This is a genomic window from Microbispora catharanthi (assembly GCF_006334915.2).
In the GTDB taxonomy this organism is placed as follows: Bacteria; Actinomycetota; Actinomycetes; order Streptosporangiales; family Streptosporangiaceae; genus Microbispora; species Microbispora catharanthi.
In genome coordinates, this window is the sequence record NZ_VDMA02000021.1 from 56,840 (window position 1) to 111,966 (window position 55,127).

Annotated in this window: 58 protein-coding genes and 1 pseudogene (1 of these 59 cut by a window edge); 31 read left to right on the forward strand and 28 right to left on the reverse strand. The window is 71.3% G+C overall.

What is annotated here, in order from left to right; genetic code table 11:
* The 4 genes in view from FH610_RS32125 to FH610_RS32140 are tightly spaced (at most 5 nt apart) and all read right to left on the reverse strand, a layout consistent with a single transcriptional unit that may run on beyond the window.
* Positions 1-647: the 5' portion of an NAD-dependent epimerase/dehydratase family protein gene (locus FH610_RS32125; protein WP_139578984.1), read on the reverse strand. It extends 382 nt beyond the left edge of the window; only the first 647 of its 1,029 coding nucleotides appear in the window; it begins with the start codon at positions 645-647; its stop codon lies beyond the left edge, outside the window.
* A gap of 5 nt (positions 648-652) precedes the next feature.
* Entirely contained in the window at positions 653-1,315 is a 663-nt protein-coding gene (locus FH610_RS32130) for a PIG-L deacetylase family protein (RefSeq protein ID WP_240809330.1), read from the reverse strand.
* Positions 1,312-2,091, reverse strand: coding sequence for a sugar phosphate nucleotidyltransferase (locus FH610_RS32135; protein ID WP_139578985.1), 780 nt, complete (start codon positions 2,089-2,091; stop codon positions 1,312-1,314). Before FH610_RS32135 ends, FH610_RS32130 begins: the two co-directional genes overlap by 4 nt.
* A complete protein-coding gene (locus FH610_RS32140) occupies positions 2,088-3,314 on the reverse strand; it encodes a class I SAM-dependent methyltransferase (protein ID WP_139578986.1) in 1,227 nt (408 codons plus the stop codon). Before FH610_RS32140 ends, FH610_RS32135 begins: the two co-directional genes overlap by 4 nt.
* A 122-nt stretch (positions 3,315-3,436) precedes the next feature.
* Between FH610_RS32140 and FH610_RS32145 the strand changes: the two genes are divergently transcribed.
* On the forward strand, positions 3,437-4,027 hold the full coding sequence (locus FH610_RS32145) for a dTDP-4-dehydrorhamnose 3,5-epimerase family protein (protein WP_139578987.1): 591 nt from the start codon (positions 3,437-3,439) through the stop codon (positions 4,025-4,027).
* Here the strand turns inward: FH610_RS32145 and rfbD are convergent.
* A complete protein-coding gene (rfbD, locus tag FH610_RS32150; protein ID WP_139578988.1) occupies positions 4,009-4,851 on the reverse strand; it encodes a dTDP-4-dehydrorhamnose reductase in 843 nt (280 codons plus the stop codon). The two genes, FH610_RS32145 and rfbD, sit on opposite strands and share 19 nt — an antisense overlap.
* Positions 4,848-5,816 (reverse strand): dTDP-glucose 4,6-dehydratase, encoded by a 969-nt coding sequence (rfbB, locus tag FH610_RS32155; protein WP_139578989.1) that lies wholly within the window; start codon positions 5,814-5,816, stop codon positions 4,848-4,850. Before rfbB ends, rfbD begins: the two co-directional genes overlap by 4 nt.
* A gap of 231 nt (positions 5,817-6,047) precedes the next feature.
* On the opposite strand from rfbB, the gene FH610_RS32160 reads away from it, so the two are divergent.
* Complete coding sequence (locus FH610_RS32160; RefSeq protein WP_139578990.1) at positions 6,048-7,913, forward strand: DUF4082 domain-containing protein; 1,866 nt, start codon at positions 6,048-6,050, stop codon at positions 7,911-7,913.
* Between the two features lie 56 nt (positions 7,914-7,969).
* Here the strand turns inward: FH610_RS32160 and FH610_RS32165 are convergent, their stop codons facing one another.
* From FH610_RS32165 to FH610_RS32185, 5 genes are all read right to left on the reverse strand, one after another.
* A complete protein-coding gene (locus tag FH610_RS32165; RefSeq protein ID WP_139578991.1) occupies positions 7,970-9,034 on the reverse strand; it encodes a glucose-1-phosphate thymidylyltransferase in 1,065 nt (354 codons plus the stop codon).
* Position 9,035: 1 nt separating this feature from the next.
* Positions 9,036-10,433, reverse strand: a complete 1,398-nt coding sequence (locus tag FH610_RS32170; RefSeq protein ID WP_139578992.1) for a sugar transferase — start codon at positions 10,431-10,433, stop codon at positions 9,036-9,038.
* Positions 10,434-11,090: 657 nt separating this feature from the next.
* Entirely contained in the window at positions 11,091-11,462 is a 372-nt protein-coding gene (locus tag FH610_RS32175) for a hypothetical protein (protein ID WP_139578993.1), read from the reverse strand.
* Positions 11,463-11,586: 124 nt separating this feature from the next.
* On the reverse strand, positions 11,587-12,201 hold the full coding sequence (locus FH610_RS32180) for a GntR family transcriptional regulator (protein ID WP_139578994.1): 615 nt from the start codon (positions 12,199-12,201) through the stop codon (positions 11,587-11,589).
* Positions 12,202-12,211: 10 nt separating this feature from the next.
* Complete coding sequence (locus FH610_RS32185; RefSeq protein ID WP_139578995.1) at positions 12,212-13,138, reverse strand: EamA family transporter; 927 nt, start codon at positions 13,136-13,138, stop codon at positions 12,212-12,214.
* A gap of 227 nt (positions 13,139-13,365) precedes the next feature.
* Here FH610_RS32185 and FH610_RS32190 point away from each other — a divergent pair, with 227 nt between their 5' ends.
* Complete coding sequence (locus FH610_RS32190) at positions 13,366-15,414, forward strand: sensor histidine kinase (RefSeq protein ID WP_161628130.1); 2,049 nt, start codon at positions 13,366-13,368, stop codon at positions 15,412-15,414.
* Entirely contained in the window at positions 15,411-15,764 is a 354-nt protein-coding gene (locus FH610_RS32195) for a DUF742 domain-containing protein (RefSeq protein ID WP_139578997.1), read from the forward strand. Before FH610_RS32190 ends, FH610_RS32195 begins: the two co-directional genes overlap by 4 nt.
* Positions 15,765-15,800: 36 nt before the next feature.
* On the opposite strand, the gene FH610_RS32200 is transcribed toward FH610_RS32195, so the two are convergent.
* Complete coding sequence (locus FH610_RS32200; protein WP_139578998.1) at positions 15,801-16,205, reverse strand: hypothetical protein; 405 nt, start codon at positions 16,203-16,205, stop codon at positions 15,801-15,803.
* A gap of 80 nt (positions 16,206-16,285) precedes the next feature.
* The gene (locus FH610_RS44785; protein WP_240809331.1) at positions 16,286-16,720 is read right to left on the reverse strand and encodes a hypothetical protein; all 435 of its coding nucleotides are present in this window, start codon (positions 16,718-16,720) and stop codon (positions 16,286-16,288) included.
* Between the two features lie 262 nt (positions 16,721-16,982).
* On the opposite strand from FH610_RS44785, the gene FH610_RS32210 reads away from it, so the two are divergent.
* Entirely contained in the window at positions 16,983-17,339 is a 357-nt protein-coding gene (locus FH610_RS32210) for a hypothetical protein (protein ID WP_139578999.1), read from the forward strand.
* A 42-nt stretch (positions 17,340-17,381) separates the two neighbouring features.
* Here FH610_RS32210 and FH610_RS32215 read toward each other — a convergent pair whose 3' ends face one another.
* From FH610_RS32215 to FH610_RS32225, 3 genes are all read right to left on the reverse strand, one after another.
* A complete protein-coding gene (locus FH610_RS32215; protein ID WP_139579000.1) occupies positions 17,382-18,926 on the reverse strand; it encodes a beta propeller repeat protein in 1,545 nt (514 codons plus the stop codon).
* A gap of 66 nt (positions 18,927-18,992) precedes the next feature.
* Positions 18,993-19,853, reverse strand: a complete 861-nt coding sequence (locus FH610_RS32220) for a Sua5/YciO/YrdC/YwlC family protein (protein WP_139579001.1) — start codon at positions 19,851-19,853, stop codon at positions 18,993-18,995.
* A 93-nt stretch (positions 19,854-19,946) separates the two neighbouring features.
* Complete coding sequence (locus FH610_RS32225; protein WP_139579002.1) at positions 19,947-20,501, reverse strand: TetR/AcrR family transcriptional regulator; 555 nt, start codon at positions 20,499-20,501, stop codon at positions 19,947-19,949.
* A 101-nt stretch (positions 20,502-20,602) separates the two neighbouring features.
* Here FH610_RS32225 and FH610_RS32230 point away from each other — a divergent pair, with 101 nt between their 5' ends.
* From FH610_RS32230 to FH610_RS32240, 3 genes and pseudogenes are all read left to right on the forward strand, one after another.
* On the forward strand, positions 20,603-21,070 hold the full coding sequence (locus tag FH610_RS32230; protein WP_139579003.1) for a nuclear transport factor 2 family protein: 468 nt from the start codon (positions 20,603-20,605) through the stop codon (positions 21,068-21,070).
* A gap of 44 nt (positions 21,071-21,114) precedes the next feature.
* Positions 21,115-21,630, forward strand: a complete 516-nt coding sequence (locus FH610_RS32235) for a GNAT family N-acetyltransferase (RefSeq protein ID WP_205826220.1) — start codon at positions 21,115-21,117, stop codon at positions 21,628-21,630.
* A gap of 83 nt (positions 21,631-21,713) precedes the next feature.
* Positions 21,714-22,273, forward strand: a pseudogene (locus FH610_RS32240) (transposase family protein); the annotation flags it as partial.
* A gap of 60 nt (positions 22,274-22,333) precedes the next feature.
* On the opposite strand, the gene FH610_RS32245 reads toward FH610_RS32240, so the two are convergent.
* Positions 22,334-23,260 carry an RNA polymerase sigma-70 factor gene (locus FH610_RS32245; RefSeq protein WP_139579090.1) on the reverse strand — a complete coding sequence of 309 codons (927 nt, stop codon included), beginning with the start codon at positions 23,258-23,260 and terminating at the stop codon, positions 22,334-22,336.
* A 134-nt stretch (positions 23,261-23,394) separates the two neighbouring features.
* Here FH610_RS32245 and FH610_RS32250 point away from each other — a divergent pair, with 134 nt between their 5' ends.
* Positions 23,395-24,240 (forward strand): SDR family NAD(P)-dependent oxidoreductase, encoded by an 846-nt coding sequence (locus tag FH610_RS32250; protein WP_139579004.1) that lies wholly within the window; start codon positions 23,395-23,397, stop codon positions 24,238-24,240.
* A gap of 284 nt (positions 24,241-24,524) precedes the next feature.
* On the opposite strand, the gene FH610_RS32255 is transcribed toward FH610_RS32250, so the two are convergent.
* The 3 genes from FH610_RS32255 to FH610_RS32265 form a co-directional block, all read right to left on the reverse strand.
* Positions 24,525-25,784 carry an acetyl-CoA hydrolase/transferase family protein gene (locus FH610_RS32255; protein ID WP_139579005.1) on the reverse strand — a complete coding sequence of 420 codons (1,260 nt, stop codon included), beginning with the start codon at positions 25,782-25,784 and terminating at the stop codon, positions 24,525-24,527.
* A gap of 257 nt (positions 25,785-26,041) precedes the next feature.
* On the reverse strand, positions 26,042-26,923 hold the full coding sequence (locus FH610_RS32260) for a GNAT family N-acetyltransferase (RefSeq protein ID WP_139579006.1): 882 nt from the start codon (positions 26,921-26,923) through the stop codon (positions 26,042-26,044).
* Between the two features lie 44 nt (positions 26,924-26,967).
* Complete coding sequence (locus FH610_RS32265; RefSeq protein WP_240809332.1) at positions 26,968-27,417, reverse strand: MarR family winged helix-turn-helix transcriptional regulator; 450 nt, start codon at positions 27,415-27,417, stop codon at positions 26,968-26,970.
* A gap of 58 nt (positions 27,418-27,475) precedes the next feature.
* On the opposite strand from FH610_RS32265, the gene FH610_RS32270 reads away from it, so the two are divergent.
* Positions 27,476-28,075 carry a TIGR03086 family metal-binding protein gene (locus tag FH610_RS32270; RefSeq protein ID WP_139579007.1) on the forward strand — a complete coding sequence of 200 codons (600 nt, stop codon included), beginning with the start codon at positions 27,476-27,478 and terminating at the stop codon, positions 28,073-28,075.
* Here the strand turns inward: FH610_RS32270 and FH610_RS32275 are convergent.
* Positions 28,051-29,484: an alpha/beta hydrolase family protein gene (locus tag FH610_RS32275; RefSeq protein ID WP_205826221.1), complete on the reverse strand. Its 1,434-nt coding sequence runs from the start codon at positions 29,482-29,484 to the stop codon at positions 28,051-28,053. The two genes, FH610_RS32270 and FH610_RS32275, sit on opposite strands and share 25 nt — an antisense overlap.
* A 79-nt stretch (positions 29,485-29,563) precedes the next feature.
* Here FH610_RS32275 and FH610_RS32280 point away from each other — a divergent pair, with 79 nt between their 5' ends.
* The 5 genes from FH610_RS32280 (at position 29,564) to FH610_RS32300 (ending at position 34,786) form a co-directional block, all read left to right on the forward strand.
* Positions 29,564-30,127: an ArsR/SmtB family transcription factor gene (locus tag FH610_RS32280; protein WP_139579008.1), complete on the forward strand. Its 564-nt coding sequence runs from the start codon at positions 29,564-29,566 to the stop codon at positions 30,125-30,127.
* 135 nt (positions 30,128-30,262) lie between these two features.
* On the forward strand, positions 30,263-30,697 hold the full coding sequence (locus FH610_RS32285; protein WP_161628132.1) for a nuclear transport factor 2 family protein: 435 nt from the start codon (positions 30,263-30,265) through the stop codon (positions 30,695-30,697).
* Between the two features lie 90 nt (positions 30,698-30,787).
* Positions 30,788-31,387 carry an RNA polymerase sigma factor gene (locus FH610_RS32290; RefSeq protein WP_139579010.1) on the forward strand — a complete coding sequence of 200 codons (600 nt, stop codon included), beginning with the start codon at positions 30,788-30,790 and terminating at the stop codon, positions 31,385-31,387.
* Entirely contained in the window at positions 31,380-32,354 is a 975-nt protein-coding gene (locus FH610_RS32295; RefSeq protein WP_139579011.1) for a CU044_5270 family protein, read from the forward strand. The genes FH610_RS32290 and FH610_RS32295 overlap by 8 nt, the downstream gene beginning before the upstream one ends.
* Positions 32,355-32,614: 260 nt before the next feature.
* Positions 32,615-34,786: a glycoside hydrolase family 6 protein gene (locus tag FH610_RS32300; protein ID WP_139579012.1), complete on the forward strand. Its 2,172-nt coding sequence runs from the start codon at positions 32,615-32,617 to the stop codon at positions 34,784-34,786.
* Positions 34,787-34,802: 16 nt separating this feature from the next.
* Here FH610_RS32300 and FH610_RS32305 read toward each other — a convergent pair whose 3' ends face one another.
* Together FH610_RS32305 and FH610_RS32310 are read right to left on the reverse strand one after the other, a co-directional pair.
* Complete coding sequence (locus FH610_RS32305) at positions 34,803-37,244, reverse strand: DUF6185 family protein (RefSeq protein WP_139579013.1); 2,442 nt, start codon at positions 37,242-37,244, stop codon at positions 34,803-34,805.
* Positions 37,245-37,358: 114 nt separating this feature from the next.
* Positions 37,359-38,333: a lytic transglycosylase domain-containing protein gene (locus FH610_RS32310; RefSeq protein ID WP_139579014.1), complete on the reverse strand. Its 975-nt coding sequence runs from the start codon at positions 38,331-38,333 to the stop codon at positions 37,359-37,361.
* Positions 38,334-38,500: 167 nt separating this feature from the next.
* On the opposite strand from FH610_RS32310, the gene FH610_RS32315 reads away from it, so the two are divergent.
* The 4 genes from FH610_RS32315 to FH610_RS32325 all read left to right on the forward strand — a co-directional run bounded on the left by FH610_RS32315 (position 38,501) and on the right by FH610_RS32325 (position 41,887).
* Entirely contained in the window at positions 38,501-39,628 is a 1,128-nt protein-coding gene (locus tag FH610_RS32315; protein WP_205826222.1) for a HesA/MoeB/ThiF family protein, read from the forward strand.
* Between the two features lie 98 nt (positions 39,629-39,726).
* Entirely contained in the window at positions 39,727-39,870 is a 144-nt protein-coding gene (locus FH610_RS43025) for a hypothetical protein (protein ID WP_161628133.1), read from the forward strand.
* A 106-nt stretch (positions 39,871-39,976) separates the two neighbouring features.
* Positions 39,977-40,648, forward strand: coding sequence for a DUF6879 family protein (locus FH610_RS32320; protein ID WP_139579015.1), 672 nt, complete (start codon positions 39,977-39,979; stop codon positions 40,646-40,648).
* A gap of 21 nt (positions 40,649-40,669) precedes the next feature.
* Positions 40,670-41,887: a hypothetical protein gene (locus FH610_RS32325; protein WP_139579016.1), complete on the forward strand. Its 1,218-nt coding sequence runs from the start codon at positions 40,670-40,672 to the stop codon at positions 41,885-41,887.
* Here FH610_RS32325 and FH610_RS32330 read toward each other — a convergent pair.
* On the reverse strand, positions 41,872-42,756 hold the full coding sequence (locus tag FH610_RS32330) for an NAD-dependent epimerase/dehydratase family protein (protein WP_139579017.1): 885 nt from the start codon (positions 42,754-42,756) through the stop codon (positions 41,872-41,874). The two genes, FH610_RS32325 and FH610_RS32330, sit on opposite strands and share 16 nt — an antisense overlap.
* 161 nt (positions 42,757-42,917) lie before the next feature.
* Here FH610_RS32330 and FH610_RS32335 point away from each other — a divergent pair, with 161 nt between their 5' ends.
* The 4 genes from FH610_RS32335 (at position 42,918) to FH610_RS32350 (ending at position 45,493) form a co-directional block, all read left to right on the forward strand.
* Complete coding sequence (locus FH610_RS32335; RefSeq protein ID WP_139579018.1) at positions 42,918-43,769, forward strand: helix-turn-helix transcriptional regulator; 852 nt, start codon at positions 42,918-42,920, stop codon at positions 43,767-43,769.
* Between the two features lie 91 nt (positions 43,770-43,860).
* Positions 43,861-44,289 carry a hypothetical protein gene (locus FH610_RS32340; RefSeq protein WP_139579019.1) on the forward strand — a complete coding sequence of 143 codons (429 nt, stop codon included), beginning with the start codon at positions 43,861-43,863 and terminating at the stop codon, positions 44,287-44,289.
* The gene (locus FH610_RS32345; RefSeq protein ID WP_139579020.1) at positions 44,283-44,519 is read left to right on the forward strand and encodes a helix-turn-helix transcriptional regulator; all 237 of its coding nucleotides are present in this window, start codon (positions 44,283-44,285) and stop codon (positions 44,517-44,519) included. The genes FH610_RS32340 and FH610_RS32345 overlap by 7 nt, the downstream gene beginning before the upstream one ends.
* Positions 44,516-45,493: an NAD(P)-dependent alcohol dehydrogenase gene (locus tag FH610_RS32350; RefSeq protein WP_139579021.1), complete on the forward strand. Its 978-nt coding sequence runs from the start codon at positions 44,516-44,518 to the stop codon at positions 45,491-45,493. The genes FH610_RS32345 and FH610_RS32350 overlap by 4 nt, the downstream gene beginning before the upstream one ends.
* A 6-nt stretch (positions 45,494-45,499) precedes the next feature.
* Here the strand turns inward: FH610_RS32350 and FH610_RS32355 are convergent, their stop codons facing one another.
* Positions 45,500-45,901 carry a nuclear transport factor 2 family protein gene (locus FH610_RS32355; RefSeq protein WP_139579022.1) on the reverse strand — a complete coding sequence of 134 codons (402 nt, stop codon included), beginning with the start codon at positions 45,899-45,901 and terminating at the stop codon, positions 45,500-45,502.
* A gap of 111 nt (positions 45,902-46,012) precedes the next feature.
* On the opposite strand from FH610_RS32355, the gene FH610_RS32360 reads away from it, so the two are divergent.
* The 4 genes from FH610_RS32360 (at position 46,013) to FH610_RS32375 (ending at position 48,519) form a co-directional block, all read left to right on the forward strand.
* Positions 46,013-46,597, forward strand: coding sequence for a TetR/AcrR family transcriptional regulator (locus FH610_RS32360; protein WP_139579023.1), 585 nt, complete (start codon positions 46,013-46,015; stop codon positions 46,595-46,597).
* An 88-nt stretch (positions 46,598-46,685) separates the two neighbouring features.
* Entirely contained in the window at positions 46,686-47,612 is a 927-nt protein-coding gene (locus FH610_RS32365; RefSeq protein ID WP_139579024.1) for an SPFH domain-containing protein, read from the forward strand.
* 22 nt (positions 47,613-47,634) lie between these two features.
* Positions 47,635-47,877, forward strand: a complete 243-nt coding sequence (locus FH610_RS32370; RefSeq protein ID WP_139579025.1) for a type II toxin-antitoxin system antitoxin — start codon at positions 47,635-47,637, stop codon at positions 47,875-47,877.
* A 15-nt stretch (positions 47,878-47,892) separates the two neighbouring features.
* Positions 47,893-48,519, forward strand: coding sequence for a GOLPH3/VPS74 family protein (locus FH610_RS32375; RefSeq protein ID WP_139579026.1), 627 nt, complete (start codon positions 47,893-47,895; stop codon positions 48,517-48,519).
* A gap of 50 nt (positions 48,520-48,569) precedes the next feature.
* Here the strand turns inward: FH610_RS32375 and FH610_RS32380 are convergent, their stop codons facing one another.
* Positions 48,570-49,214 carry an HNH endonuclease family protein gene (locus FH610_RS32380; RefSeq protein ID WP_240809333.1) on the reverse strand — a complete coding sequence of 215 codons (645 nt, stop codon included), beginning with the start codon at positions 49,212-49,214 and terminating at the stop codon, positions 48,570-48,572.
* Positions 49,215-49,360: 146 nt separating this feature from the next.
* Between FH610_RS32380 and FH610_RS32385 the strand changes: the two genes are divergently transcribed.
* Positions 49,361-50,350, forward strand: coding sequence for a pirin family protein (locus FH610_RS32385; RefSeq protein ID WP_139579028.1), 990 nt, complete (start codon positions 49,361-49,363; stop codon positions 50,348-50,350).
* A gap of 83 nt (positions 50,351-50,433) precedes the next feature.
* Here FH610_RS32385 and FH610_RS32390 read toward each other — a convergent pair whose 3' ends face one another.
* Positions 50,434-51,015 (reverse strand): TetR family transcriptional regulator, encoded by a 582-nt coding sequence (locus FH610_RS32390; RefSeq protein WP_139579029.1) that lies wholly within the window; start codon positions 51,013-51,015, stop codon positions 50,434-50,436.
* Between the two features lie 83 nt (positions 51,016-51,098).
* Between FH610_RS32390 and FH610_RS32395 the strand changes: the two genes are divergently transcribed.
* The 3 genes from FH610_RS32395 to FH610_RS32405 all read left to right on the forward strand — a co-directional run bounded on the left by FH610_RS32395 (position 51,099) and on the right by FH610_RS32405 (position 54,534).
* The gene (locus FH610_RS32395) at positions 51,099-52,307 is read left to right on the forward strand and encodes an FAD-dependent monooxygenase (protein ID WP_139579030.1); all 1,209 of its coding nucleotides are present in this window, start codon (positions 51,099-51,101) and stop codon (positions 52,305-52,307) included.
* Positions 52,308-52,447: 140 nt separating this feature from the next.
* Positions 52,448-53,362, forward strand: a complete 915-nt coding sequence (locus FH610_RS32400) for a WD40 repeat domain-containing protein (RefSeq protein WP_139579031.1) — start codon at positions 52,448-52,450, stop codon at positions 53,360-53,362.
* Between the two features lie 80 nt (positions 53,363-53,442).
* Entirely contained in the window at positions 53,443-54,534 is a 1,092-nt protein-coding gene (locus tag FH610_RS32405) for a hypothetical protein (protein WP_139579032.1), read from the forward strand.
* Between the two features lie 41 nt (positions 54,535-54,575).
* Here the strand turns inward: FH610_RS32405 and FH610_RS32410 are convergent, their stop codons facing one another.
* Complete coding sequence (locus tag FH610_RS32410; RefSeq protein WP_205826223.1) at positions 54,576-55,118, reverse strand: isochorismatase family protein; 543 nt, start codon at positions 55,116-55,118, stop codon at positions 54,576-54,578.
* Positions 55,119-55,127 lie beyond the last annotated feature (9 nt).

Here is a 55,127-nt window from a genome sequence, read left to right on the forward strand (position 1 = left end):
GCCTCGGCGATGTCGCGCGCGTGGACCAGCGGCCGCCACGGCGTGCCGTCGGAGAGCACCCGCACCTGATTCGTCAGGAGCGCGTGGCCGACCAGGTTGTTCAGCACGATGTCGGCCCGCAGCCGGGGGGAGAACCCGAACGCCGTGGCGTTGCGCAGGTAGACCGGGGAGAAGTCGTCGTCCGCGAGCTTCGACAGGTCGTCCTCCACCCGCACCTTCGACTCCGCGTACGGGGTGACGGGCCGCAGCGGGGCGTCCTCACCGACGAGGTCGTCTCCGCCGGAGGCGCCGTAGACCGAGCAGGTGGAGGCGTAGAGGAACCGGCGCACGCCCGCGTCCCTGGCGAGCCGGGCCAGCCGCACGGACGCGTGGTGGTTGATGTCGTAGGTCAGATCGGGGGCGAGCGAGCCCAGGGGGTCGTTGGACAGGGCCGCGAGGTGCACGACCGCGTCGATTCCGGCGAAGACCTCGGGCCCGGCGTCCCTGAGGTCGACCGCGTGCCCGGGCGGGTCGTCGGGAGCCGGGCCGAGGACGCAGTCGGCGAACAGCCCGGAATCGAGGCCGACGACCTCGTGGCCCGCCCCGGCGAGCACCGGGGCCATCACCGTGCCCAGGTAGCCCTGGTGTCCGGTCAACAGCACGCGCATCTGGGTCATTCTCCTGAAAGGTCGAGGGTGAGTTTGGTGACGTGGAACGCCTCGGCGTAGCGCGTGTGGCACTCGATCCCGCGCAGGCGGGCCAGGCCGAGGAAGGCCTCCCGGTCGTACCAGGGCTTGTTCCGCTGGGAGGGGTAGTGCTCCAGCAGCAGGTCCGCCTTGGCCTCGGCCACCTCGGGAGACAGGGGGTGGTAGGCCGAGGGCCGCCCGAGGTCGCCGTCCCACTTGGCGATCTCGTAGCCCAGGGTGAGGTGGTCGCGGAACGCCGTGGTGACGAGCTGCGCCAGCCCCTGGTGATCCTGGTGGGCGTCGCCCCGCCACGGGCCGACGACCAGGTCGGGGTCGCCCGCCGCGCGCAGGTCCTCGACCGCCTCCTTGGCCTCGTCCCAGTGCGCGGGGAGCCGGCCGTCGGGCAGCTTGAGCACGGTGACCCGCAGGTCGGCGCCGGGGCAGAAGGCGGCGAGGGCGGCCCGCTCCTCGTCCTCCCGCGCGCTGCCCCCGCCGGACAGCACGAGGGCGTCGATCCGGATGCCGGGGCGGGCGCGGCAGACGGTCAGCAGGGTGCCGCCGGCGCCGATGGGCAGGTCGTCGCAGTGGGCGGCGAGCGCGGCGATCCGCGCCGTGCGGCCCTGTGGGAGGGCCGGAACCAGTCCGATCACGACGCCCGCTCCCACAGCGCCCACGGCCGCTCGCCGCGCGAGTACGCGTCGTCGAGAGCCACCCGTTCCTTGACCGTGTCCGTGGGCCGCCAGTAGCCGCGGTACGGGTATGCCTGCAGGCGGCCCCGCTTGGCCAGCTCCGCGCAGCCGTCGCCCACCAGGTCGCCGCCCTCCGGGATGTGGTCGAAGATCTCCTGCCGCAGCACGAAGTAGCCGCCGTTGACCCACAGCGGCATCTGACTGACCGGCGTGATGCCGCCGACCGTCCCCGACTCGCCCAGTTCGATGCAGTGGAAGGTCTCCGACGGAGGGACGACCATCATCAGCGCCCCGGCGTCGGAGGCGGCGAACCGGTCGATCATCTCGGGCAGCGGGGCGTCGGTCAGCACGTCGGCGTAGTTGGCGAGGAACATCTCGTCACCGCCGAGGTGGTCCCTGACCCGCCGCAGCCGCTCGCCGATCGGCGAGTCGATGCCGGTCTGGACGAACGAGATCGACCAGTCGGAGATGTCGGTCGACAACAGCTCGACCCGGCCCGCCCGCAGGACGAAATCGTTGGACGTCGTCTCCTGGTAGTTGAGGAAGAAGTCCTTGATGTGGTGGGACCCGTAGCCGAGGCAGAGGATGAACTCGGTGTGCCCGAAGTGGGCGTAGTAGCGCATCACGTGCCAGATCAGCGGCCGCGGCCCGACGAGCTGCATGGGCTTGGGGACGTCACCGGCGGTGCCGTTGCGCATGCGGGTGCCGTATCCGCCGCAGAAAAGGACGACCTTCACGAGACCACCTCCAATCGGGGGATGGGGAAGACCAGGCGGCCTCCCCAGTCACGGACGTGGGCGAGCTGCTCGGTGATCTCCGCACGGAGGTTCCACGGGAGCACGAGCACGTAGTCGGGCCGGTCCTGCTCGATGCGCTCCGGCGGCAGGACGGGAATGCGGGTGCCGGGAGTGAACCTGCCGTGCTTGTACGGATTGCGGTCCACCGTGTAGGACAGCAGGTCCGGCCGGATGCCGCAGTGGTTGAGCAGCGTGTTCCCCTTGCCGGGCGCGCCGTAGCCGACGACGGTCCGGCCCTCCTCGGCGGCCCGGACGAGGAAGGCCAGCAGGTCGCGCCGCACTCGGGCGACCCGGGCGGCGAACTCGGCGTACCCGGACAGCTCGTGCAGGCCCGCGGCCTTCTCCCTGGCCAGCAGGTCGGTCACTCGTCGGCCCGGCTCCCCCGCCGCCTCGACCGGCCGGGCCCACAGCCGGATCGACCCACCGTGGGTCGGCAGCGACTCGACGTCCACGAGGGCCAGTCCGCCGCTCGCCAGGGCCCGCATCGCGGAGGCGACGGTGTAGTACTGGAAGTGCTCGTGATAGATGGTGTCGTACTGCGTGCCCTCGATGAGGGTGAGCAGGTGCTGCACCTCGATCGACACCCAGCCGTCGTCGGCCACCAGGGCCCGCAGCCCCTGGGTGAAGCCGATGACGTCGGGAATGTGGGCGTACACGTTGTTGGCGACGACGAGATCGGCCGGGCCGTGCTCGTCCCGGACGGCGGCAGCGGTCTCCGGTGTGAGGAAGGCCGTGAGGGTCGGCACTCCGGCGTCCTTCGCCGCCTGGCCGACGTTGGCGGACGGTTCGATCCCGAGGCACCGGATCCCGCGCTCGACCACGTGGCGCAGCAGGTAACCGTCGTTGCTCGCCACCTCGACCACGAACGAGGCATCGGACAGCCCCAGCCGCTCGGCGGCGCCGGCCACGAACCGGCGGGCGTGCTCCACCCAGGACGTCGAATAGGACGAGAAGTACGCGTATTCGGTGAATGTTTCCTCGGGCGTGATGAGCGGAGGAATCTGGGCCAGCCAGCAGTCCGTGCACAGACGCAGATGCAGGGGATAGGTGTTTTCCGGCTCGTCCAGCTGTTCCCGCGTGAGGAACCGCTCACAAGGGGGTGTCGCCCCGAGATCGACGATGCTCGCGAGCGCCGTGGACCCGCACAACCGGCACTTTGTCATCAATATGCTCCCTCATCACATGGTTGCCGTCCGAAGACGTGCGGGACCCACGGCTGGTTGCCATGAACGTAATCGTCGTCATGAGCCGATCGAGTTACGGCCGTGTATGCGATGCTTCGACCATGGATCGGCTCAGCATCGCCGGGGCCTGGTGCCACACCCCCCGCATCCACACCGACGAGCGCGGCGCGCTCCTCGAGGTCTTCAAGGCCGCCGACCTGCGGGAGGTCGCCGGACACGGGCTGGACCTCGCACAGGTCAACTGCACCGTCTCCCGGAAGGGGGCGCTGCGGGGGATCCATTTCGCCGACGTGCCGCCCGGGCAGGCCAAGTACCTCACCTGCGTCGCCGGGAGCGTCCTCGACGTCGTCGTGGACCTCAGAGTGGGCTCTCCCACGTACGGGTCCTGGGAGAGCGTGCTGCTCGACGACACCGACCGGCGCGGTCTCTACATCGCCGAGGGGCTGGGCCACGGCTTCCTCACGTTGAGCGAGCAGGCCACCGTCGTCTACCTCTGCTCCCAGCCGTGGGCGCCGGGACGCGAACACGGCGTGCACCCGCTCGATCCCGATCTGGGTATCGAGTGGCCCTCGCACGTGGAGCCGATCCTGTCGGACAAGGACGCCGCCGCTCCCTCTCTCAAGGAGGCGCGCGAGGCGGGACTGCTGCCGGATCATGACGCTTGCCTCGCCTTCTACGACACGCTCAGGTAGGGCCACGCCGCATGCAGGGCCTCGCGCCAGTGCCGCATCGGCGGCAGGTCCGCCCGCGCCCACCGGCCGTGCCCCAGCACGCTCCATGCCGGTCGCGGGGCGGGCCGGGCGAAGGCGGCGGACGTGGTCGGGACGACCCGGCCGGGGTCCGCGCCGAGCAGGGTGAAGATCTCACGGGCGAACTCGTACCAGGTCGTCCGCCCCGCGTTGGTGCCGTGGTAGACGCCGCCCGGCGCACCGGAACGGCCCAGCTCGACCAGGCGGGCGGCCAGGTCCGCGGACCAGGTCGGCTGGCCCACCTGGTCGGTCACCACCGACACGGTCTCCCGCTCGGCAGCCAGGCGGATGATCGTGGCCGGGAAGTTGCGGCCGCGGGCGCCGTAGAGCCAGGCCGTACGGACGACCGTGTGGCCGTGCTCCAGCGCGGCCCGCTCCCCGGTCAGCTTCGACCGCCCGTACGCGTTGACCGGGCGCACCGGATCGTCGTCCTCGCCGTACGGCTCGCGGCCCATGCCGTCGAAGACGTAGTCGGTGGAGATGTGGATGAGGCGCATCCCGCGCTTGGCGCAGGCCAGTGCGAGCCCCTCGACGGCGCGGCCGTTGACCTCCATGGCCTCGTCCGGCCGGGTCTCGGCGCCGTCGACGTCGGTCCAGGCGGCACAGTTCACCACGACGCCGGGAGCGAGGTCGTCCAGGGCGTCCCCCACGGCCCCGTCGTCCGTGATGTCGAGGTCGCGGCCGAAACCGGTGGCGTCCTCACCGGTCAGCGCCTCCATGAGATCCACGCCGAGCATGCCCTTGGCGCCCGTCACCATCCACCTCATGCGCGCGCCCGCAACGGCTTCCACCACTGGGGGTTGTCGACGTACCAGCGCACGGTACCGGCCAGACCCTCCTCGAAGGAGATCTCGGGGGCGTAGCCGAGGGCACGCAGCTTCCGGTCGTCGAGCGAGTAGCGCCGGTCGTGCCCCTTCCGGTCGGCCACTCGTTCGACCCGGTCCCAGCCCGCGCCGAACGCGGCGAGCAGCCGCTCGGTGAGCTCCAGGTTGGACAGTTCCGCGGTCCCGGCGATGTGGTAGATCTCGCCGGGCTCCCCCACCTCGGCGACGCGCTGGATACCCCGGCAGTGATCCGCTACGTGGACCCAGTCGCGGACGTTTCCCCCGTCGCCGTAGAGCGGGACTCGGCGGCCCTCGATGAGGTTGGTGACGAACAGCGGAACGACCTTCTCGGGGTATTGGTACGGCCCGTAGTTGTTGCCGCACCTGGTGATCGACACCGGGAGCCCGTGGGTGATCGCGTACGCCCTGGCCAGCATGTCGCCACCGGCCTTCGCGGCCGAGTACGGCGAACGCGGGGCCGGCGGCGCGCTCTCGTCCCAGGAGCCCGCGTCGATCGAGCCGTAGACCTCGTCGGTGGACACCTGCACGACCTTCCCGACGCCCGAGGTGAGGCAGGCGTCGAGGAGGGTCTGCACCCCGAGGACGTTGGTGCGGACGAAATCGGCCGCACCTTCGATCGAGCGGTCGACGTGGGATTCGGCCGCGAAATTGATCACTACGTCGTGACCGGGAACCACCTCGCGGAGCAGGGCCGCGTCGCAGACGTCCCCGTGGACGAAGTCGTAACCACCCTCGACGGGAGCGAGGTTGGCGAGATTACCCGCGTAGGTCAGCCGGTCCAGCACCGTGACCCGCGCTCCGGCGAAGGCGGGATATCCGCCGGTCAGCACGGTCCGGACGTACTGGGAACCGATGAAACCGGCGCCACCAGTGATCAATAGCCTCAAGTCAGGAATCTCCAGATGTGGATGGTTTTGCACCTAAAAAAGCAATAGGGGAGGACCGCATCGTATTTCAGTAAGGAAACGGGCGACCTGAAGGCCGAGCCCGAGTGAGTGAAAGACGTAATTTGGCCAAATTCATGCGCACTCGTCGTCTCAGGCGTCACAATAGCCCCCGGCAGTGGATCGGCAAGGACAAAATGACGAACTGAGCGCCTCGGCGCGGAGGTCGGAGATATGGCCCCCAACAAACACCCACGCCACGGAGCGAACCCCAGGTACGCCCGCACCTCTCGGTATCTGCCGCGCCCGCGTCCGGCGCTGCTGATCGCGACCGCGCTCGTCGCCGCCGCGATCCCGGTGGCCGCCGTCGTGACGCGGCACACCGCGAACCCGGGCCCGGTCGCCGCCCCCGAGCCGCGGGTCACGCTGCAGGCCAAGGAGGTCGGCTTCTGGTCCAGGGACGACCGGCTCAGCCCGCCCGTCCACAGGGACCGGAGCCCCGTCGAACTCGGCACCCGCTTCACCGCCGCCCAGGACGGCTGGGTGATCGGCGTGCGCTTCTACAAGGCGCCCGGTGAGAAGGGCAGCCACACGGGCAGCCTCTGGGACTCCGCGGGGACGCGCCTCGCCACGGTGACCTTCCGTGACGAGAGCCGCTCCGGCTGGCAGGAGGCCCGCTTCGGCAGTGCGGTGCCGGTCGTGGGCGGGAAGGTCTACACCGTCTCCTACCACAGCGAGCACGGCACGTACGCGGGCCGGCCGTCGGCCGGGGCGCTGCGGTCGGGGCCGCTCAGCACGGCCGCCCGCCGCGTGGGGGTCTACACCTACGGCCCGAGCCGCTTCCCCCACCGCTGGAACCCGAAGAACTACACGTACTACGTCGGCCCCATCTATCGCTGGCTGGACAGGGAGCCCGCGCCGTCCGTGCGCCCGGTGCCCTCGGCGACCCGGTCGCGCGACGTCGTCACGTACACGCCGAGGCCCTGGCCGTCGGTCTCGCGGGTCTCGCCGAACCCCTCCGGGGAGGTCACGGTCCAGCCCTCGGCGCCGCCCTCCTTCGAGCCGACGCCGGGCCCCTCCGTTCCCCCGGTCGTCGAGCCGTCCGCGGAGCCGTCGGCCGAGCCCTCCGTCGTGCCGTCCGCGCGGCCGTCCGAGGAGCCGACCACGGTCGTGAGCCCGTCCCGGGAGCCGTCTCGCACACCCGGCGGAGAGCCGACCGGCGGCCGGCCCACCCGGAGCCCGTCGCGCAGCCCCTCGATCCCGGCACAGAGCCCGGCACAGAGCCCGGCACAGAGCCCGGCGCCCCCGCCGACCGCACCCGCGGGATCCGCCTGCCCCGGCGGCTACCCGACCCCCGCGTGCACCGGCGCCCCCCGCTCGGTCAGCCCGCTGCGGAAGGCGGCGAACCTCGGCGGCAACGACTACCAGGTCACCACACCGGGGACGGTTGTCGACGGCGTGCACATCACCGGCGACCTGGTGATCAACGCCGACGGGGTCACCGTGCGCAACAGCCAGATCGACGGCACGGTCATCAACGAGCGGGGCACCCGGCAGTACTCGTTCACGATCAGCGACTCCACCGTGGGCCCGGCGAGCGGCTGCGTCAGCACTCCGGGCGTGGGCGAGTCGCACTACACCGCCACGCGCGTGCTGGTCCGCGGGCACGGGGACGGTTTCCGGGTCTCGGGTGACGACGTCACCATCCGGGACTCCTACGTCCACCTGTGCTCGAACCCCGGCGACCACTCCGACGGCATCCAGACGTACATGGCCGGCAAGGGGCTGGTCTTCCAGCACAACACGGTCGACCAGCGGGACGCCAGGGACATCACCGCGCCGATCTTCATCACCGACCCGCGCGTGGTCGACGTGACGCTCACCGACAACCTCGTCATGGGCGGCACGTACAGCATCCAGGTCAAGAACGCGCACGGCAGAGTGGTTGTGCGGAACAACCGGCTCGTCAACCGCTCCTGGGTGTACGGACCGGTGGAGGCCGACTGCTCGTCGATCGACTGGTCGGGCAACACGCTCGTCACCGTCGACGACGACTACCGCGTCACGTCCACCGTCGGGGCGCTCCCCTGCCACACCTGACGGCCTGCGGGCGGGGAGCGCACGTCCTGGCGCGCCCCCGCCCCCGGTGTGTCCGCTCATGAGATGATCTGCACCTTGCTGTGGTCGCCCAGCACGAGACGGTGGGCGCGGGGCGCGTGCGGCGCGGGGGTGACTTCGACGTCGTGCCCGATCAGCGAGGCCTCGATCCTGCGCACCCCCGTGATGGAGGCGCGCGACAGCACGATCGAGTACTCGACCTCGCTCCCCTCGATGCGGCAGTCGGCGCCGATCGAGGTGAACGGCCCGATGTAGGAGCCGCTGATGACCGTCCCCGAGCCGACCACGACCGGGCCGACGATGCGGGAGTCGCGCACCGACGCCCCGGCTTCCACCACGACCCGCCCGATGAGCTCGCAGTCCTCCACGTCGCCGTCGACCCGGGGCTCCGCCGACTCCAGCACGAGCCGGTTCACCTCGAGCATGTCGGTGACGTTCCCGGTGTCCTTCCAGTAGCCCGAGATGATCGACGGCTCCACGTCGTGGCCGGCGTCGATGAGCCACTGGATCGCGTCGGTGATCTCGAGTTCCCCCCGCCAGGACGGTTTGAGGTCCGCCACCGCCTCGTGCACCGCCGGAGTGAACAGGTAGACGCCGACCAGGGCGAGGTCGCTCTTGGGCTCGCTCGGCTTCTCCACGAGCGCGACGACCCGGCCGTCGGCGTCCAGCTCGGCGACGCCGAACTGGCGGGGGTCGGACACCTTGGTCAGCATGATCTGCGCGCTCGGCCGCCGTGTCCGGAAGCGCTCGACCAGGCTCTCGATGCCGCCCACCACGAAGTTGTCGCCGAGGTACATGACGAAGTCGTCGTCGCCGAGGTAGTCGCGGGCGATCAGCACGGCGTGCGCCAGCCCGAGCGGCGCCTCCTGCCGGAGATAGGTGGCCTGCAGGCCGAACCGGGAGCCGTCGCCCACCGCCGCCTCGATCTCGGCGTGCGTGTCGCCGACGACGATGCCGACCTCACGGATGCCGGCCGCCGCGATCGACTCCAGGCCGTAGAAGAGCACCGGCTTGTTCGCCACCGGCACCAGTTGCTTGGCCTGCGTGTACGTGATGGGCCGCAGGCGGGTTCCGGAGCCGCCGGCCAGGACGAGGGCCTTCACCTCAGTACGCCCCGTCGCCGCGCGTGACCGCCGACCATGTCTTCCAGAGCACCTGCAGGTCCAGCATCAGCGACCAGTTCTCCACATAGCGCAGGTCGAGCCGGACCGACTCGTCCCAGGACAGATCGGACCTGCCGCTGACCTGCCAAAGGCCCGTCATGCCCGGCTTGACGACGAGGCGGCGGCGCACGTCCACCGCGTACTGCTCGACCTCGCACGCCAGCGGCGGGCGGGGACCGACGAGGGACATCTCCCCCCGCAGCACGTTGAGGAGCTGGGGGAGTTCGTCGAGCGAGTGACGGCGCAGGACGGCCCCCACGCGGGTGATCCTTGGATCGTTCCTAATTTTGAACAGCACGCCGTCTGACTCGTTCTCGTCAAGCAGGACGTCGCGCAGCCTCTCGGCGTCCACGACCATCGTCCGGAACTTGAGCATGTCGAACTCCCGCCCGTGCCGGCCGACCCTGGTCTGCCTGAAGAAGGCGGGCCCGGGGCTCGTCAGGCGGATCGCGACGGCGATGGCGAGCATCGGCATCGCCAGGATCGCCAGCGCGACCGCCGCGACCACCTTGTCGAACGCGCTCTTCACGAGCTGGCGGGCGCCGTCGAGGTCGGGATGCCGCACGTGGAGCAGCGGCATCCCCGCGACCGGCCGCACGCTCACCCGGGGACCCGCGACATCCATGAGCGCCGGGGCGACGAACAGCTCCGCGCCCCTCGACTCGATGCCCCACGCGAGGCGGCGCAGCGCGGCGCCGTCCAGTTCCGGACAGGCCAGGACGGCCACCGCGTCGGCGGACACCTCGTCGACGACCGCCGCCACGTCGGTGAAGTCTCCGAGCACGGGCACGTCGTCGACGTCGAGCAGCATGCCGCGGTCCTGCGGGCCCGGCAGGCACGCGGCGACGACCCGCATCCCGTGGTACGGCTGCCGCCGCAACTGCATGACCAGGTCGAGGACCGCCGCGCCGTGCCCGACCGCCACGACGCGCCGCAGGTACTCACCACGCGAGCGGGACCGGTGCAGGCGCTTGCGCATGCGGTGCCGGAAGACCAGCGTGATGCACGTCGCGAGCGGCACCATCGCCATGACGTAGCTTCTCGCGACGGTGGTCTGCGTGACGTACGCGCCGATCGCGATGGTCGCCACCAGTCCGAAGCCGCCCTGGGTGACCGCACGGAACTCCTCCGTACCCTCCCCGTGAGCACTCCTGCGGTAGCTGCCGACCAAGCTCATGACACCGGGCCAGAGGATGGTCAAGGTGATGCCGAAGATCAGGTCCACCACGGGTATGAACGCGCCGAGCGCGAGCCGTGTCCCCTCCACCACGCCGAACGCGAAGATCGAACACACCAGGTCGCCGGCCATCAGCAGCCTGAAGTAGGCCGCCGTCGCCATGCTGGCGTATCTCCGCTGTTCAACGTGGGTGGTGACAGTTCGCGTCGGGGTCGACCCCAACCGCGTCTCCATCTATCACGCCCCTAGTCGCCGGACTCTGCAGACTTGACGCCTGTTCCGCCACACAGGTTGACCTGAAGCACATACGCTTCATCGCCCGCTATCCGACTTTGATATTAAAGAGCGATCTACGCCTACGGAACGACGGCTCATGTCCACATTCGGCCGTCCTGACACTATCGAAATGGCTTGACGGAACGGTCCAATGATGCCGTCTTCGATGGGCTTAGGGAAATGTCACCCGAAGTATGCACCTCCGTAACCTGCCGAAATGCACTCCTCGCGCGGGGGATGCCACCGACCGGGGCAGCCGGGGCGAGAGTAGACGCAGGTGGAGTACGCGTGCCCGGCCATGCGAGCCTCCACGGCGCCCCTCCGAGAGCCATTGCAGGGGGCCGATACGGATCCGCCGCATGCGACGCCTCCCGGTGGGCCGGATGAGGGCCGGGGCGCCTGCCGGGGAATTTCCGTCCGTGTCGTGCGCACCGCCCGCGTCAGCCCGTAAAGCCCGGGTATCCCCCGCCAGCAGGCCGAACTAGATTCGGAGTCTTATTCGCAGGCGCTCAGGAGTGGGGCCCGGCACGGCGCTTCCGGCCTCTAGTCGTATTCGAGGTCGGGTAACGGGGACGGCGGCTCCGGGCTGCGCCACACGACGACGTAGTCCGAGCGCGCGCTCTCGACCGCGGTGCTCAGCCGGTCGAGGTCGAAGTCCGGCAGGTAGCGCAACCGGGCCAGGAAGCTCGCATCGGTCGCCGAGTGCGGGACCACGCAGCCCTCGCCCTCACGGTCCAGCAGGACGATGAACACGTCCTCCGGCTGGCCGGGCGGATCCTGGTCACCAAGGCCGCCGACGCGGACCTCGACCACATCCTCCCAAGCGAGGGCCTCGACGCTGCCGTCGGCGTAGTGACGTGTCACGCCTTCTTCGGTGACGTACACATAGGTGTCCGGCACTGGGTTGCCGTGCATGGGCGCGATTGTGACGACTTGGAGCGGCACGGTGCAAGAGAATCCGCAACCAAGGGAAACCGCGCGAGGAAATCCGCCCCCGGGAGAAAACGCGCAGGGGGAATCGCCCGGGGCTCCTCCGGGCTCAGGCGTGCCGCCATCGCAGGTGCTCGCGCACCGCCTGGACGGCCGCGTCCGCCGGTCCCTCGGCGATGACGCGCAGCAGCGCGGCGTGCTCGGCCGCGAGCTCGTGGGGATCCTCGTACGCGTGCCGCAGCCCGACCAGTCCGAGCCGCGTCTCGGCCGCGAGCGTGGCGTACAGGCGCTCGAGGCGGGGGCTGCCGGCGGCGGCGACGAGCGCCTCGTGCAGCGCCATGTGCTCGGCCACCACGGCCGCCCAGGGCGCGCCCGGCGGCAGGCCGGACAGGCGGTCCAGCGCCTCCTCCGCCGCCGTCACCCGGCGCCCCGCGACGGCCTGTGCCATCAGTTCCTCCAGCGGCGCGCGCACGTACATGAGGTCGGCCAGGTCGGCGGGGGTGATCACCGGGACGTACGCGCTGCGGTTGCGCTCGCGCCGGAGCAGTCCCTCGTGGACGAGCAGCGCCAGCGCCTCACGCACCGTGGGGCGGGCCACGCCGTACCGGGCGGACAACTCCTGCTCGGGCAGCGCGGCCCCCGGCTCGATGTCCCCGGACAGCACCCGCTCGCGCAGCGCGGCGGCGAGCGCCTCGACGGTGGAGACGGGCCTCAGGGTGGTCACGGGGCCGAGCCTACTGGCGGCTTCCCGCCGCCGCCCGTTCCGTGCCGGGTGCGACGGCCTCGGGGCCCCGCGCCCTGGCGGGCAGCGCCACCACGACCAGCCCCAGGGCGAGCAGCACCAGACCGGCCCACGAGACGGGGGACAGGTGCTCGCGCAGCGCCACGACGCCCAGCACGGCCGCGACGGCCGGTTCGGCCAGCGCGAGCGTGGCCGCCGTGGCGACGGGGGTCGTGCGCAGTCCCCGGCCGTACAGGAGATAGGCCAGCCCCGTGGTGGCGCAGCCGAGGTAGAGCGCGGTCAGCAGGCCGCCCGGGCGCGCGAGCCAGGCCGGCCCGGTCAGGGCGAGGACCGGCAGCATGAGCACGGCCGCGCCGCCGAACAGAACGCCCATGACGATTCCCGACTCCATGCCCCTGCCGATTGCCCGGGCCGCCACGACCGCGTAGAAGGCGTACAGGAGCCCGCCGAGGAGGGCGAGCGCGACGCCGCCCGCGTCCGCACCGCCCGTTCCTTCTCCCCCGCCGGTGACGAGCACCGCGCATCCGGCGACGGCGGCGGCCGTGGCGAGCGCCCAGCGCCCGCTCGGCCGCTCGTGTCCGACGATCCAGGACAGGAGCCCGGTGAAGACCGGGCCGCTGCCGATGGCCACCACCGTGCCGATCGCCACGCCCGTCCTGCCGACCGCGGCGAAGAAGCACAGCTGGTAGGCCGCGACCGCGGCGGCTCCCAGGACCAGCGGCCAGCGCGTCTGAACGTTCCCGCTGGGAGTACGGCGGTGCGTGACCAGCGCCAACGCGCCCAGCAGGGCCCCGCCGAGCACGAGGCGGGCCGCGGCCAGCGAGACGGAGCCGGCGGAGGCGAGGGTGCCGACGGTGCCCGCGGTGCCCCACAGGACGGCCGCCGCGACCACCGCGAGCGGGCCCGATCTGGAGTTCATGGAAGGATTGTCTGACAACTAGACAGCAATCAGCAAGAGCTTTCCTCCGTAACGTCGAGACTGTCCTGATATGGGGCTGTGGCCCAAGTCGTTAGGAACGATCCCTGGTAACGGAGGCTCACGGATTGCTAGGGTTTCGCCACTGTTAACACATGTGTAACCGACGGGCAGGTCTGATGGCTGGTCGGAAACGATCCATCCGCTTCAAGATTTTCGCAATCCTGCTGGTGCCTTTGACCGCCCTGGTGGTGATCTGGGGGTTCGCCGCCAAGCTGACCATCGAGCAGGGGCAGCAGCTCCTGCGCATCCAGAAGGTCTACGACAACATCGTCTATCCCGTCAGTGAGGCCATCAACGAGCTGCAGAGCGAGCGGTTCGTGTCGGTGAGCTACCTCGCCTGGCGCACCTCGACGCTGCGCACCGACCTTCAGGTGCAGCGCCGCAAGACCGACGCCACCGCGGTCCTGCTGACCCGTCTGTCGGAGCAGGCCCGGGACGAGACGCCTCCCGCCATGTGGGACCGGGTCCAGGACCTGATCCGGCAGATGGACCGGCTCGACGTCCTGCGCGGCCAGGTCGACGACCAGCGGCTCACCCGCCTCGACGTGATCGAGGAGTACAGCTCGGTCGTCGAGACCGCCCACCAGGTCTACGACCGGCTGATGATCTCCCCGGACATCGACATCATCGAGCAGACCAAGGCGCTCATCCTGATCACCCGCAGCCGCGAGCTGGTGAGCCAGCAGTCCGCGCTCGTGCTGGGCGCGCAGGCGTCCGGGCGGATGACGCAGGACGAGCGGGACGCCTTCTCCGGGATGGTCGGCAAGCGCCGCCTGCTCTACCAGCTCGGCACGAGCCAGCTCGACGCCGGCCTGCTCAAGCAGTACGGCACGCTGAACTCCACCCCGATCTACACGTCGTTCGTCTCCCTGGAGGACGACGTGATCGCCAGGGTGCGGCCGGGCCAGCCGCTCCCACCGGAGGCGATCGCCTGGCCGACGACGGCCCAGGCCCTGACCCGCCAGCTCACCGAGACGACCAACGTGGCCGCCGACGCCACCGCCGCCCGCGCCGTGCCGCTGGCGCAGAGCGTGCTCTGGGACATCGGCATCGTCGGCGGGCTCGGCCTCGCGGCCGTGCTCGCGACCGCGTTCATCTCCTTCCGGTTCGCCCGTACGGTGACCGGCGAGCTGAGCGTCCTGCACCGGGCCGCGGCCGACCTGGCCGGGCGGCGGCTGCCCGACCTCGTACGGCGGCTGCGGCGTGGCGAGGACGTCGACGTGGCGGCCGAGACGCCGCCGATGGCCCAGGCCAGCGGCACCGTCGAGATCGAGAACGTCGGCCGCGCCTTCACCTCGGTGCAGCACACCGCGATCGAGGCGGCCGTCGGCCAGGCCGAGCTGCGCAAGGGCGTCAACAAGGTCTTCCTGAACCTGGCCCGGCGCAGCCAGTCGCTGCTGCAGCGCCAGCTCGGCATGCTGGACGGCCTGGAGAAGGAGATCACCGACCCCGACCTGCTGGAACGGCTGTTCGGCGTCGACCACCTCACCACCCGCATGCGCCGCCACGCGGAGGGCCTGATCATCCTGTCCGGCGCCGTGCCCGGGCGCGGCTGGCGCAACCCGGTCCGGCTGTACGACGTGGCCCGCGCCGCCACCGAGGAGGTGGAGGACTACCTGCGGGTGGACGTGAACATGCCGCACGGGTACTCGCTCGCGGGCAGCAGCGTCACCGACGTCGTCCACCTGCTCGCCGAGCTGATCGAGAACGCCACGGTCTTCTCCCCGCCGCAGACCCGCGTGCAGGTCAGGGGGGAGATGGTCGCCCGGGGCTTCGCCATCGAGGTCGAGGACCGCGGGCTCGGCATCCCCCCGGAGGAGTTGGCGCACCTCAACGCGCGGCTCGCCGACCCGCCGGAGTTCGACCTGGCCGACAGCGACAGGCTCGGACTGTTCGTCGTCGGGCTGCTGGCCCGGCGGCACAACATCCGCGTCTCCCTGCGCACCTCGCCGTACGGCGGGACGAGTGCCGTGCTCCTGCTCCCGCAGGAGATCGTGGTGGAGAACGAGACGAGGGAACCGGCGGTCGAGCGCCTCGCCCAGCCGGAGGCTTCGCCCCCAGCCCTGGCCCTCACGCCGCCGATCGGCGGCGGCGCCCAGGACTCCCTGCCCCGCCGGGTGCGGCAGGCCAACCTGGCGCCGCAACTCAAGGAGGAGCGGAGCGACCTGTTCTCCTCCTTCCAGGCGGGCTGGCAACGCGCTCAGGAGGACTCGTGACCGAGCACGAGGACGGGCCGCTGCTGCGCCCCTACACGCTCACCCGTGGCCGTACGCGCCCGAGCGGGCCGGACTTCGACCTGATGTCCATCATCAGGACGGCTCCCGCGGCGTACAGCGGGATCTCCGGGCTGGCCCCCGAGCACTGGCGGATCCTGCAGCTGTGCCGGGTCCCCCTCTCCGTGGCCGACCTGGCCTCGGAGCTCGGCCTGTCGCTGAACGTCGTGCGCATCCTGCTGGGCGACCTGCGCGACCAGGGGCTGATCAACGCGCGGCCGCAGGCCACGGTCGCCCAGCTGCCCGAGGAACGCATCCTCCGCGAGGTGATCCAGGGACTCCAGGCGCTGTGAGGCGTCAGGAGTCCGCCTCGCGGGACGTCGCTCTTTCTAGGAGTCCGCTTCGCAGGACTCCAGGAGCCGCTGCACGTGCCAGCGGGCCGGTGTCGTGAGCTCGTCGACATAGCGGTCCAGCATGGCCGCGCACGCGACCGCGTCGGCGGTCTCGAAGGCCGGCAGGACCAGGATCTCCTCCTCGCCGTCCAGCACGAGGCCGCCCCGCACGCCGAACGTCTCCTCGCCGACCGCGACGGCGGTCTCGAACACGAGGTCGTGCCCCGGGAGCGCCAGCGCGGCGCCGAGCCGTACGGCGGGCCCGGCCAGGTCCGAGACGGGCTCGACGCGGACGTGGGGGAAGAAGTCGCGGGAGACGGACCGTCCCATCTCGCTGAATCGCGCCGCCGTTCGCATCAACGCTTCCAGGAGTTCGGCGGCACCCTGACTGTTGGCGTCCACCCCCGCAGGGTAGATCACGGAAAGTTGCGGTTTGGCCAAATATTTAGGTTGGACCGGAGATTTCGCCGAAAAGGGCGGCCTCAGCGGAAGGCGTAGCACTCCACCTCGGCCCGCCGGCGGGTCAGCCCGCCGCCCACCGACTCCTCGACGCAGGAGCGCTGCGCGGCGTCGAGTTCGAGCACGCCGCAGACGCTGACCCCGGAGTACGTGCGGCAGTCGAGGTTCGGGTTGAACGCGCCCACCTTGTACTGCTCGCGCACCTGCGTGCGGCAGCGCTGCCGCGCCTCCGACGTCTTCGGGTAGCGGCATTGGCCGACGAGGATGTCGTACTGCTTCTGGCTCACCTCCTGCCGCTTCACGCCCCCTTTGGGCGGCGCGGGCGCCTGCGGCGGGCTCCCGGCCCACGGGCCGGTCCTCGGGTGGCCGCCGGTCCCGGCGGCCACCGACGCGACTGCGGCGACCGTGCCGAGCATGGTCATCGCAGCGAGCACGGCGACAGCGACGATCTTTCTCATGGCGATCCTCCCGAGCAGGAACGTACCCACGGGCGAACGGCCGCCCCCCTGCGCCGCACCGGGCCCGCATGGACGGTCGTGACCTTGTGTCATGCCGATGTCGACGCAAGCAATACGAGGAGTAAATACACCATTGCGAAGTGTGACGCCAGACGATCAAGGGTAAGTGTGGCCACGGAACCGACGGGGACGGCGTTGGCGCCATTCACACCCGATTCTTCGGTTCGAAATCCGGTCATTTTCGACACAACGGAGCTTTTACGTGCGATTTGTTCACGCAATCACGACAGGCGCGCTGGTCCTCACCGGACTCACGGTCACCGGCGCGGGCGCGACCGCGCTGGCCGACGCGGGCCCGCAGACCACGTCCCGTGCCGTCGTCGACGGCTACCAGGTCGTGACGCTGCCCAACGCGAACGTGCCGAACTTCACCCGGCGCACCGTGTACTGCCCCGCGGGCAAGCGCGCCGTGGGCGGCGGCGGCGAGGCGCAGGGCAACGACGCGGTCCTCGTGGGCAGCTTCCCCACCGCGGACGGCACCGGATGGATCGCGCTCGGCCGGCAGAACTACTACAACACCGTCGGCATCAGCGTCTACGCCATCTGCGCCAACGCCTGATCGGATCACACGCGGCGCTTCACGCGAATCACATCACGTGGATCACCTCGCGGGGGGAACGGGCAGGCCCCGCTCCCTCCGCGGCCGCATCCGGGCCCGTACTGCGGCGCGTACGGCGACGACCAGAACCACCGTGCAGAGCAGGACCGCGAGCAGCACCGCGATGCCGTAGTCGTCGGGCAGGCCTGCGCTCCAGCCGAGGAACGGCAGGCACACGGCGGCGAACGCGGCGGGCGCGGCGAGCAGGAGGCGGGTCCACCTCGGCCGCGACCACAGCCAGACGGCGAGTACGCCGGCCGCGCCGGCCGCGAACATGGGCACGAAGAGCGCGAGGGAGACGAGGCCGGCCGGCCCGTCCGCGGTCACGACCAGCAGGACGCTCGTCCACATGACGGCGGCGCAGATCCCGAACCGGACCGGCCACCTGCGCGCCCCCGCCGTGGTGCCGAGGGCCGCCAGCAGGGCCGCGAGCGCCACGAGAACGGCGACCCCCAACTCGGTGCCGATCCGCTCCCCCGGGGATGCGAGGGGAGCGGCGGCGGACTCCGACAGCGGTGCCCTCTCCGCGTCGTACTCGGGGAAGCCCAGCCGCCGCCACCGTCCCGACACGTCGCGCAGGACGACTCCGTCGGTCCCGTTCGCCACGGCCACCACGTGACCACCGGGCACCGCCTGGACGGCGACGGCCATGGAGGCGGCCCGGTCGCTGTGCTCGCCGAAGGGGTCGGGATTCTCGTAGGCCCGATCGAGCCAGTCCTGCCTGCCTCTGGAGATCTCCCAGGCGACCGTCCAGGTCGCTCCCCCGTCCGTGGTCTGCTCGACCCTGAGCCGGCCCGGCGTGAGCCGGTAACAGCGCCGCGGCTCGGCGGGCACGCACGCCCGGGTCGCCGGAGACGGAGACGGCGAGCCCTTCCACTCGTGCCAGGACCTCCCGGCGTCGCCGGTGGCGATCACGGCGCCGTCAGGAGCCACGGCCACCACGATCTCCCCCTGACGCACCTCGACTGCGCGAGCCGACGACGAGGCGGGCACCGCGCTGGTAGCGGTCACGGCGAAGACCGCGACAGGCAGCACCACCAGCGCGCGGGCCCGCCGGAGGTCCCGTGCCGCGGGACGAGCCGCGCGCCGCCACACCAGCCACGCGACGGCCAGGGCCGGGAGGGCGAGCAGGTCGCTGGGGTCGGCCACCACCCGCGAGGGCGGCACGAGCACCGCCCACACCCGGGTCGCGGCCTCCGCGCCGATCCCTGTCGTCTTCATCCAGGCGAACAGCGCCCCGGTCAGCGCGATCGCCGCCGCGGCCGTGCGGTCGCCCGGCGGGACACGTCCCGTGATCCGGGCCGCGTACGCGGCGAGCAGCGCAAGCAGCGGGGGCGCGACGAGCATGCCGACGAGGTCGCTGAGCTTGCCGGTGACCACGCCCGGCCACAGGGGTTTCAGCACCCGGTCGTTGACGATCAGCACGGCGAGCGCCGCGACGGTCACCGGATGGCCGAGCCAGGCCGCCTGCACGCCGATTCGAGCGCCTCGCGTGCCCCCCGTGCCCACTTTCGGGTGCTTACGGTCGATCTGGAGACGATCGCGCATCCGCCGATCGTAGATCGATTGTCACCGGCGCGGCGGTCGCTTCCCCGGACGAGCACACCCCGGGCGTCAAGCGCCGGCCGAGCGCCGCGACGCGCTACGAGGTGTTGACGGGCGACGGCGCCGGGCTCGCGGCCGGCTCTCTCCTGATGAAGGGGAGGAGGTCCCGCCCAGCGCCAGGCGAGCCGGCAACCCCGTCGTCCAACTCTGACGCCCGGTGCGCGCCAGCCCGCTCACGGTCAGCGTCCCGTCGCACGGCCACTCGTCCGACCGCTCGCCCGACCGGTCCCACACGGCCAGCGGGCCGTCCAGGCGCGCGGTGAGCAGATACTGCAGCGGGGTGCGCGGCAGGAACAGGTCGACGTCGGGAGTCCCGCGCCGTACGGCCCGGGGCAGCACCGGCTCGCGCAGCCGCACCAGCGTGGCGGGCTCGGCACGCTCGACCAGCGCGCGGATGTCGGGAGCGGACAGGTTCGCCACCTCCCGGGCCATCGAGACGTTCCTGACCAGCACCCGCACCGGTCCGGACGCGCCGTCCATACGGGCCAGCGCCTGCTCGGATCTGGCGTCGCAGACGACCTGGTCGGCGAACAGGTCGCGCAGGCCGGCCACTCCCCCGGCCTCGATCGCCGCGACTGCCGCCGCCAGCGCGTCCGCACCCGTGGCCGCCTCCCACCGCAGGGCGGGGCCGCAGGCCGCGCAGCCCGTCGCGACGGACGCGGATCTGCGGACGTCCGGCTCCCGGCTCTCCCGTCCGCAGTCCTCGCACAGGACGGCGGAGGGCGCCTCGGCTCCGGGCGGGCGGCAGTCGTCGCAGCAGACGAGCGGATACGAGTACCTGCGGCCGGCTCGGTCGAACAGCTCACGCACGCAGGCAGAACAGAGCCCCCGCTCACTTCGCCGAGCGCCGGGGGAAGCCGAGATGACCATGGAAGCGGCACTGCCCCCGGCCGATCCCTCTAATCACAGCGGTCACATGATTCTCAGGAGGGCCTCACCTGCGGTCATGCCGTACGGACCTGCTCAGCCGTCGGCGAGGGCACGCAGGGACGGGCGGAGCGTCTCGGCGATCCGTTCGGGAGACGCGCCGCGCAGGGCCGTGAGGCCGAGCAGTTGATGGGCGATCGTCACGCCCAGCATCGTGCTGACCATCAGGGCCGCCCGCAGTTCGGCGTCACCGGAACCGATCGCGTCCGCCAGTTGCGCCACCTGGCCGTCGAGCTTGCCGCGCACCTCCTCGGCCGCGTCGGGGTGGGTGAGCATGGAGCGCATCATCGCCAGCGTCGCCTGCGGCAGCGGCCCCATCTTCATGCCGATCCTGCCCAGCAGTTCCTCGACCGGCTCCAGCTCGCCGTCCAGCGGCGGGATCGACGGGATCCGCACGGCCTGCTCGAACAGCTCCTGCTTCGACCCGAAGTACTGCATGACCAGGGCCGGATCGACCTCCGCGGCCGCCGCCACGGCCCGGATCGTCGTGCGCTGGAAGCCGCGCTCGGCGAAGATCGCCCGCGCGGCGGACAGGATGCGCTCCTCGGTGCGGCGCCGGCGCTCTGCCCGGCTCGTCGGCGTCCCCTCCACGTGACGACTCTACCGGTGTTGACCACGTCGGCCCGTTCGCTCTACATTCGTTGAGTCAACGACTGTTGAGCGAAGTGCTTTCGAATGATCGGAGCGAACGGATGCAGCTCACCCCGCGCGAGGTCCTGGCCCGCTTTCACCGGGCGATGGTCGACAGGTCGGCCGACGACCTCGCCGACCTCTACGCCGCCGACGCCCTTCACACGTTCCCGTTCCGGGCGCCGCTGTTCCCCGCCCGGCTGGAGGGGCGGGAGGAGGTCCGCGCCCTCTACCGCGCGACGTGGGGCGCGAGCCCCGTGCGGCTCGCCGAGATCCACGACGTCGTCGTCCACGAGGCGGCCGATCCCGAGGTCGTCACCGGGGAGTGGGAGGGCACCGGCACGGTCGAACCGGACGGCCGGCCGTTCCGGGCCACGGGCCTGCTGACCCTGCGCGTACGGAACGGCGAGATCGTGGAGACGCGCGACTACATGGACGTGTTCGGCACCTACCACGCGATGGGCCGGCTGAAGGACGTCGTCGCCGCCGCGGAGAACGGCGCTGCGGAGAACGCCGCCGCCACGGCCTGATCGGGGTCGCGCGCCTGCCCGCCTGCGCGGCCACAATGGTGACCATGACGATCTCGGGGACCGTGGTCCGCCGGGCGGGAGCGGGGGACGCCGCGGCCCTCGTCCGCCTGCGCGCCGTGATGCTGGAGGACATGGGGGCGGAGGTCGGGGACGAGAGCGCGCCCTGGCGGGCATCGGCCGAGGCGTGGTTCGCCCGGCGGCTGCGCGATCCGGGGGACTTCGCCGCGTTCGTGGTGGACGACCCGGAGCTCGGCCTGGTGAGCTGCGCGGCGGGCACCTGCGACCCCCACGCCCCGGGGCCGACGAACCCGAGCGGCCTGCAGGGCCACGTCTTCAACATCTGCACCGACCGGCGGCGCCGCCGGCTCGGCCTCGCACGCGCCTGCCTCGACGCGCTGCTCGTCTGGTATCGCACCGAGACCGAGGTCCGGACGATCGACCTCAACGCCACGTCGTACGGGATCGAGCTGTACCAGTCCTTCGGGTTCGACGCGCCCCGCTATCCCGCGCTCCAGCTGCGGCTCGGCCCGCCGCTCGGGCGCGGTTTCACGAGTCGCTAGCCGATGGAGAACGCCCGCAGCCGCGGCCTGCCGGCCACGCTCTCGGGCAGACGGCGTTCAATAAGCCATTTTTTGTCCACGCCGCCGCGACCCGGGCCTCCCGGCTGGCCTACACCATCCTCGACGGCACGCTCATCCCGATCGACCGCGTCGCCGACCAGAAGCCGTACTACTCCGGCAAGCACAAGCGCCACGGATTAACGTCCAGGTCCTCGCCGATCCCGCCGGCCGCCTGGTCTGGGCCTCTCCTGCTCTTCCCGGGGCGGTGCACGACCTGACCGCAGCCCGCATCGTGGGCCTGATCGACGCACTGACGGCCAACGGCGTGCTGACCTTCGCCGACAAGGGCTACCAAGGCGCAGGTGGCACGGTCCGCACCCCGTTCAAGCGCCACCGGCACCGGCCCCGGCTGTCACGCGGGCAGAAGGACGTCAACCGTGCCCACGCCCGCATCCGAGCCCTCGGCGGACGCGCCATCGCGACCCTGAAGACGTGGTGGAAGGTCCTGGCCAAGCTCCGCTGCTGTCCTCGCCGGGCCACCGCGATCGTGAAGGCCATCCTCGTCCTGCACGCCGTCGAAGCCGACCCCTACTCAGGATTGAAGGGCTCAATGGACCAGCTGAGATTGCGATATCCGAGTTGACCTGCCAGTCGTCATTGAGCGCCTTGCGGGACTCCGCCCGGCCGATCCGCGTGCCGCCCATCATTGCGTCTGCTGGTCGCGGCGGGTCTGCTTCTTCTCGCGGATGACCGCGTGGGCGTCGGCGACGGGGCCTAGGTGAGCGAGCTTGTCGGGATTGACGATCGAGCGGATGGTCTGGATGCGTCCGTCCAGGATGTCGAGCGTCCAGACGTTGAAGATGTGACCGTCTCGGTCGCGGGTGATCGCACCCGGCTGGCCGTTCACCTCGTGCGCCTCCAGCACCGCGCCGATCTGGGCGAACGGCGGGATGGCGACGGACAGCACTCGGGCGATCTTCGCGACGCCGAAGAGGGGGATCGTACTCCCGATCTTGCCGGCACCGTCGTTGACCAGCTGGACGTCGGCGGCCAGCAGTTCCTGCAGCCCTGTGACGTCCCCCTCCCTCATGGCATGGAAGAACCGCCCGGCGAGCTGCTCGCGGGCCCGGCGATCCGCCTCGAAGCGGGGCCGGCCCGCGTCCATATGACGGCGTGCCTGCACCGCGAGCTGGCGGCAGGCCGCCTCCGACCGCTCCACCGCGGCGGCGATCTCCCGGTAGCTGAAGGCGAACACCTCGCGGAGCACGAAGACCGCACGCTCGAGCGGGCTGAGCCGCTCCAGCAGGATCAGCGCCGCCATCGACAACGAGTCGGACAGCTCCGCCGACCGCTCCGGGTCCTGGTAGGGGTCGGTCAGCAGCGGTTCGGGGAACCATGGCCCGACGTAAGCCTCGCGCCGGACGCGGGCCGAGCGCAGCACGTCGATCGAGATCCGCGTCACCGTGGCCGACAGGAAGGCCTTGGGTGACTCGGGCTGAGCCGGGGAACCTTCGTAGCGCAGCCAGGCCTCCTGGACGGCGTCCTCGGCCTCGCTCACGCTGCCCAGGATGCGGTAGGCGATAGCGAAAAGCAGCGGCCTCAGTTCCTGGAAGTCCTCGACGCGAGTCACGCCGACCATTGATATCACCACTCAGGATAAAGGTGACATGGTGTCGCAGGTCACACTCGAGCGATCTCACATCTCTGCCGGGCTATCTCGTCCAGGGGGTTGTAACGGCTGAAAGCGGCAACAAGGAGCACACCATGCAGAAGGTTTGGTTCGTCACCGGCTCGTCCCGCGGCCTGGGCCGCAACTTCGTGGAGGCCGCCCTGGCGCGCGGCGACAAGGTCGCTGCCACCGCCCGGAACACCGCGAGCCTGCGGGCGCTGGCCGACACCTATGGAGACGCGGTGCTTCCACTGGAGATGGACGTGACCGACAGGGCCACCGTCTTCGAGAGCGTGAAGCGCGCCAAGGAGCACTTCGGCCGGCTCGACGTCATCGTGAACAACGCCGGCTACGCCCAGGTCGGCGCGGTCGAAGAACTTACAGAACAGGAACTGCGCGACCAGCTCGAGACCAATCTGTTCGGCGCGGTGTGGGTGGTCCAGGCCGCGCTGCCGTACCTGCGTGAGCAGCGCTCGGGGCACATCATCCAGCTTTCCTCGGCCGCCGGGGTCATCGCGATGCCGCTCGGCGGCGCGTACCACGCCTCTAAGTGGGCCCTGGAGGGCCTGAACGAGGCGCTCGCCGGCGAGGTCGCCGAGTTCGGCGTCAAGGTGACCATCATCGAGCCCGGCGGCTTCGCCACCCGGGACGGCAACAACCCCGACCCGCTCGCCAACGGCCACATGGCCAAGCCCGACCCGGCCTACGACGGTCTCCGTCAGCACCTCGGGGCGATGGCGGGGAAGATGCCCGCAGGCGACCCGGCCGCCGCGGCGCAGGCACTGCTGAAGCTCGTGGACTCCGCCAACCCGCCGGTGCGGGTGCTGTTCGGCAAGGGCTTCCACCCACTGATCGAGCGGGCCTACGCCGACCGGCTCAAGACCTGGGCCGACTGGCAGGACCTCTCAATCGAGGCACACGGCAACCTCGAAGCCCGCTGACTCAGGTGAGAGGCCGCGCAACCGGCGAGCGGCGCCCAGGTCGCCCAGGCCACCTGGGCGTCCGGGCGATCCGCTCGGCCGGTGAGCCGGATTGTCCTGACGGAGTTGGGGCCTGCTCCCACGTGGGCGGGATGATCGGGCTTCCACCTCAGTCGCTTACGGCCCCGACGCCCGGCACGGCGATCACCCGGCCGCGCTGCCGCCCGCAGCGCGCCACCACGATCATGCAACCATCCTTGTCCTGCAGCTCATCGAAGAAGGCCGCTACCCAGGATGAAAAGCGCTCAATGCAACAACCCCGCGTGGCGGGCGTCGTAGGTGAGCCGGTCACGGTGATCGGGGTGCGCTATCGCGATCAGCGCGGCCGCGCGCTGGGAGATGCTGCGGCCCCTCAGCTCAGCGATGCCGTACTCGGTGACGACGTGGTCGACGGTGTTCTTCAGCGTGGTGACCGGGGTGGCGCGGCCGAGCTGGACCTTGATTCTGCTGGTGCCGTCGCCGGTGGCCGCGTGGGTGACGAGGAACGCCCGCCCGCCGTCGGAGTACATGGCGCCGCGGGCGAAGTCAGCCTGCCCTCCCGAGCCCGACCAGTAACGACCCGCGATGGTCTCGCTGGCCGCCTGGCCCATGAGGTCGACCTCACTGGTGGCGTTGATCGACATCATGGCGGGTTCGCGGGCCACCACTCGTGGATCGTTGACCCAGTCGACCGGCAGCATGGCCACCGACGCGTTGCCGTCGAGCCAGTCGAAGAAACGCCGGGTGCCGATGCAGAAGGTGGCGACATGCTTGTCGCGATGGAGCTTCTTGCGCGCGCCGGTGACGACGCCTTGTTCCGCCAGGTGCATGACGCCGTCGGACATCGCCTCGGTGTGCACGCCCAGATCGCGGTGCCCCGCCAGCTCGGCCAGCAGCGCGTCGGGGATACGGCCGACGCCGATCTGCAGGCATGCCCCGTCCGGCACCCGCTCGGCGACCAGTTCCGCGATACGCGTGTCCCGGTCGTCGGGTACGGCCGGCATCGTCTCCTGAAGGGGGTAGTCGGCGACGCACCAGCCGGCGACCTGGCTGACGTGGATCTGGTTCTGTCCGAAAGTGCGCGGCATGCACGGGTTGGCCTCCAGGAAGAACGGCACCTCGCCGATGAGCGCCGCCGCGTAGTCGGCATTGGTGCCGAGGCTGAAGTAGCCGTGCTCGTCGGGCATGGTCGACGCGGCCAGGACCAGGGAGTGCCGGGTGTACTCGCGTAGCAGCAGGGGCACCTCGCTGAAGTGCGCCGGGACGAGCTCGCACGTGCCGTTCCAGTACGCCTGCCGGCATCCCGGCCCCAGGTAGTAGCTGACATGGGTCAGCCGCCCCGGGTATTTGCCGTTGATATAGGGGCGTTCGCGGGCGGGATCCATCTGATGGATCCGAACACCGGTCAAGCGGTCGGCGTGGGCCTCAAGAGCATCGATGACGGTGTGCGGTTCGCCGTTGCGGATCGGCACGATAAGGTCCGCGCCGTCTCGCACCAGGTCCAGCACGTCGGTCGGTGCGTTCATGACACCTCCTGGTGGACCGCGACTGCTGTCGCGCCGCCGATCCGACGGTCAGGCGTCTTCTTGACTTCCCTGCTTCAGCAACCGGGTGACCAGAGCCGACGTGAACGTCGAGTCCACCGGGCGCCGGCCGAACTCGGTCTGGCCCGCATGGTGCGGTCGGCTTCCTTTCCAGTCTGCCACCCGACGCGGTCGCGCCCCGCCACATCAGGACGGCCGCCTGGGCCACGCGCGGCTGGGCTTGATCCGGCAGACGCGACCTAGAGGTCGAGCCGGTAGCGGACGGTCCGGTGCGTCGGCACGTAGCCGAGTGCGTCGTTGATGCCCCGCATGTACGTGTTGCCGTCGGCGGTGTCGGCGAGCAGCCCCCCGAGGTCCGGGTGGCGTTCGCGGACCAGCCGGATCATCTCGGCCTTCATCCGGCGGCCGAGGCCGCGCCCGCGGTGCTCGGGAAGGACGCCGGTGCCGTAGTGCTGCCCGTCGCCCGTGCCGTCGCCGGGGACCACCAGCTCGGTGAAGCCCGCGATCGTCCCACGGTCCGCGTCGACCGCCGCGACGGTGTGCAGGAGCTCACCGCGCCGCGCGATCGCCTCGGCGGCGGCCCTGACCCGGGCGACGTCCCAAGGCGTCGGCCTGTAGTCGAGCCCGTCCATCGGCATGTCGTCCATGGCACGGCGGGACGCGGCGAACGTCTCGGCCAGTTCGTCCGGGACGACGCCCTCCCAGGAGACCAGCCGATATCCCGGATGCGGCTCCGCGAGGGCGGCGGCGAGGACGGCGGTGTCCACACCGGCCAGTGCCAGGCGGGTGAACGTCAGGCCCAGTGCCGGGCGGAACCCCCGCGCGGCCAGGAACGCTTCTCCGGGGGCGCCGGCCTCCGCCTCCGCGGTGACGCACCGCCGGCCCTCCTCGCGCGCCGCCGCCAGGGCCGCGGCGAGCAGGCGCGACCCCACCCCGGCGCGGCGCTCGGCCGGGTGGACGTGCAGGTCGAGCTCGGCGAGATGCTCGTGGCCCGCGGCGGTGAACAGGCGCAGGTACGCCGATCCGGCGGGTACGCCGTCAGGCCGGGAGGCCAGCCAGGCCAGACGGTGACTCGAGGCGCCGGTATGCGGATCGACCAGACGGGTCAACTGAAAAGACATGGGCGCACACCGTAGCCATCGGTGCGCTCACGGATCAACGGGATTTACCGGAACTCCTGCGCGGGCAGGGCCGACAGGACCCGCAACACCCGCACGAACGCCTCCCTGTCGTCGTCGGACAGCCGCGACAGAAGCCGCTCCTCCATCCGGCGGATGCCCGCCTGAGCCGCGTCCCGCAGGCGCCGACCCTCCGGCGTGATGGACAGGAGCCGGACGCGGCGGTCGGCCGGGTCCGGGCTCCGCTCGATCAGCCCTCTGCGCTGGAGGTCGTCCAGGACGCGGATGATGCGCGTCTTGTCCGCGCCGATCGACTCCGCCAGCGCGGCCTGCGTGCGCACCGGCCGCTCGTCCAGGCCCAGAAGCACGGCGTACGCCCACATCGACAGGCCGTGCTCCCGCAGGATCGGCGTCTCGGCGGCCATCAGCGCCCTGGTCAGGGGGGCCGCCATCGCGGCGAGATCGGGGCGGTCGGGCATGCCCCACAGCTTAGACATTGACAGAAGATAAGCGTATGCATATCGTCTGCGTTCGTATACGAAATCTGGAGGAGAGATGGACATCCGGGAGCTGGACCGGCGGGCCGTGCAGGCGAGCGTCGAAGTGGTGGCAGAGGTGCGTCCCGGCGATCTGGAGCGGCCGACGCCCTGCGCGGGCTGGACCCTGGCCGACCTGCTGGCGCACATGACCGCCCAGCACCTCGGCTTCGCCGCCGCGGCGGAGGGCCGCGGGGCCGACCTCGACGTGTGGCGGGAGCGGCCCGCCCCCGACCCCGTCTGGGCCTACGCCGCGGCGGCCGAGCGCGTCACCGCCGCGTTCGCGGCCGAGGGGGTGCTCGACCGCGGGTTCGTCCTCCCCCAAGTGGGGGTGGACGCGCCGTTCCCGGCCGTGCACGCCATCGGCTTCCACTTCATCGACTATCTGGTCCACGGGTGGGACGTCGCCCGCGCACTGGGGATCGCCTACGATCCCGACCCCGACCTGGCCGAGGCCGCCTGGCCGATCGCCCTGGCGGTGCCGGACGGCGACTACCGCGAGAGGCCGGGCGCCGCCTTCGCGCCGAGCGTGCCCGCCGCCCCGGAGGCCGCCCGCTTCGACCAGATCCTCGCCCGTCTCGGCCGGACCCCCGCTCACGGGAGCAGCAGGCCCCAGTAGAGGGACCACGGGAGGAACACGGCGCCGCCGGCGAGCAGGAGCCCGAGACGGACCCGCTCGCCCCTCGTCCCGGCCCGCCGCCACGCCCGGACGGTCCGTGCGGAGGCGGCCACCGTGGTCAGCGCCAGGGCCTGCAGGGCCAGCCAGACGACCGGACGGCCGAGCACCACCGGCCCCGGGGCGGCCAGCTTGCCTCCCGTCATGAGCAGATAGAACAGGAAGGCGAACGACCCGAGCACCGCCGCCGGTCCGGCGGCGCTGAGCACACGCGGCGCGGCCGGCAGAGCCGTACGGGACCGCCCGCGCAGCCGGCGGCCGAGGGCGGTCACCGGGTAGGCGGCGAACGCGGCGATCAGCAGCAGCATCACGGCCAGCTGCACCGGGGCCGACTCCCACGGCGCCGGACGGTCCACCGGCACGGTGGGCGTCGCCTGCTCGGGCGCGGGGCCCGAGACGCTCGACAGCGGCGGCCGCCCCGAGACGACCTCCCGGACCCAGGTGCCGACAAGGTCGGCGTACCCGGGCGCGAGGGCGGGAAGCCGGGTGACGCCGCCGTCGGGTGTGAGGTGGGCGGCATGGTCCGCCCCGGGGAAGAACCGGAACGTGTAGTGCCGGTTGCCGCCCTTCTCCAGCGCCCGCGCGAAGATCGGCGGAGTCTCCTTCGGCGGGGTCAGCAGATCGTGGACGCCCCAGACGGCGAGCACCGGCTGCCGCACGGCGGAGAGGGTCGGCTCGGGGTCGTACCAGGGCTCGGGGAACATGCCGCCGTCCGCGATCAGCCGGTAGAGGTTCGGCTCGGCCCGATCCACCAACGATCCCGCGACCCCCGCCTTGCGCAGACCCGCGGCGACGGCCCAGGTCTGCTGCCGCAGCGGCGTGAGCGCGTTGGCGCCGACGACCACGACGAACGCGACGTCCCGCGAGCGGGCGGCCGCGAGGGGCGCGACCCAGCCGCCCTCGCTGAGCCCCCAGACACCCACCTTCGCCGGGTCCACGCCCGGCTGCGACCGCAGCGCGGCCACCGCCCCGAGCGCGTCGCCGGCCAGCTGCGCGTACGAGCGGTGGAAGAGCGAGTAGCCCTCCGACCTCTTGTCGTAGACGAGCACGGACATGCCCCTGCGGGCGAACTCCACGGCCTCACCCATGAGCTTCGTGCGCGGCGTTCCGGTACCCGCGCCGTGGACGAGCACCATGCCGGGACGCCCGGAGGACGCCTTGACCGGCGACACCACCGTGCCGTGCAGGGTGAGACCGCCGCTGCCGGGGAAACTCACCTCCCTTCCGGTCAGGCCGGCGGGAACGGCGACCGCGTCCGCGGCGGCCGGGGACGGTGGGGCGGCGGAGGCGGCCGCCGCGGGGGCCGCCATCAGGGTGAGAACGAGGCCGATGGCCAGGGCTGTTCGACGCATGTTGCCGAAGCTAGTCTGCAGAGAGTTCTCGGCATAGCGTTCTCTGCAGATATCGTTCTGGAGGACTAGGGTGATCCTCATGAAGGACGAGGAGCCGTTCCTGCTGGACGACCCGGCCCGTCTCAAGGCGCTGGCCCACCCCATGCGGCGGCTCATCCTGCGCCACCTCAACATCCATGGCCCCGCGACCTCCACCACGATCGGTGAACTGCTCGGCGCGAAGACCGGCACGACCAGCTACCACCTGCGCCAACTGGAGAAGTACGGCTTCATCGAGGAGATCCCCGAGCGTTCCGGCGGCCGGGAACGCTGGTGGCGCAGGAGCGAGACCCCGCGCGACATGCGCGCACCGACCCCCGAGCAGCTCGCGCCCGAGGACCGCCAGGTGCTGGAGGAGTTCCACCGCGTCGGCTTCGAGGAGGACCGGGCGCTCCTGGAGCGCTTCCCCGACGCGTACCGGCGCGATCCCGACTGGGCCAAAGGCTCGCGGGGTCTCGGCCGGATGACGAAGGAGGAGTTCGCCGAGTTCTTCGACGCCTACGTCGCGCTGGTGCTCAAGTACAGCCCCCGAGCACAGGACGCGTCGCCGGGCGCGCGGCCTCTGTACATCCGGATGATCGCCTTTCCCGCCGACGAGTCCTGAGTCCCCACGGAACTCACACGGCCCAGCCTGTGAGCTGGGTTATCGTGAAAATGCTGCCGATGTCCGGGCGTCGCCATGCCGGTCACGGCGCAGGCGCACCATACGGCCGCTCTCGTCGGGGGAAGGGAACGTCCGATGTCCGAAGTGCTCCGTGCCGTGGACAGGCTGAGACAGGCCATCAACCGCCATGACCTCGACGCCCTGGCGCAGTGCTTCGACGAGCGGGCCGTTCTGGTGGCCCCCGACGGCATCGCCGAGAACCGGGAGGAGATCGCCTCCTATTACGGCGAGTGGATGGATGCGTTCCCCAACATGATGATCACACCGCAATCGGTGACCATGTTCGGGGACACGGTGGCGGCGGAGTTCACGATCAGCGGCACGCACAAGGGGCCGCTGCTCGTCCCCGGCGGGGATGTGCTGGAGGGCACCGGGCGGTCCATCCTCGTGCGCTCGTGCAGCTTCTCCACCGTGGAGGACGGGCTGATCCTCAGCCATCGGCTCTTCTACGACCAACTGGAGATGGCGGCCCAGATCGGCGGCTGCCTCTGTTTCGGCGGCGGCTCGTAACGGGCCACCGCTCGAGAAGGCTCCAACCGGCCGCGAACTCAATCCCCTTCATCGGGTGAAAGCGGGTAGCCGGATGGATGGAGCCCCCACGTGATCCCCGAAGCACCACCCGACCGCGTCGACGACGCCGAGCTGATCAGGCGGTCCCGGCGCGACCCCGAGGCCTTCGCGGACCTGTTCGACCGGCACGCCTCAGCCCTGCACCGGTACGTCGCCCGCCGTCTGGGCGCGTCCCTCGCCGACGACGTCGTCTCCGACACCTTCCTGACCGCCTTCCGCAAGCGCGAGCGCTACGACCTGACCCAGCCGGACGCGCGCCCCTGGCTGTACGGCATCGCCGCGAACCTCATCGGACGGCACCGCCGTACGGAGACCCGGTTCTACCGGGCGCTGGCGAGGACCGGGGTGGACGAGATCGCCGAGCCGTACGCCGACCGGGTCGACCAGCGGGTGTCCGCGCAGGGCACGCAGCGCGGCCTGGCCGAGGCGCTGGCCGGGCTGTCGGCGGGTGACAGGGACGTGCTGCTGCTCGTCGCCTGGGCCGACCTCACCTACGAGGAGATCTCCAGAGCCCTGGACATACCCGTCGGGACCGTGCGCTCGCGATTACACCGGGCGCGGACGAAGACCCGCGCGGCGCTCGGCGGCGACAACCCCATCGCGACCAGTGAGGAGCCCCTTCATGGATGACCTGCGACTGCTCCGTGAGATGCGCGCGGAGGTGCCCGAGCCGGGCGCCGAGTGGCTGGTCTCCGCCAGGGCACGACTGCTGCGCCGCGTCCGCACCTGGCACCTCCCCCGGTTCGGCCGCCGGCTGCTGCTCGCCGGGGCCCTCGGCGGCGCCGCCTCCGTCGTGATCGCCACCCGGCCGAACGAGCCCGGCGTCGTCGCCCGGTCTCCGGTCGTACGGCTCGACTCCGCGACCGTGCTGCGGCAGGCGGCCGAGGTCGCCGAGTCGCGGCCGCGACCGGCCGTGCCCCGGCCGGACCAGTGGCACTACACCAGGACGCTGGACAAGCAGGCCAACGACGATCCCGGCTCCCCCGGCACCACGTGGGAGGGCTGGATGCGCTACGACGGGAAGCAGGCCGCCGGCTACGGCGAGGACGGCCGGATGCACGTCAGCGACGTGCCACCGGACCCCGGCGACGACGACCTGTCCCCCCAGCAGTACGACGCGAAGCTGCGCCGGCTCCCCACGGACCCGGACGACCTGCTGGCCCATGTCAGCGGCGACCGGCACTGGATCGACCTGCCGGTCGAGGAGGGTGTGAAGAAGAACGTCGAGCCCCCGGACGCGCGGGCCTTCCGCGTGATCTTCCTCTACCTCGAACGGCACGTGGTCATGCCGCCGAAGCTGGAGGGCGCGATGTTCCGGGCGCTGATGAAGATCCCCCGTGTCGTGGTCGAGAAGGACGTCGCGGACGCGGCCGGACGGCGCGGCCTGGGGATCCGCTTCGACCGGGGTGGCGATCCGGGTGCCCTGCATTACCACATCCTCGATTCCCGCACCTACCGCTACCTCGGCAGCCGCATGGTGTGGCTGCGCGACGAGTACATCCACGGCGATTCCCGGCCCGCCTTCCGGGCGGGCTCGGTGTGGGCGACCGCTCTGCTGGCCTCCGGCATCGTGGACCGGCCCGGCCGGCGGCTCTGACCGCGCAGGAGCCCGACCGGGCCCTGCGGCGCGCTGAATATTTCACGGAATTCGGCGCCGAGCGGCAGATCTCGTGCGGCGTTTCCCGAGGTGCCGCACGATCCCGGCGAATTTGGCACGGAAAGGGATATTTCCACTTCGGCGAATCGTGTACATGAACCGGGCGATTGCCGAGTCTGGGGAGCGTCGGCCCTCACGCGCGAACCGGAACGGGCGCCGGCACGCCAGAGCAGGTCACCTCACCCTGGAGACGATCGCCCATGTCCTTCGGCCACCATCGGTTTGTCCGCAGGATCCTGACGGCCGCCGCGGCGGTCGTCCCCATCGCAGCACTGGCCGTGGCGGGACCGGTCCTGGGCGCGGCGTCCGCCGACGCCGCCGTCACCTGTCAGGTGACCTACGCGAGCACCCAGTGGGGAACGAATTCGGGCGGCTTCACGGCCGGGATCACCGTCAGGAACACCGGCGAAACGCTGACCGGCTGGAAACTGACGTTCACGTTCCCCGGCTCGCAGAAGCTCACGCAGGGCTGGTCGGCCCGGTGGACCCAGCTCGCCGACCACGTCACCGCCCAGAACGAGGCCTGGAACGGCACGGTGGCGTCCGGCGGGTCCTTGCAGCTCGGATTCAACGGCACCTGGACCGGCAGCAACCCGCCGCCCACGGACTTCGCCTTCAACGGCGTGCCCTGCCAGGTCATCGTGCCGGGCACGTCGCCGAGCCCGTCCGCCAGTCCCAGCACGAGCCCGTCCGCCAGTCCCAGCGCGAGCCCGTCGCCCGGTCCGCTGCGGATCGTCATCGAGCCGAAGACGGTCACCGTGCCCGAGGGAGGCACGGCGAGCGTCCAGGTGTGGCTCAACCGCAGGCCCGAGGGCACGGTGCACATCGGCACCGGCAACGTGTCCGGCGACAAGGACCTGACGATCGTCACCAGCCCGACCTTCACCCCGGACGACTGGAACGTCCCGCAGCCCCTCACCGTGGCCGCCGCCGAGGACGACGACGCGGTGAACGGCAGCGCCACCTTCGACACGCGCAGCAGCCAGGCCACCGCGCCCAGCGCCGTGCTGTGGACCGCCACCGAGCAGGACAACGACATCGCGGGTCCGTCACCGAGCCCCAGCCCGAGCGTCACGCCGAGCCCGGGCGGGGACGTGCCGGTGGACAACCCGTTCATCGGCGCCAAGGGGTACGTCGACCCCGATTGGGCGGCCGACGTGGAGTCCTCCGCCGCGAAGGTGGACGACGAGACCGCGCAGAAGATGCGCGGCCTGGAGAGGACGCCCACCGCGGTCTGGCTGGACCGGATCGCGGACGTCAGCGGCGGCTCCGGGGTCGCCCGTACGCTGAAGGACCACCTCGACGCCGCCGTCGGGCAGGGAGCCGGCTACATCACGCTCGTCCTCCACGACCTGCCCGACCGGGACTGCCGGTCGCGCGTCTCCGACGCCGAGCTCCACGAGCAGGAGAACGGCCTCAACCGCTACAAGGCGGAGTTCGTGGACCCCGTCGCCGCCCTCCTGGCCAGGCCCGAGTATCGGAACCTGCGCGTCGCGGCCGTCATCGAGCCGCGGGCCCTGATCGACCTCATCGTGGGAGGCGCCCTGGACATCTATCCGTGTGACCAGGCGGCGGGGTCGGGCGTGTACATGATGGGCATCCGCTACGCCCTCGACAAGCTGTCGCCCCTGCCCAACGTCTACACCTACCTGGACGCGGGCACCGCGGGATGGGCCGGCTGGGAGACGAACTTCACCGCGCTCGTGACCCTCATCACCGAGACCGTGCGCGGCACGACGGCGGGCCTGAACAGCCTCGACGGCGTCGCCACGAACGTCGCGGACTACGTCCCCCTCGAGGAGCCCTTCCTGACCGGCCCCGACCAGACCGTGGCCGGCCAGCCGATCAAGCAGAGCAGGTTCATCGACTGGAACCCCTACCTGAACGAACGGGACTACGCCGTCGCGATGCGGAGCGCCCTGATCGCCAAGGGCTTCCCCGGCTCGCTCGGCGTGGTCGTCGACACCTCCCGCAACGGCTGGGGCGGACCGGCCCGGCCCACCGCGGCGAGCACCTCCCTCGACGTCAACACCTTCGTGGACCAGAGCCGCGTCGACCGGCGTCCGTCACGCGCCGCGGAGTGCAACCAGAACGGCGCGGGGCTGGGGGCCCGGCCGGTGGCCGCGCCCGTTCCCGGCGTCGACGCCTACCTGTGGATCAAGCGGCCCGGCGAGTCGGACGGCGTCGGCGGACCGCTCCTGCCCGAGGGCTCCGACCGGCTGATCGACTACAGGTGCGACCCCAAGGGCTCCCTCACGCCCGGGTCGAACGGTTTCCGGCCGACCGGCGCCCTCCCCGACGCGCCGCTCGCGGGCGACTGGCACCACCAGCAGTTCGTGATGCTGGTGAACAACGCCTACCCCGCTCTCTGAGCCCGCGGTGCGTCTCCTACCTGTCCACGCGTCCCAGGAGCACCTGCGCGTCCGCGCTGATCGGCGCCTGGGCCGAGGTGTCCACCTGTGAGGTGATGTCGATGCCGTTCCTGAGCTGACTCCACAGGCCGAGGACGGCCGCCGCCTGCGCGACGATGAGCGCGATCCCGCTGCCCGCCGTACCGAGCCGGTAGACGACGGCCACGGGGGTGAGCCGCGACGCGAGGCCGCCCGGGCGGGTCTGGAGGGTCCGCGCGTCCATGAGGACGGCGACGACGGTCAGCACCAGGAACAGCAGCAGCACCCGCACGAGCGAGCCGCGTACGGGGGCCTGGCCGATGACGTTGTTCACCACGGCGTGGGCCCCCGTCGCCGCGGCGTACGCGAGGACCGGCACGACGCCCTTGAGATAGCCGCGCCTGCCGGGCAGGCGACGCCACAGCGCGCCCAGCGCGAAGCCCGCCACCGGCCAGATCAGCAGCCCCCCGATCAGGTCGCCGGCCAGGCCGTAGAACCCGTTGGGATCGCCGAGCCGGTCGAGCCAGCCGTCGTGTCCCCGGCTGTCGGTGCTCCACGTGGCCCAGATCAGGAACACGGCGGCGGGCGCGCCCACGAAGGACGCGTACCGGGCGGCGAGCCGCGCGTTCGCCCACCACGACGCGCCGGGGCCGCGCGACAGCGCCACGTCGAGCGGGCTGAGCCCGTCCTCCCTGTCGGGATCGAGGCCGATCTCCACGCGGAGCCGGCGGATGCGGTCGACGACCGGCCCGATCTCCTTGGTGTGTTCCTCGTCGTCGACCTCCCCCGCCGCCCAGCGCCGCCGCAGCCCCTTCTCCCTCGCCTCCAGGTCCCGGTACTCGTCCACGATCACCGCGAGCCGTCGGCGTGACACGCCCGGGTCGGCGACCTCGGCCCGTCGTGTCAGCCGCAGCAGCAGGGGCAGCGCGGCCAGCCCCACGAGCCCGGCGAGCGGAAAGGGCATCCCCGCGTACGTGTTGAGCCACCTGATCGTGCCCACGACGAACAGGAACACCAGGAGCCATACGGTGGACGGCCCGACGGAGTCCGTACGCCGCCCGTGCAGGCGAAGCAGCAGCAGAAGCAGGAGCACCACCAGCGGCCACATCAGATAGGCGAGGCCGCGCAGCAGGAAATAGGGCGATGTCGCCTCGTCCGGCAGGCTGCCCGTGGTCCGCAGGCCGACGACGGCCGCGTGGGCCACGTAGGCGAGGGTCAGCAGTGCGAGGCCGGGGACGCTCCAGCACAGCAGGACGCGCACGGCGCGCGGCGTCCTGCCCCGAACACGGGCGGCCCGGATCGCGATCGCCCACGCCGCCCCGGTGAGCAGCAGTGCGGTGGCCACCGCCGACGCCACCCACAGGGGATCCCAAGGCGCGGCGTGAAGGGCTCGTGCGGCCAGGATCGCCAGGCTCCCGGCGACGGCGAGCACCGCGCCGGCGAGCAGGGGGACTCCCCGCCGGAGGCCGGTGCGCCACAGCCCCCACAGCGCCAGGCAGAGCGGCGCCCCCACCACGAGGATCGCCAGCGTGTCCAGCACACCGATCAGGGCGGCCAGGAACAACGTGCCGGTGAGCCCGCCCACGACCAGCATCGCCTCCGACGCCGCGATCATTCCCAGGGCGCCGAGGGTGATCCGGATGAGGACGCGCTCGTCCCGGTCGGCCGAACGCCGATGGAGCAGCACGAGCAGCCCGGCCAGCAGCAGGTAGGGCAGCGTGAAGCCCAGACAGGTCGCGACCATGAGCACGTCCTGCCCCCGCAGTTCGCTCCAGCGCTGGAACGCCGCGCGCGGGGACAGCGGCAGAGCGACCTCGACACGCGGCGGGGCGGCGCCGTCCCGCCAGACGTAGGTGCCGCCGGGGAGCACCTCCGACGGCAGGGGCGTCACCGTGCGCGCCCGGGACTCCGGCGTCTTGACGACCACGGTCCGCCAGCGTGCCCCGGTCAATCTGGACGGCATGGCCCCGAGCCCGGGCAGCAGCGTGACCACCCGGGTTCCGCCGGACTCGCGACTCGACCACAGCCCGGCGGATTCCCCGACCCCCTGGACGCCGTAGAGGTCAAGACGGGTCTCCTGCGTGCTCTGGACCACCACTTCTGCGCCGTCGGCCGACATCGTGACGCTCGGCGTGCCGCCGTCCGTGCCGCCGTCCGTGCCGCTGCCCGGGAGCAGGCAGTCGGCGGCGCTCCCGTCGCCGAGCAGGGCGGCGGCCCCCGGCCAGTCGCGGGGCACCCCGACCCGCGTCGTGCTCGTCATGACGGGGGTGTCGTGGCCGCGTTCCGCGACGGTCACGGACGTCTCCACCCAGGAGGAGCGGGGAGGCCCGAACCCGCAGACCAGGTCGTCGGCGAGCGCCGGATGCGGATTCAGTGCCGGCAGGCCGAGCACCGCCGCGATGAGGAGCGCGACTGCACCGAGCAGCGCGATGGGCTTCATTCCGGCATCCGTCGTCAGCCGCCGCACAACCGACCTCCCTTACGCGATCGATCCCCCGAAGGATGAGTCGCATGGAAAGCGGCATTGGTTACGGATTCGGATGCCACCCTGCCGTCAGGGGCCGGTCAGGCGGCGCTCGCCCTTCGTCGTGATCACGTAGACCTGCCAGGTGTAGTAGGCGTAGTAGTTCCTGATGTCCCGCTTCATCTGGCGCGCGTGCAGCAGGACCGCGTCGACGTACGCCTGGGAGTGGTTGTAGGCGTACAGCGCGCGCCGGTAGTCGCCGGGCGCGCCCGACGCGTGGAGGTAGTTGGCCGCGGCGAGCAGGGCGTCACCGGTGTCGTCGATGTCGCCGCCCATGCCGTACGCCTTCCAGGTGCCCGGCATGAACTGCATCGGCCCCCTGGCGCCCACATAGCTCGGCGAGCGCACCCGCCCGAACTTGGTCTCCACGAGCATCACCGCCGCGAGCACCTCCCACTCGACACCGAAGCGGCGCTCGGCGCGCCGGAAGTCGGCCAGCAGGGCGTCGGCGGGTTCCGGCGACTCGACCTTGATCTTGATAGGACCGCTGACGGGATGGGCGAGGGAGAGCAGGTCGCGGATGGCCGTCACGTTGTCCCGCGCCCGCGCGGCCATGTCCTTCGGCAGTTTTCCGTAGGTGCGGGACGCGACCGTGGGATTGCGGGCGAGATGGCGGTAGACGCGCTGCTCGTACAGGGACAGCAGGACCACCGGCTCGGGAGCCTCCCCCTTCGCGGGGTCGCCCGTACGCCTCCAGTCGTCGATCGCGTCACGCAGTCGCCCCGCCGTACGGGTGAGGGCGTCGGCCAGCCGCTTGGGGTCCTTGGGGATCGCCTCGTCCGGCGCGGGCAGGTCCTGTGCGGGCGGCTCCGGCGTAAGCCCCTCGGGACTCGCGGAGGGCCGTCCCGACGCGGGCGGGGTCACGCTCTCGCGGGGAGCGACCGAGGCGGCCTCGCCCGCCGAGCCTCCGCATCCCGAGAGCGGGACGACCACGGCGGCGAGCGCGGCGGCCAGCATCGTGCGGCGCGCCATCGGCGGTGAGATCACGGCAGGCTGATCGTTCATCAGCACCAACGTATGCCCAGCGGTGACGTTCCATGCCCTCTTCGTGGCGGAGCGGCACCCCGCGAGAGCCGGCAGAGGAGGCGGGAACGTTTTACGGCCGACCGCTTTTTCCCTTCTGCGGAATTCAGTGTTGACTCGCACAGTTATCGCCCAGTAATCGTCGTCACGTGCGACTGCCCCGCGTGAAATTCGAGCACCGGCCTCACCGATACGAGGACGGCACCATTCGCATCGGCGGCGAGATTTACGGGATCGCCGCCGAAATCGCGGACCCGTACGGCTGGGCGTGGACGGCCCTCACACTGATGGACGGCACCCGCTCTCTCGACGAGATCGCCGAGCGGCTGCGTCTGGCCCATCCGGAGCTGCCGGACCCCCCGTCGATCGTCGAGCAACTGGCCGCCACCCGATACGTGGAGGACGCCGCGGCGGTGCCGCCCGCCGGGCTGAGCGAGCGCGAGCTCGACCGCTACAGCAGGAATCACGCGTTCTTCCGCACGGTCGACGTCGTGCCGCGCGGCCACGGCTGGGAGACCCAGCTCCGGCTGAAGTCCGCGCGGGTCGTGGTGCTCGGCCTGGGCGGCACGGGCTGCCACGCGGCCTGGGCGCTCGCCGCCGTCGGCGTCGGCGCGATCCACTGCGTGGATCCCGACCTGGTCGAGCTGTCCAACCTCAACCGCCAGGTGCTCTACGGCGAGGACGACGTCGGGCGCCCGAAGGCGGAGGCGGCAGTCGCCCGGCTGCGGACCGTCAACTCCGACATCTCCGTCACGGGCGAACGCCGCCACATCGGCAGCAGGGGCGAACTGGACGACCTGATCGCGGGCTACGACGCGCTCGCCCTCTGCGCGGACCGGCCCACCGGGCACGGCATCCGGGTGTGGGCCAACCGCGCCTGCGCCGCCGCGAACATCCCCTGGGCGGGTGGCGGATACAACGGGCCGCTCGTCACCGTGGGGTGCTTCGCGCCAGGAGCGGGCGCCTGCTACGAGTGCCTGAGCAGCGGCGAGGAGGCGCGGCGCCGCCCCGGCACGCCCGTGCACCTCGGCGGGCCCGGCGTGATCGCCACCTCGGCGGGCGTGTCCGGCCAGCTCGTCGCCCACGCGCTGCTTGGGCTGCTGACCGGGGTGCCCGTGCCGCCGGTCGGCACCATCCAGGGGGTCAACCTGATCGCCGGGGACCACCACGTGTGGGTCCGGCATCCGCCTCGCCCCGGCTGTCCGGTATGCGGGACCCGGGCCGGCGGATCGGAGCACAATTCAATGCGACGAATGACCGAAATCGACGCCGGCTGAATGAACAAAAGAAAACCTTGACTGTCTCCGGTCAACGGACGAACCTAGAACAGGTTCTCGCGAGAACATCCATGTCCCCTCCCCTCCAAAGGAATCGGATGAACACGAGGAACCGGATGAACACGAACGAGCACGAGACCGAGCCCGCCGACGAGGCCGTCGTGCCAGTGAAGACGAAGATCACCATCCGGCTGCTCGACAAGATCGAGACCACGACCAGCAGCAACAGCGTCGGCAACTGACGAAGCGCCGGTCGCGGCGCGCGGGGGTGCCCCAGGGGTGACGCAGGGCCGCCGCCCGCACGCCGCGGCCGGCCAGAGCCAGGAGCCGGAACCCAGGGAGGGAAGGGTGGCGAACGCCGGCACCGTCTTCGACGACGTACGAGAGGCCGAGGCGCGGGTCCTGTCCGCCGACGCCTACCAGGCCGAGTTCACCGAGGAGTTCGAGCGGGCCCCCGAAGGGGCGTGGAAGCTCGAGCGCGCCCAGGAGTTCTTCGAACCCGACGTGGCGAGCTGGCGGGCGATGATGGCCGGCGACTGGGACGGGTCGCTCGCCCTGCTGGAGGAACTGCGGGAGTTCCTGGTCGGCTACTACCGGACCCGGCCCACGGCCCGCCGGGTCCGCATCGTGGAGACGCCGCTCACCCCCTATCTCCAGTGGGAGCTGCACGTCCTGGCCGTACGGGCGGCGGCGGGCGAGCAGCCCCGGGTGCTGCACGCGGACGCCGTGCGGGAGCTGGAGCACCCCGCGCCGCTGCCCGAGATCGTCGTGCTCGGCCCCGCGCTGCTCTACGAGGTGCGGTACGACGAGATCGGCGCACACGTGGGCGCCCGGCGGATCACCGATCCCGCCCTCGTCGGTCGCTGCCTGGCCGCGATCAAGGAACTCCACGGCCGGGGAGAGGACGTGCGGGCGTACGTCGAGAGGGAGGTCGCCCCGCTGCCGCCGCCCGTGATCTCCGAGCGGACGCGCGACCTCCTGCCCGGCTACTCGCACCACACCGGGACCTTCCGCCCCTGACTCCGCGTCTGGAGGCCCACGTTGGGAGAGGCGAGCGTGGTCCGGCTGCGCGACCTCGCGTTCCGGCAGGACGGCTCCCAGTGGATCGTCGGCCGCCCGGACGGGGACGCGTTCGTCGCCGTGCCGTATGAGGGGATGCGGGCCATCAGGCTGCTGTCGGCGGGCGCCACGGTCGAGGAGACGGAACGGCGGCTGCGTGCCGAGACCGGCGCCGATCTCGACGTCCGCGGCTTCGTCCGCGCCCTGGGCGAGCTGGGTTTCCTGGACGAGCCCGGCGGGACGGCCGCCCCCGCCGCGCCGCCGACCTTTCCGCGGCTGCGCCCCCGGCACGTACGGTGGACGCTGCACCCGCTGGTCCACCTGCTGGTCGCCGGCCTGATCGCCGCCGGGATCGCGACGGCGGTCACGCGGTGGGAGACGCTGCCGGGCTGGCGCGACCTGCTGTGGAGCGAGCGCGGCACGCTCGTGCTCGCGTCGCAGATCGCCGTCGGCTGGATGCTGGTCTTCCTGCACGAGATGGCCCACCTGTCGACCGCCAGGGCCGCCGGGGTGCCGGGCAGGATCCGGCTCGGCACCCGGCTGCAGTTCCTGGCCGTCCAGACCGAGGTGTCCGGCGTGTGGCTGGCCGCGCGGCGCGTCCGACTGACGGTCTACCTCGCCGGGATGGCGACGGACGCGGCGGCCTGTTCGGCCGCGCTCCTCCTGACCGCCGTCCTGGGGCGCCATCCCGCGCTGTCGCTGGTCGCGCTGACCTCGCTCGGCATGCTGGCCACGCAGTTCCTCGTGTTCATGCGCACCGACGTCTACTTCCTGCTGCAGGACCTGAGCGGGTGCCGCAACATGTACGGCGACGCCGCCGCCTACGCCCGCCACCTGGCGCTGCGGCTGCTGCGCCGTCCCTCCCGCGACCCGCTCGCCGGGCTGCCGCAGCGGGAGCGCCGCGCCCTCAGGGCGTACGCGGTGCTGCTGGTCGCGGGCACCGCGGCCTGCCTTGGGGTGGCGTTCGCGGTGACGGCGCCCGCGACGCTGACGCTGCTGTGCAGGGCGGTAGGCGCGCTGGTCGCCCCCGCCGGCCCGCTCGCCGAACTGGACGCCGTGGCGGTGCTGCTGTCCGCGGCCGCGTTCCAGGTGCTCTGGGCGCGGGCGTGGTGGCGCAGGCACGGCCCGCGCGTACGGCGCGCCCTGTGCCTCAGACCGCGCCCGAGAACGGAACGAGCCGCCGATCAGGACTGCGCATAGGAGCCGGTGGTCAGCTCCTCGATCAGTCCGGGCCGCTCCGGAGCCCACCCGAACAGCCGGCGCGCCCGCGAGGCGTCCATCGGCGACGAACGGGTCAGCGCGTCGACGGCCGGCCCCATCGCGGCGACCGCCTGCTCCAGCGTCAGCGACACGGCCTGGGCGCCGGTCAGGCCGGCGACCGCCTCGGCGATCCGCCGGATCGGGGTCCGCTCGGCCGAGGCGGCGTTGACGACGGCCCCGGGCTCGCGGTGCTCCAGCGCGGCGACGTACAACGCCGCGAGGTCGTCGACGTGCACCGACGACCACTCGTTGGCGCCGTCGCCGATGTAGGGCACCATCCCGTTCTGCCGGCCGGCGCCGATGAGCCCCTGGAGCAGGCCCGACCCGCCGCGTCCGTAGACCAGCGCCGCCCGGATCACCGTGCCCGCCACGTGGCCGGCCGCCAGGACCTGCCGCTCGCCGAGGACCTTGTAGGGCTGCGGCGACGTCTCCGGGGTGACGGGGTGGTCCTCGTCCACCGTGGCGCCCTGCCGGTCCGGGTAGACCAGTCCCGTGCTGGTGTAGACGAACGCGCCACCGTCGTGCAGGCCGTCCAGCAGCGCCGCGAGGGTGTCGCGCTCGATCTCGCCCATGTCCGGATCGGCGTAGTCCACGGCGGTGTGGACCACGGCCTCGGCCGCCGCGGCGGCGCCGCGCAGGACGTCGAGGTCCCGCAGGCTTCCGGGCACCGCCTTGGCGCCCAGCCCTTCCACCCGCTCGCGCGCCTGGTCCGATCGGGCCAGGGCGACCACCTCGTGGCCGGCCCCGACGAGGTGCTCGGCCACCACTCCGCCGACATAGCCGCTCGCACCGGTGATGAAGATCCGCATGATCGTGTGCCTTCCGTGAGGTCGGATGACCGGGGCGCGTCCGTGTTCGCCGCCGGTCGGTGCCACCCCCACCGTCGCCCGGGGCCGTGCCGAACAGCCAGGGACCAGGAGTCCATGGCTATGCGGTCTGTGCAGCCGATTTCCGGCGTACGGTCACAGGCATGGACAAGCTTGGCCTGGCGAAGTTCCTGCGCGGCAAGCGTGAGCAGGTCAGTCCCGCCGACGTCGGCCTGCCGGAGGGACGCCGCCGCCGCACCCCCGGGCTGCGGCGCGAGGAGGTCGCCCAGCTCGCGTACGTCTCGGTGGACCACTACACGCGGCTGGAGCAGGCGCGGGGCCGGCACCCGTCACGGCGCGTGCTCGACGGGATCGCCCGCGCCCTGCGCCTGTCGGACCAGGAACGGGCCCACCTGTTCCACCTGGCCGGGGAGCGGGAGGAGAGCCGGTCCGCCGAACCCGTACGCGAGGTGCGGCCGAGCACGCTGAACCTGCTCAACCGGCTGACCGACGCCGCCGCCATCGTCGTGGACGACACCTGCGGTGTGCTGGCCTGGAACCCGCTGGCGGCGGCCCTGTTCGAGGACTTCTCCGCTCTGGCGGGCCAGGAGCGCAACGTCATCAGGCGTTACTTCCTGCACCCCGACCCCGAGCGGCGGCACTACGGCATGGGCAGCCCGGAGCGGTTCGTCGTCACGGCGGTCGGCTACCTGCGCGTCGCCGTCACCCGTTATCCCGACAGCCGTGAGCTGAGCAGCCTGATCGAGGAGCTGCTGGCCGGGAGCGAGGAGTTCGCCCGCCTCTGGAACTCCCAGCGGTTCCACATCGAGCGGCACCTGCGCCAGACCGTGCGGCACCCGCGCGTCGGGCCGATCGAGCTGGACTTCGACGTGCTGACCGTGCCCGACCAGGAGCAGCAGGTGGTCATCTTCACCGCCGAGCCCGGGTCGCCGGCCTACGAGTCCCTGCAGTTCCTCAAGGTCATCGGCGCCGAGCAGGTGTCCGCCGACGCCTGACGGGCGCCTGATGTAAAAGATTCTGTACACGAGGTCAAAGATTCGCTACCTTGGTGATGTCAAAGATTTTGTACATCACAAGGAGCCGATCATGACTCACATCGAAAAGCGCGCCTGGATCAGGCTGGTCGTCGCCGTGCTCGCCTACGCCGCGTACGTCGTGGCCGTACTCAGACGGGCGGATGGAGGCCCGTTACCCGACGTGCCGTACACCGCCGCCCTGCTGTGGACGGTCGGCGGGGCCATCGCCGCGTCGATCGTGGCCGAGATCGGGATGTCGATCGTCAACCCTCGGGCCTCGCGGGTCGTCGACGTCCGCGACAGGGAGATCGGGCGGCTCGGCGACCACACCGGTCAGGCGTTCGTCGTCATCGGCGCGCTCGCGGCGATGCTCATGGCCATGGCCGGATGGGATCGGTTCTGGATCGCGAACGTCGTCTACCTGTGCTTCGTGCTGTCGGCGGTCCTCAGCGGAATCACCAAGATCATCGTCTATCGCAGGAGCCTTCCGGAGTGGTGAAGCCCACACGCGTGACGAACCGCATCCGCGCGTTGCGGTTCGCCCACGACGAGATGACCCAGGCCGAACTCGCCGAGCGCATCGGCGTGACCAGGCAGACCCTGATCGCCATCGAACAGGGGCGATACTCGCCGTCTCTGGAGATGGCATTCCGGATCGCCCAGGTGTTCGGCGTTCCGCTCGACGACGTGTTCCAGTACCCCCCCGACCTCCCGGAAGGAACGCCATGAAAGCCATCGTCCAGGACGCGTACGGCCCGGCCGACGTGCTCCGCCTCCGCGACGTCGACCGCCCCGCGATCGGCGACGAGGAGGTGCTCGTCGAGGTCCGCGCCGCCGCCGTGGACCCCGGCGTGTGGGTCCTCATGACCGGCCGTCCGTATCTCATGCGCCTCGCGGGCTTCGGCATGCGGCGGCCCAAGGTCGCGGTCCGGGGCCGTGACGTGGCCGGGGTGGTGGCGGCCGTCGGCGCCCGCGTCACCCGGTTCCAGCCGGGTCAGGAGGTGTACGGCACCTGCGAGAGCGGCTCGTACGCCGAGTACGCGAGCGCACGGCAGAGCAGGCTCGCACCGAAGCCGGCGGGCCTCACGTTCGAGCAGGCCGCCGCGGTGCCCGTCTCGGGTATGACGGCGCTGCAGGCCGTCCGCGACGTCGCCCGCGTCCGGCCGGGACAGCGGGTGCTGGTCATCGGCGCGACGGGGGGCGTGGGGTCGTTCGCCGTGCAGATCGCCAAGGCGTACGGCGCGAGCGTCACCGGCGTGTGCTCGGCGGCGAAGGCCGGGCTCGTGCGGTCGCTCGGCGCCGACGACGTCATCGACTACGCCCGCGAGGAGATCGACCGCGACGGCGCACGCTACGACGTCGTCGTCGAGACCGCGGGAAACCGGCCGCTGTCCCTGCTGCGGCGCGCCCTGACCCCGCGCGGGACGCTGGTGATCGTCGGCGGCGGGCACACGGCATACCGCTTCACCGGGGGCATGGGACGCACGTTCCGGGCGCCGCTGCTGTCGATGTTCGTCGGTCAGCGGCTGCGCCCGGTGATGAGCCGGGAGCGGGCCGAGCACCTGGAGGAACTCACGCGGCTCGTCGAGTCGGGCGCCCTCGCCCCCGTGATCGACCGCGCCTATCCTCTGAGCGAAGCGCCCGACGCGATCCGCCGCCTCATCGACGGACACCCCGCCGGCAAGGTCGTCGTCACCGTGTGACCACCCTCAGGGAGTCAGGGGGATCCGGCGGGCGCGGACCGTCCGGTGGCTGATCCGCCAGCCGTGGTCGCCGCGCACCAGCGTGTCCTCGTAGGTCACACTGCCTGTGGTCCCGTCAGTGTTGACCCCGATGCCCTTCGACAGCGCTCGCGCCCGGCCGTCCGCCGCCTCGGTGACGACGATGTTGGTGACGTGATGGGCGACGGGGTTCGCCTCGCCCAGGGCGAGCGCGGCGTCGCGCAGCGCCGCAAGCCCCACGATCACCCCGCCGCCGAGATCGCTGACGTCGTAGACCACGCCGGACTCGAACACCTCGCGCAGGCCGTCGAAGTCGCCGCCGTCCGTGAGGTGGCCGTGCAGGTTGATCAGGTCCGCGATGGCCGTGTGGTCATCGGCAGTCAGGGTCATCGTCCTCCGCCGTTCCTCTAAGTGGGGAGTTCCCCGGTTCGAGCTGTTACCGTAAACGGGGAACTCCCCACATAGCAAGGGACCGGAGAGCAAGAAGAGAAGGGAGTGTGGATGACGCCGAGCAGTCCCGAGCCCGCACCGCGCGGCCGTACGCGCAGGGCGGACGCGTCACGCAACGCGGCGCTGCTGCTCGCCGCCGCACGCGAGCTCGTCACCGAGTCGGGACCCGAGGTCACGCTGGACGAGGTGGCGCGGCGAGCCGGCGTCGGCAACGCGACCCTGTATCGACACTTCCCCACCCGGGCCGACCTGCTCGTCGCCGTGTACGCGGACGAGGTGGCGGAGTTGTGCCGCCAGGGCGCCGACCTGCTGGCCGACCCGTCCCCGGCCGACGCGCTCTTCTCCTGGCTGGACGCGTTCGTCGTGCACGTCGCGACGAAGCGGCCACTCGCCCTCACGGCCACGGAAGGTCCCACCGGCCGTCGTAGCGCGTTGTTCGACCAGTGGCACAGGTCGATCCGCGCCACCGCGTCGGACCTGCTGGAACGCGCGCAGGACGCCGGTGCCGCACGACCCGGACTCACCGTGACCGACCTGCTGGCCCTCGCCGGCGGCGCGGCACTCACCGGAACCGACGTGGCCCACGCCCGGCGGCTCACCGCGCTCCTGCGCGACGGCCTGGCAACCGGCGGCTGAGGTTCGATCGCGGCTCAGGCGACCAGGTCGGGTCTGGCAAAAAGTGATATCACTTTGCTAGTGTCGTGCTAGACACTGAGGAGAAGACATGACAGACCTGCAGATCGCCGTCGACATGCCGGCCCCCCAGACCCACGAGCGGACGGCGCGAGCGGCCTCGGGGTGGCCGATGCTGGTCCTGGCCCTGATCGGCCTGCTGAGCCCCGCCGCGCTGATCGCGGTCGGAGCCGGCCTCGCGGCCGACGGCAGCGGCGGACCGGGAGTCGCCCTGATCGCCGCCGGGGTGCTGCTCTTCCTGGTGGCCCTCGTCGTCCTGACGGGGCTCACCGCGGTCGCTCCGGGTGAGGCGCGGGTGATCCAGCTGCTCGGCCGCTACGTGGGCACGGTCCGCACGCCCGGCCTCCGGTTCGTGGTGCCCTTCACGCAGAAGCGCCGGGTCTCGACCCGGATCCGCAACCACGAGACCGACGTCACCAAGGTCAACGACGCCGACGGCAACCCGATCGAGATGGCCGCCGTGGTGGTGTGGCAGGTCGAGGACACGGCGAAGGCCGTCTTCGAAGTCGACGACTTCGTGGAGTTCGTCGCCTTCCAGACCGAGACCGCGGTGCGTCACATCGCCGGCAGCTACCCGTACGACGGGCACGACGACACGCTGTCCCTGCGTCAGAACGCGGACGAGATCACCGGTCGCCTGTCGGCCGAGATCCAGGCCCGGGTGGCGTCGGCGGGCGTCAAGGTCATCGAGTCGCGCATCACCCGCCTCGCGTACGCTCCCGAGATCGCACAGGCGATGCTGCGCCGCCAGCAGGCCGGGGCGGTCGTCGCGGCCCGCCAGCGGATCGTGGAGGGCGCCGTCGGCATGGTCGAGGCCGCACTGGCCCGCCTGGACGAGCACGACGTGATCGAGCTCGACGAGGAGCGCAAGGCCACCATGGTCAGCAACCTGCTCGTCGTCCTGTGCGGCGACCGCGACGTGCAGCCCGTGGTGAACACCGGCTCCCTCTACCGCTGAGCTGTAGGCGACCGAGCAGATTGTGGCGACCGAAAGAAAGAGCATCCTGCTGCGGCTGGACCCCGCGGTGCACGACGCACTGGCCCGCTGGGCCGGCGACGAACTGCGCAGCACCAATGCTCAGATCGAGTTCCTGCTGCGCCGGGCGCTGTCGGAGGCGGGACGGCTCCCGGGCGACGCCGGCCGCATCCCCCGGCGCGGCCGGCCGGCCAAGAAGGAGACCCCGCCTCCGGAGGCTCCCGCCGCCGATCCACCCGTCGAATGAAAGGAGGGCAGTCGCGTGGACGTCCCCGGCTCCCTGACGGCTCAGCTCTACCTGCTGGCCTACGACCCGCGCAAGGAGCGGGTGGTGACGAACTACCGCTTCCCCTACCTGCTGCGCGCGGCCGCGCTCACCGACCTGCTGCTGACCGGCCGGATCACCGACGACGGCGGCAAGGTGCGCGTGGTGTCGGAGGACCGGCTCGCCGACCCGGTCCTCGACGGCCTGCTGCACCAGATCGCCCAGTCAGGGCCCCGGCCATGGCGGCACTGGATCAGCAAGGACGGCCGCGCGACGGTCCGGGCGGTCCGCGACGAACTCGAGACGGGACGCTGGGTCAGGGTCGAGCTGCGCCGGCCGTTCCTCGTCTTCAACAGGAGCCACGTCCGCGTACGCGACACGCGTGTGGTGAAACAACTCACGGCGCGGGTCGCCACCGCTCTCACCGGTCCGGTCTCCCGGGTCGAGGACCGGGAGGCCGCCCTTGTCGGCCTGGCCGCCGCGGGAGAGCTCGGGACGATCCTCCCGCGAGCCAGACGACGGGCACACAAGCAGCGCATCGCCCTGCTGTCCGAACGCGGCGGCCCGGCGGCCCCGGCCCTCCGCAAGGTCATCCAGCAGGCCCGCGCCGCGAGCGGCGGCTGACCTCAGGACAAACTCGTACGGCCCCCAGCCGCCGCCACCACCGGGCCCGTTCACCTGCCGCAGGTGCGGAGCATGTTGAGCAGGGCCACCTTCTCCGCACGGGTCACCAAGAGCCGGTAGTGGTGCTTCACGGTGATCCATGAGGTCGCGTAGCGGCACCAGAAGGCACGGCGCGGCGGACGCCAGCTCTGCGGTCCCTGGCCTCCTTTGGCCATGTTGACGGAGTGGCTCACCACGACCAACTCGGGACGGCTGAGGTCGTTGGCGAACGCGCGCCGCTTCGCCTGGCTCCATCTCTTGGCGCCGGAACGCCAGGCGTACGCCAGGGGAACGACGTGGTCGACGTCGACCTGCTTCACGCTCTTCAGCATCTTGCCGTCGTACGGGCTGTGCCACACACCCTTCACGGCCTGGCACGCCCCGTTCCTCCGTACGCCCCGGCCCTGGCGCACGAGAACCACCTCCCGCGCGTCGCACTCCCCCTTGTGGTGCGCCCAGCGCGGCTGGAACCGCCGATGGCTGTAACCGCGAAGCGACAACGGCTTGGCGACCTTCAGCTGCGCCAGCATGCGGCGGGCCGTCGCCCCGGCATCGGCCTGTCCACGGGCGTCGGCCGCGGCCTGCGGGGCGATCGCGACAGCGGTGATCGGGAGGACCACAAGGGACAGTACGGCGGCTCGAAGGGTGCGATTCATGGAGATCATGGTTCCAGCCATACCAGTCTTTCCCCATCGGCCGTGACGATATGCGACGGACGCACGACGATCCGCAGGCGGGAATGTCCGGCGATCTCGGGTGGTTCAAGGCGAAGGAAGTTGAAATTTCAATTAGGAGGGCGGCCATGCCCGCTGTCACCGCCGACACCCTGACGCTGCCACGCGTCGCCGCACCGGATCCCGCCGTCGCGGCACCACGCCCCGTTCGCTCGGTGACGACCGCGCCCAGCGGCTTCGAGGGTGAGGGCTTCCCCGTACGGCGCGCGTTCGCCGGAGTGCCGCAGTCGATGCTGGACCCGTTCATCCACATGGACCAGATGGGCGAGGTCGAGTACGCCCCCGGCGAGCCGAAGGGGACCCCGTGGCATCCGCACCGCGGCTTCGAGACCGTCACCTACATCGTCGACGGCGTCTTCGAGCACCAGGACTCCAACGGAGGCGGCGGCACCATCACCAACGGCGACACCCAGTGGATGACCGCCGGGGCCGGCCTGCTGCACATCGAGAAGCCGCCGGAGCACCTGGTGGTCTCGGGCGGGCTCTTCCACGGCATCCAGCTGTGGGTGAACCTTCCTCGCGCGCACAAGTTCCACCTGCCCCGCTACCAGGACATCCAGGGACGGGAGGCGGCGCTGCTCGCCTCCGCCGACGGCGGCGCGCTGCTCCGAGTGATCGCCGGGGAGCTGGACGGGTACGCCGGCCCGGGCGTCACGTTCACCCCGATCACGATGGTGCACGCGACCGTCAGCCCCGGTGCGCGGCTCGACCTGCCGTGGAACCCGGAGTTCAACGCCCTCGCCTACGTCCTGGCCGGGCAGGGCTCCGTGGGCGCCGAGCGGCGGCCGGTCCGCAAGGGGCAGCTGGCCGTCTTCGGCCCGGGTGGGTCGCTGACCCTCGCGGCGGACACCGTCCAGCCCCAGGCAGAGCCCAATCTGGAGGTGCTGCTGCTCGGCGGGCAGCCGATCCGCGAGCCGGTCGTGCACTACGGGCCGTTCGTGATGAACACCCGTGCCGAGATCGTCCAGGCGTTGGAGGACTACCAGGCGGGCCGTCTGGGCGTCATCCCCGCCGAGCGGGTTCCGCACGCCGACGGACCTTTGACCGCGACGGACTGACACGCCCGCAGAAAGGCCGGCCGGGGAGCGCGCCCACCCGCCGCCCGGCCGGCCTCAAGCGGCAGAGCCACGATCTCCGCCGGTCACTCCGTCCCGAGCCCCGCGCTGATCGTGCGCAGGGCTTCGAGGAGGTCACGGGCCGACGGAGCCTGCTCCGGATCGACGAGCCACTGGGCCGCCATCCCGCCGAGCAGTGCCTGGTAGAACGCGCCGACAGCCATCGCCTTGCGTTCGTCCGCGGCCGGATCCAGATGTTCGAAGATCGCCGCCAGGCCCAGCCTCGCCTGCCGGTTGGCGGTCGCGAACGCCTCGCGCAACTCGGGGAGCCGGTCCATCTGGGCGATGAGCTCGAACTGGATGGCCCACAGCGGTCTCAGCCTGACGAAGGACTCGATGATCCGCGTCCAGGTCGCCTCGAATCGCTGCGCGGGTGCGCCGTCGAGTGACGCGTCGGCGGCAAGAGTCTGCTCGATCTCCTTTCCCCATTCCTCCATCGCCTCGATGAGGGCCGCGTCGAGCAGGGCCTTCGTCGATCTGAAGTGATAGCCGATGGCGGCGAGGCTCGTGCCGGCGGCCGCCGCGATGTCACGCGCGGTGGTGCCGGAGTATCCCTTCTCCATCAGGCACCGCTTGGCGCCCGCGAGCAGATCTTCCCGGTTTCCCATGGCCAGAGCCTAGCCCATGTCAGAACAGATGTCTTGGACACTTGTGCTAGACGGATGATTGAGACGCTTGTACAGTTCACGGTATGGCGAACATCCTGATCTCCGGCGGAAGCGTCGCCGGCCTGACGCTGGCTTTCTGGCTCCGCGAGCACGGCTTCGCGGTGACCGTCGTCGAACGCGCGCCCTCGCTGCGGGACGGCGGCTACAAGATCGACATTCGTGGGGCGGCACTCGAGGTCGCCGCTCGCATGGGCCTGCTGGACGAGGTGCGGCGGCACAGCACGGACATGCGGGTCGCACGCTTCGTCGACGCGCGCGGCCGGCAGATCGGCACGATGAGCGCGCAGCTGTTCGGCGGCCGCGAGGGCGACGACGTCGAAATCATGCGCGGTGACCTCACCCGGCTCCTGCACGCGGCGACCGGAGACGGCGTCGAGTACGTCTTCGACGATTCCATCACCGCCCTGCGGGAGACCCCCGAAGGTGTCCAGGTCACCTTCGCGAACAGCACTCCGCGTACGTTCGACCTGGTGGTGGGCGCCGACGGCCTGCACTCCAATGTGCGCGCGCTGGCCTTCGGCGAGGAGTCCCGGTTCGTCCACGACCTCGGGCACCACATCTCGATCTTCACGGTGCCGAACCATCTCCGCCTGGACCGTACGGAGATGATGTATCCGGCACCGGGCAGAAGCACCGGGATGTACAGCACCGGGCGCGGCGACGACGCCAAGGCGATGTTCCTCTTCTCCTCGCCGCCCCTGGAGTACGACCGGCGGGACGCCGCCCAGCAGAAAAAGCTGCTCGCCGACCTCTTCTCCGGCCAGGGCTGGGAGGTTCCGCGCCTCCTCGACGCCATGGAGGACGCGCCGGACTTCTACCTGGACTCGATCAGTCAGGTGCGCATGGACCGCTGGTCGTCGGGCCGGGTGGCGCTCGTGGGCGACGCCGCCTACGCGGCCTCACCCGCGTCCGGCCAGGGCACCAGCCTGGCCCTGGTCGGCGCCTACGTTCTCGCGGGCTGCCTCGCGGAGGCGGCGGGAGACCACGCCGCGGGGTTCGCCGCCTACGAGCGCGAGATGCGGCACTTCGTGGAGGAGAACCAGAAGCTCGCCGCGAACAACCTCAAGGGCATGGTGCTGAAGTCCACGGCGCAGATCCGGTTCCAGATGTGGATGTTGCGGCTGATGCCGCATCTGCCGGGGAAGAACCGCATGATCGAGCGGGTCACCGAGCCCATCCGCAAGGCCGCGACCGCGATCACGATCAGGGATTACCGAAGGCCGGCTTCGTAGCCGTACACATCGTCATCCGCACGATCTGTCACGCGCAGCAGGACGCCTCGCCGAAGACCTTCGTCAGCCGCTCAGACCATGGCGGCGACCGGCGTTTCGGATCCGGCAACATTTCGGGGTTCTCCGGCATCTCACCCACCATGAGATTGCGCACGGCTCTCGCCACACTTCTCCTGACCGCCGTTCCCCTGATCGGACGACCCGCGGCCGCCGCCACGCCGGTCACGATCGCGTACGCCCAGCGGACGCAGACCTGGGAACTGGTGCTGACCGACGGAGACGTGGTGAAGGTACCGGAAGCGCTCGCCGTGGCGCCTCGCGACGCGGTCAACGCCGGGGCGCGTGCGGCGTTCCTCATCAGCGGGGACGGCCGGCACTTCTTCTACTTCCGCAAGTCCGACGGGCGGTTCACCGAGCGGACTCTGCACGGCGAGGAAAGAGCGATCCGGAACATCACGGTGGACACGACCGGCGAGGAGTGGCCGTCGGTGTCGGACGACGGCAGTTTTGTGATCACCGGAACCTCGGCGCCGGGGCTGGGAGCCCTCGTGGACCTGCGGAAAGGCAGGACGTTGCCGCTGCCCGGGGGGACGGATCAGTGGAGCTTCGCGGGCTTCAGCCCCGACAGCAAGCGGCTGCTGATGCAAGGGGCGCTGGAGGATCGGGTGACGGTGTTCGACCGAGGGCTGCGCACCCGGCTGCGGGCGAAGACGCGGCTGTCGCCGATCGCCCTGGCGAACGACTACGTGACGGCGGCGGCGACTGTCGGTTCGTGGCCCAAGTTCCGCAAGCTGCGCCTGCTCAACCTGCGGACCGGCAAGGCGAGCGGCACCGTGACCGTGGGGTTGCCCCGCGGGCAGTACATCGACGACCTCGACTTCGACAAGGCGGGACACCTGGTCGTCCGCTCGAAGACCAAGACGGGGGTGGCGGTCTACCGGGTCTCGAAGACGACCGGCAAGGCGACGCCGCTGCGAACGATGGTCAGGCCCGACGCGAAGGTCTGGGTGCTCCCCGGGGACGACGAATACGAGCCGTGGACGGAGAAGAAGTGAGTCCGGCCCTCGCCGCCGGCGACGTGTGAACGGCTCCCCTCCGTCAGACGTCGTACTGGTGAACGGAAGGGGGAGGCATCGTGCGTACCGTATTCGTCTCGGCCATGACGGCGCTCGGGCTGGCGTGCCTGCCGGCCATGGCGGCCTCAGGCGTGACCCACCAGGGCCGCCAGGCCGGGGAGATCGCGCCGGTGTGGCGGCTTACCAGGGTGAACACACTGCCCGGGGACGACGTCCTCAACGACGTGACGGTCCTCGGCAACGGGTCGGTGTGGGCGGCCGGTCACCGGGTCGTGAACGGCAGGCAGCGGGGCCTGGTCCAGTGGTTCGACGGCGGGTCGTGGAAGGTGATCCCCGGCAGCCCGCCGTACGAGCTGAAGGCCGTGACCGCCACCTCGAACAGGGACGTATGGGTCTTCGGCCCGGGGAAGGCCGCCCGGTGGAACGGCCGCGCGTGGACCACCGCCTCACTCGGCAGTGGCTTCTCCACGACGGACGCCGACGGAACGGGCGCGAAGGACATCTGGGCGGTCGCCGACTCCTCGGCCTCGGCCAGGCACTGGAACGGGTCCTCGTGGAAGAGCGTCCGGATGCCGGCCCGCGCCGCCGCCGTCGACGCGTACAAGGCCGGCGACGTCTGGGCGGCGGGGACCAAGGGCGACCGTCCCGCGATCATGCGGTGGAACGGAAGGGCCTGGGCGCTGGTGCCCACGCCCGCGGTCAAGCTTCCCGCCCCCGACGCCGCCGCGGTCCTCAACGACATCGCCGTCGTGGGCCCCGGCAACGTGTGGGCCGTCGGCGCCGTCAGCTGGGAAGGCGCCGACGACGAGGGTGACGACGTGACCTACAGCCGCACGCTGGTCATGCGCTGGAACGGCAGCTCATGGACCACCTCGATCGGCGCCGCCAACGCGCAGCCGTACACGGAGGTGGAGCCCGACGGCACGGGCGGCGTGTGGGTCGTGCAGGGCAACTGGAACTCCACTCTGTGGCACGTCACGGGTTCGGCGTGGCGGAGCACCCCGGTCCCCCGGAAGGCCGGCACCGACGCCGTCCTGTTCTCGATCGCGCGCAGGCCCGGGACGACGACGGTGTGGGGCGCGGGGTTCACCGTGCCGCAGGGCGACCCCGACGACCCCTCGGCCAACGGCACGTTCTGGCGTACGCGGTAACCGCCTGACGTCGCCCCGCCGTGAACCGGTGATGCGGCGGGTCACACCAACTGGTGCAGGGCGGCGATGACCTGCCGGCCGGTGGGCGTGGTGAAGTCGCGCACCATGTCGGCGGCGAAACCCGCCACGGAGGTCACCACGCCGCCCGCGGCCTCGATCTGCCGCAGGGCGGCGTCTTCGGTGCGGGCGGTGATGCCTCCGCAGGCGTCCACCAGGACCTGCACGTCGAGGCCATGCGTGAGCGCGTCGAGGGCGGTGCGCAGCACCACGATCTCGGTGGTCACCCCGCAGATCACCAGGGTGGGGCGGCCCGCGGACACGACGGCCTCACGCCAGGCGGCGTCGTCCCAGCAGGACGGTCCGGTGCGCACGTACGGCTCGCTGTCCGGCACCTCCTCGATCATCACGGGGCCGCCCGGGCGAGGCGCGACCGAGACGGTGAACGGGATGTCGAGGGCTGCGACGAGTCCGTTCAGGACCTTGACCGCGCGGCGGATGGAAGAGGCCGGGTTGGTGGCACCGGCGTCGACGATGCCGTCCTGGAGGTCGGCGAACACCACGTGGACGGAGGCGGGGTTCAACATCGTTCTGAC

Excerpts from the sequence above, each read along its gene's own strand:
- FH610_RS32140 (WP_139578986.1), bottom strand. The coding sequence starts at position 3,314 with ATGACAAAGTGCCGGTTGTGCGGGTCCACGGCGCTCGCGAGCATCGTC.
- FH610_RS32145 (WP_139578987.1), top strand. The coding sequence starts at position 3,437 with ATGGATCGGCTCAGCATCGCCGGGGCCTGGTGCCACACCCCCCGCATC.
- rfbD (WP_139578988.1), bottom strand. The coding sequence starts at position 4,851 with ATGAGGTGGATGGTGACGGGCGCCAAGGGCATGCTCGGCGTGGATCTC.
- FH610_RS32160 (WP_139578990.1), top strand. The coding sequence starts at position 6,048 with ATGGCCCCCAACAAACACCCACGCCACGGAGCGAACCCCAGGTACGCC.
- FH610_RS32170 (WP_139578992.1), bottom strand. The coding sequence starts at position 10,433 with ATGGCGACGGCGGCCTACTTCAGGCTGCTGATGGCCGGCGACCTGGTG.
- FH610_RS32175 (WP_139578993.1), bottom strand. The coding sequence starts at position 11,462 with ATGCACGGCAACCCAGTGCCGGACACCTATGTGTACGTCACCGAAGAA.
- FH610_RS32185 (WP_139578995.1), bottom strand. The coding sequence starts at position 13,138 with ATGAACTCCAGATCGGGCCCGCTCGCGGTGGTCGCGGCGGCCGTCCTG.
- FH610_RS44785 (WP_240809331.1), bottom strand. The coding sequence starts at position 16,720 with ATGAGAAAGATCGTCGCTGTCGCCGTGCTCGCTGCGATGACCATGCTC.
- FH610_RS32215 (WP_139579000.1), bottom strand. The coding sequence starts at position 18,926 with ATGCGCGATCGTCTCCAGATCGACCGTAAGCACCCGAAAGTGGGCACG.
- FH610_RS32220 (WP_139579001.1), bottom strand. The coding sequence starts at position 19,853 with ATGGTCATCTCGGCTTCCCCCGGCGCTCGGCGAAGTGAGCGGGGGCTC.
- FH610_RS32230 (WP_139579003.1), top strand. The coding sequence starts at position 20,603 with ATGCAGCTCACCCCGCGCGAGGTCCTGGCCCGCTTTCACCGGGCGATG.
- FH610_RS32235 (WP_205826220.1), top strand. The coding sequence starts at position 21,115 with ATGACGATCTCGGGGACCGTGGTCCGCCGGGCGGGAGCGGGGGACGCC.
- FH610_RS32250 (WP_139579004.1), top strand. The coding sequence starts at position 23,395 with ATGCAGAAGGTTTGGTTCGTCACCGGCTCGTCCCGCGGCCTGGGCCGC.
- FH610_RS32255 (WP_139579005.1), bottom strand. The coding sequence starts at position 25,784 with ATGAACGCACCGACCGACGTGCTGGACCTGGTGCGAGACGGCGCGGAC.
- FH610_RS32260 (WP_139579006.1), bottom strand. The coding sequence starts at position 26,923 with ATGTCTTTTCAGTTGACCCGTCTGGTCGATCCGCATACCGGCGCCTCG.
- FH610_RS32265 (WP_240809332.1), bottom strand. The coding sequence starts at position 27,417 with ATGTCTAAGCTGTGGGGCATGCCCGACCGCCCCGATCTCGCCGCGATG.
- FH610_RS32270 (WP_139579007.1), top strand. The coding sequence starts at position 27,476 with ATGGACATCCGGGAGCTGGACCGGCGGGCCGTGCAGGCGAGCGTCGAA.
- FH610_RS32275 (WP_205826221.1), bottom strand. The coding sequence starts at position 29,484 with ATGCGTCGAACAGCCCTGGCCATCGGCCTCGTTCTCACCCTGATGGCG.
- FH610_RS32280 (WP_139579008.1), top strand. The coding sequence starts at position 29,564 with ATGAAGGACGAGGAGCCGTTCCTGCTGGACGACCCGGCCCGTCTCAAG.
- FH610_RS32285 (WP_161628132.1), top strand. The coding sequence starts at position 30,263 with ATGTCCGAAGTGCTCCGTGCCGTGGACAGGCTGAGACAGGCCATCAAC.
- FH610_RS32295 (WP_139579011.1), top strand. The coding sequence starts at position 31,380 with ATGGATGACCTGCGACTGCTCCGTGAGATGCGCGCGGAGGTGCCCGAG.
- FH610_RS32300 (WP_139579012.1), top strand. The coding sequence starts at position 32,615 with ATGTCCTTCGGCCACCATCGGTTTGTCCGCAGGATCCTGACGGCCGCC.
- FH610_RS32305 (WP_139579013.1), bottom strand. The coding sequence starts at position 37,244 with ATGAAGCCCATCGCGCTGCTCGGTGCAGTCGCGCTCCTCATCGCGGCG.
- FH610_RS32310 (WP_139579014.1), bottom strand. The coding sequence starts at position 38,333 with ATGAACGATCAGCCTGCCGTGATCTCACCGCCGATGGCGCGCCGCACG.
- FH610_RS43025 (WP_161628133.1), top strand. The coding sequence starts at position 39,727 with ATGAACACGAGGAACCGGATGAACACGAACGAGCACGAGACCGAGCCC.
- FH610_RS32330 (WP_139579017.1), bottom strand. The coding sequence starts at position 42,756 with ATGCGGATCTTCATCACCGGTGCGAGCGGCTATGTCGGCGGAGTGGTG.
- FH610_RS32335 (WP_139579018.1), top strand. The coding sequence starts at position 42,918 with ATGGACAAGCTTGGCCTGGCGAAGTTCCTGCGCGGCAAGCGTGAGCAG.
- FH610_RS32340 (WP_139579019.1), top strand. The coding sequence starts at position 43,861 with ATGACTCACATCGAAAAGCGCGCCTGGATCAGGCTGGTCGTCGCCGTG.
- FH610_RS32350 (WP_139579021.1), top strand. The coding sequence starts at position 44,516 with ATGAAAGCCATCGTCCAGGACGCGTACGGCCCGGCCGACGTGCTCCGC.
- FH610_RS32355 (WP_139579022.1), bottom strand. The coding sequence starts at position 45,901 with ATGACCCTGACTGCCGATGACCACACGGCCATCGCGGACCTGATCAAC.
- FH610_RS32360 (WP_139579023.1), top strand. The coding sequence starts at position 46,013 with ATGACGCCGAGCAGTCCCGAGCCCGCACCGCGCGGCCGTACGCGCAGG.
- FH610_RS32365 (WP_139579024.1), top strand. The coding sequence starts at position 46,686 with ATGACAGACCTGCAGATCGCCGTCGACATGCCGGCCCCCCAGACCCAC.
- FH610_RS32380 (WP_240809333.1), bottom strand. The coding sequence starts at position 49,214 with ATGAATCGCACCCTTCGAGCCGCCGTACTGTCCCTTGTGGTCCTCCCG.
- FH610_RS32385 (WP_139579028.1), top strand. The coding sequence starts at position 49,361 with ATGCCCGCTGTCACCGCCGACACCCTGACGCTGCCACGCGTCGCCGCA.
- FH610_RS32390 (WP_139579029.1), bottom strand. The coding sequence starts at position 51,015 with ATGGGAAACCGGGAAGATCTGCTCGCGGGCGCCAAGCGGTGCCTGATG.
- FH610_RS32395 (WP_139579030.1), top strand. The coding sequence starts at position 51,099 with ATGGCGAACATCCTGATCTCCGGCGGAAGCGTCGCCGGCCTGACGCTG.
- FH610_RS32400 (WP_139579031.1), top strand. The coding sequence starts at position 52,448 with ATGAGATTGCGCACGGCTCTCGCCACACTTCTCCTGACCGCCGTTCCC.
- FH610_RS32410 (WP_205826223.1), bottom strand. The coding sequence starts at position 55,118 with ATGTTGAACCCCGCCTCCGTCCACGTGGTGTTCGCCGACCTCCAGGAC.